Annotated in this window: 57 protein-coding genes; 28 read left to right on the top strand and 29 right to left on the bottom strand. The window is 71.2% G+C overall.

Annotated features, from left to right (window positions below; genetic code table 11):
• Nucleotides 1-212 precede the first annotated feature (212 nt).
• Nucleotides 213-665 (bottom strand): SRPBCC family protein, encoded by a 453-nt coding sequence (locus ACLQ21_RS15315; protein ID WP_425664832.1) that lies wholly within the window; start codon nt 663-665, stop codon nt 213-215.
• Nucleotides 666-779: 114 nt separating this feature from the next.
• Here ACLQ21_RS15315 and ACLQ21_RS15310 point away from each other — a divergent pair, with 114 nt between their 5' ends.
• Together ACLQ21_RS15310 and ACLQ21_RS15305 are read left to right on the top strand one after the other, a co-directional pair.
• Nucleotides 780-1202, top strand: a complete 423-nt coding sequence (locus tag ACLQ21_RS15310) for an Hsp20/alpha crystallin family protein (protein WP_425664831.1) — start codon at nt 780-782, stop codon at nt 1200-1202.
• 5 nt (nt 1203-1207) lie between these two features.
• Nucleotides 1208-1516 (top strand): biopolymer transporter Tol, encoded by a 309-nt coding sequence (locus tag ACLQ21_RS15305; protein WP_425664830.1) that lies wholly within the window; start codon nt 1208-1210, stop codon nt 1514-1516.
• Nucleotides 1517-1525: 9 nt separating this feature from the next.
• On the opposite strand, the gene ACLQ21_RS15300 is transcribed toward ACLQ21_RS15305, so the two are convergent.
• A complete protein-coding gene (locus tag ACLQ21_RS15300; RefSeq protein WP_425664829.1) occupies nt 1526-2233 on the bottom strand; it encodes a ZIP family metal transporter in 708 nt (235 codons plus the stop codon).
• A 101-nt stretch (nt 2234-2334) separates the two neighbouring features.
• Here ACLQ21_RS15300 and ACLQ21_RS15295 point away from each other — a divergent pair, with 101 nt between their 5' ends.
• Entirely contained in the window at nt 2335-2922 is a 588-nt protein-coding gene (locus ACLQ21_RS15295; protein ID WP_425664828.1) for a GNAT family N-acetyltransferase, read from the top strand.
• A gap of 25 nt (nt 2923-2947) precedes the next feature.
• Here the strand turns inward: ACLQ21_RS15295 and ACLQ21_RS15290 are convergent, their stop codons facing one another.
• Together ACLQ21_RS15290 and ACLQ21_RS15285 are read right to left on the bottom strand one after the other, a co-directional pair.
• Nucleotides 2948-3433, bottom strand: coding sequence for a YdeI/OmpD-associated family protein (locus ACLQ21_RS15290; protein WP_425664827.1), 486 nt, complete (start codon nt 3431-3433; stop codon nt 2948-2950).
• A 40-nt stretch (nt 3434-3473) separates the two neighbouring features.
• A complete protein-coding gene (locus ACLQ21_RS15285; protein WP_425664826.1) occupies nt 3474-3656 on the bottom strand; it encodes a DUF2945 domain-containing protein in 183 nt (60 codons plus the stop codon).
• A 105-nt stretch (nt 3657-3761) separates the two neighbouring features.
• Here ACLQ21_RS15285 and thpR point away from each other — a divergent pair, with 105 nt between their 5' ends.
• Nucleotides 3762-4301 (top strand): RNA 2',3'-cyclic phosphodiesterase, encoded by a 540-nt coding sequence (thpR, locus tag ACLQ21_RS15280; RefSeq protein ID WP_425664825.1) that lies wholly within the window; start codon nt 3762-3764, stop codon nt 4299-4301.
• A 19-nt stretch (nt 4302-4320) separates the two neighbouring features.
• Here the strand turns inward: thpR and ACLQ21_RS15275 are convergent, their stop codons facing one another.
• The 5 genes from ACLQ21_RS15275 to ACLQ21_RS15255 all read right to left on the bottom strand — a co-directional run bounded on the left by ACLQ21_RS15275 (nt 4321) and on the right by ACLQ21_RS15255 (nt 9242).
• Nucleotides 4321-5511, bottom strand: a complete 1191-nt coding sequence (locus ACLQ21_RS15275; protein ID WP_425664824.1) for a PLP-dependent aminotransferase family protein — start codon at nt 5509-5511, stop codon at nt 4321-4323.
• The gene (locus ACLQ21_RS15270; RefSeq protein WP_425664823.1) at nt 5501-6541 is read right to left on the bottom strand and encodes an NAD(P)/FAD-dependent oxidoreductase; all 1041 of its coding nucleotides are present in this window, start codon (nt 6539-6541) and stop codon (nt 5501-5503) included. The genes ACLQ21_RS15275 and ACLQ21_RS15270 overlap by 11 nt, the downstream gene beginning before the upstream one ends.
• Nucleotides 6542-7207 (bottom strand): methionine ABC transporter permease, encoded by a 666-nt coding sequence (locus tag ACLQ21_RS15265; protein ID WP_425664822.1) that lies wholly within the window; start codon nt 7205-7207, stop codon nt 6542-6544.
• Complete coding sequence (locus ACLQ21_RS15260) at nt 7201-8220, bottom strand: methionine ABC transporter ATP-binding protein (protein ID WP_425664821.1); 1020 nt, start codon at nt 8218-8220, stop codon at nt 7201-7203. The genes ACLQ21_RS15265 and ACLQ21_RS15260 overlap by 7 nt, the downstream gene beginning before the upstream one ends.
• 77 nt (nt 8221-8297) lie before the next feature.
• Nucleotides 8298-9242 (bottom strand): MetQ/NlpA family ABC transporter substrate-binding protein, encoded by a 945-nt coding sequence (locus ACLQ21_RS15255; protein WP_425664820.1) that lies wholly within the window; start codon nt 9240-9242, stop codon nt 8298-8300.
• A gap of 132 nt (nt 9243-9374) precedes the next feature.
• On the opposite strand from ACLQ21_RS15255, the gene ACLQ21_RS15250 reads away from it, so the two are divergent.
• Together ACLQ21_RS15250 and ACLQ21_RS15245 are read left to right on the top strand one after the other, a co-directional pair.
• Nucleotides 9375-9977, top strand: a complete 603-nt coding sequence (locus ACLQ21_RS15250; protein WP_425664819.1) for a dihydrofolate reductase family protein — start codon at nt 9375-9377, stop codon at nt 9975-9977.
• Nucleotides 9978-10032: 55 nt separating this feature from the next.
• Nucleotides 10033-10392: a nuclear transport factor 2 family protein gene (locus ACLQ21_RS15245; protein WP_425664818.1), complete on the top strand. Its 360-nt coding sequence runs from the start codon at nt 10033-10035 to the stop codon at nt 10390-10392.
• A 59-nt stretch (nt 10393-10451) separates the two neighbouring features.
• Here ACLQ21_RS15245 and ACLQ21_RS15240 read toward each other — a convergent pair whose 3' ends face one another.
• Nucleotides 10452-11687, bottom strand: coding sequence for a saccharopine dehydrogenase family protein (locus ACLQ21_RS15240; protein WP_425664817.1), 1236 nt, complete (start codon nt 11685-11687; stop codon nt 10452-10454).
• Between the two features lie 193 nt (nt 11688-11880).
• Between ACLQ21_RS15240 and ACLQ21_RS15235 the strand changes: the two genes are divergently transcribed.
• The 4 genes from ACLQ21_RS15235 to ACLQ21_RS15220 are packed head-to-tail and all read left to right on the top strand — an operon-like array spanning nt 11881 to nt 15641.
• Nucleotides 11881-13404, top strand: coding sequence for an APC family permease (locus tag ACLQ21_RS15235; protein ID WP_425664816.1), 1524 nt, complete (start codon nt 11881-11883; stop codon nt 13402-13404).
• Complete coding sequence (locus ACLQ21_RS15230; protein ID WP_425664815.1) at nt 13401-13817, top strand: universal stress protein; 417 nt, start codon at nt 13401-13403, stop codon at nt 13815-13817. The genes ACLQ21_RS15235 and ACLQ21_RS15230 overlap by 4 nt, the downstream gene beginning before the upstream one ends.
• 37 nt (nt 13818-13854) lie before the next feature.
• Nucleotides 13855-15195 (top strand): aspartate aminotransferase family protein, encoded by a 1341-nt coding sequence (locus ACLQ21_RS15225; RefSeq protein ID WP_425664814.1) that lies wholly within the window; start codon nt 13855-13857, stop codon nt 15193-15195.
• The gene (locus ACLQ21_RS15220; protein ID WP_425664813.1) at nt 15192-15641 is read left to right on the top strand and encodes an Lrp/AsnC family transcriptional regulator; all 450 of its coding nucleotides are present in this window, start codon (nt 15192-15194) and stop codon (nt 15639-15641) included. Before ACLQ21_RS15225 ends, ACLQ21_RS15220 begins: the two co-directional genes overlap by 4 nt.
• A gap of 22 nt (nt 15642-15663) precedes the next feature.
• On the opposite strand, the gene ACLQ21_RS15215 is transcribed toward ACLQ21_RS15220, so the two are convergent.
• Together ACLQ21_RS15215 and ACLQ21_RS15210 are read right to left on the bottom strand one after the other, a co-directional pair.
• On the bottom strand, nt 15664-15903 hold the full coding sequence (locus tag ACLQ21_RS15215; RefSeq protein ID WP_425664812.1) for a DUF3072 domain-containing protein: 240 nt from the start codon (nt 15901-15903) through the stop codon (nt 15664-15666).
• 92 nt (nt 15904-15995) lie between these two features.
• On the bottom strand, nt 15996-16181 hold the full coding sequence (locus tag ACLQ21_RS15210; protein ID WP_425664811.1) for a hypothetical protein: 186 nt from the start codon (nt 16179-16181) through the stop codon (nt 15996-15998).
• A gap of 415 nt (nt 16182-16596) precedes the next feature.
• On the opposite strand from ACLQ21_RS15210, the gene ACLQ21_RS15205 reads away from it, so the two are divergent.
• Complete coding sequence (locus ACLQ21_RS15205) at nt 16597-17259, top strand: DUF6766 family protein (RefSeq protein ID WP_425664810.1); 663 nt, start codon at nt 16597-16599, stop codon at nt 17257-17259.
• Nucleotides 17260-17285: 26 nt separating this feature from the next.
• Here ACLQ21_RS15205 and ACLQ21_RS15200 read toward each other — a convergent pair whose 3' ends face one another.
• Together ACLQ21_RS15200 and ACLQ21_RS15195 are read right to left on the bottom strand one after the other, a co-directional pair.
• Nucleotides 17286-18950, bottom strand: a complete 1665-nt coding sequence (locus ACLQ21_RS15200) for an ABC-F family ATP-binding cassette domain-containing protein (RefSeq protein WP_425664809.1) — start codon at nt 18948-18950, stop codon at nt 17286-17288.
• 48 nt (nt 18951-18998) lie between these two features.
• The gene (locus ACLQ21_RS15195) at nt 18999-19319 is read right to left on the bottom strand and encodes a 4a-hydroxytetrahydrobiopterin dehydratase (protein ID WP_425664808.1); all 321 of its coding nucleotides are present in this window, start codon (nt 19317-19319) and stop codon (nt 18999-19001) included.
• A gap of 247 nt (nt 19320-19566) precedes the next feature.
• On the opposite strand from ACLQ21_RS15195, the gene nhaA reads away from it, so the two are divergent.
• Nucleotides 19567-20826 (top strand): Na+/H+ antiporter NhaA, encoded by a 1260-nt coding sequence (nhaA, locus tag ACLQ21_RS15190; RefSeq protein ID WP_425664807.1) that lies wholly within the window; start codon nt 19567-19569, stop codon nt 20824-20826.
• A gap of 12 nt (nt 20827-20838) precedes the next feature.
• Here the strand turns inward: nhaA and ACLQ21_RS15185 are convergent, their stop codons facing one another.
• Nucleotides 20839-21681, bottom strand: a complete 843-nt coding sequence (locus ACLQ21_RS15185; protein WP_425664806.1) for a formate/nitrite transporter family protein — start codon at nt 21679-21681, stop codon at nt 20839-20841.
• 47 nt (nt 21682-21728) lie between these two features.
• Here ACLQ21_RS15185 and ACLQ21_RS15180 point away from each other — a divergent pair, with 47 nt between their 5' ends.
• Nucleotides 21729-21884: a hypothetical protein gene (locus ACLQ21_RS15180; RefSeq protein WP_425664805.1), complete on the top strand. Its 156-nt coding sequence runs from the start codon at nt 21729-21731 to the stop codon at nt 21882-21884.
• A 16-nt stretch (nt 21885-21900) separates the two neighbouring features.
• Here the strand turns inward: ACLQ21_RS15180 and ACLQ21_RS15175 are convergent, their stop codons facing one another.
• On the bottom strand, nt 21901-22764 hold the full coding sequence (locus ACLQ21_RS15175) for an AraC family transcriptional regulator (RefSeq protein ID WP_425664804.1): 864 nt from the start codon (nt 22762-22764) through the stop codon (nt 21901-21903).
• Nucleotides 22765-22855: 91 nt separating this feature from the next.
• Between ACLQ21_RS15175 and ACLQ21_RS15170 the strand changes: the two genes are divergently transcribed.
• The gene (locus tag ACLQ21_RS15170; protein WP_425664803.1) at nt 22856-23194 is read left to right on the top strand and encodes a TraR/DksA family transcriptional regulator; all 339 of its coding nucleotides are present in this window, start codon (nt 22856-22858) and stop codon (nt 23192-23194) included.
• 15 nt (nt 23195-23209) lie between these two features.
• On the opposite strand, the gene ACLQ21_RS15165 is transcribed toward ACLQ21_RS15170, so the two are convergent.
• The 4 genes from ACLQ21_RS15165 to ACLQ21_RS15150 form a co-directional block, all read right to left on the bottom strand.
• Nucleotides 23210-24466, bottom strand: coding sequence for a flavin monoamine oxidase family protein (locus tag ACLQ21_RS15165; protein WP_425664802.1), 1257 nt, complete (start codon nt 24464-24466; stop codon nt 23210-23212).
• Between the two features lie 47 nt (nt 24467-24513).
• Nucleotides 24514-25206 (bottom strand): Type 1 glutamine amidotransferase-like domain-containing protein, encoded by a 693-nt coding sequence (locus tag ACLQ21_RS15160; protein WP_425664801.1) that lies wholly within the window; start codon nt 25204-25206, stop codon nt 24514-24516.
• Between the two features lie 101 nt (nt 25207-25307).
• Complete coding sequence (locus tag ACLQ21_RS15155) at nt 25308-26249, bottom strand: zinc-binding dehydrogenase (protein ID WP_425664800.1); 942 nt, start codon at nt 26247-26249, stop codon at nt 25308-25310.
• Between the two features lie 118 nt (nt 26250-26367).
• Entirely contained in the window at nt 26368-26613 is a 246-nt protein-coding gene (locus tag ACLQ21_RS15150) for a hypothetical protein (protein WP_425664799.1), read from the bottom strand.
• 169 nt (nt 26614-26782) lie between these two features.
• Between ACLQ21_RS15150 and ACLQ21_RS15145 the strand changes: the two genes are divergently transcribed.
• Nucleotides 26783-26974 carry a hypothetical protein gene (locus ACLQ21_RS15145; protein ID WP_425664798.1) on the top strand — a complete coding sequence of 64 codons (192 nt, stop codon included), beginning with the start codon at nt 26783-26785 and terminating at the stop codon, nt 26972-26974.
• 14 nt (nt 26975-26988) lie between these two features.
• Here the strand turns inward: ACLQ21_RS15145 and speB are convergent, their stop codons facing one another.
• The 3 genes from speB to ACLQ21_RS15130 form a co-directional block, all read right to left on the bottom strand.
• Nucleotides 26989-27951, bottom strand: coding sequence for an agmatinase (speB, locus tag ACLQ21_RS15140; RefSeq protein ID WP_425664797.1), 963 nt, complete (start codon nt 27949-27951; stop codon nt 26989-26991).
• Between the two features lie 67 nt (nt 27952-28018).
• Nucleotides 28019-30598, bottom strand: coding sequence for an excinuclease ABC subunit A (locus ACLQ21_RS15135; RefSeq protein WP_425664796.1), 2580 nt, complete (start codon nt 30596-30598; stop codon nt 28019-28021).
• 38 nt (nt 30599-30636) lie between these two features.
• A complete protein-coding gene (locus tag ACLQ21_RS15130) occupies nt 30637-31362 on the bottom strand; it encodes a competence/damage-inducible protein A (RefSeq protein ID WP_425664795.1) in 726 nt (241 codons plus the stop codon).
• Between the two features lie 103 nt (nt 31363-31465).
• Here ACLQ21_RS15130 and ACLQ21_RS15125 point away from each other — a divergent pair, with 103 nt between their 5' ends.
• Nucleotides 31466-32314 (top strand): PhzF family phenazine biosynthesis protein, encoded by an 849-nt coding sequence (locus ACLQ21_RS15125; protein WP_425664794.1) that lies wholly within the window; start codon nt 31466-31468, stop codon nt 32312-32314.
• A gap of 63 nt (nt 32315-32377) precedes the next feature.
• On the opposite strand, the gene ACLQ21_RS15120 is transcribed toward ACLQ21_RS15125, so the two are convergent.
• Nucleotides 32378-32662 carry a metal-sensitive transcriptional regulator gene (locus ACLQ21_RS15120; RefSeq protein ID WP_425664793.1) on the bottom strand — a complete coding sequence of 95 codons (285 nt, stop codon included), beginning with the start codon at nt 32660-32662 and terminating at the stop codon, nt 32378-32380.
• Nucleotides 32663-33112: 450 nt separating this feature from the next.
• Here ACLQ21_RS15120 and ACLQ21_RS15115 point away from each other — a divergent pair, with 450 nt between their 5' ends.
• Genes ACLQ21_RS15115 through ACLQ21_RS15095 form a run of 5 tightly spaced genes read left to right on the top strand, consistent with a single transcriptional unit; the run spans nt 33113 to nt 36411 of the window.
• Nucleotides 33113-34525: an MBL fold metallo-hydrolase gene (locus ACLQ21_RS15115; protein WP_425664792.1), complete on the top strand. Its 1413-nt coding sequence runs from the start codon at nt 33113-33115 to the stop codon at nt 34523-34525.
• A 22-nt stretch (nt 34526-34547) separates the two neighbouring features.
• Complete coding sequence (locus ACLQ21_RS15110) at nt 34548-35315, top strand: sulfite exporter TauE/SafE family protein (RefSeq protein ID WP_425664791.1); 768 nt, start codon at nt 34548-34550, stop codon at nt 35313-35315.
• Between the two features lie 36 nt (nt 35316-35351).
• A complete protein-coding gene (locus tag ACLQ21_RS15105) occupies nt 35352-35717 on the top strand; it encodes a rhodanese-like domain-containing protein (RefSeq protein WP_425664790.1) in 366 nt (121 codons plus the stop codon).
• Nucleotides 35718-35761: 44 nt separating this feature from the next.
• A complete protein-coding gene (locus ACLQ21_RS15100) occupies nt 35762-36139 on the top strand; it encodes a thioredoxin family protein (RefSeq protein ID WP_425664789.1) in 378 nt (125 codons plus the stop codon).
• The gene (locus tag ACLQ21_RS15095; RefSeq protein ID WP_425664788.1) at nt 36136-36411 is read left to right on the top strand and encodes a YgaP family membrane protein; all 276 of its coding nucleotides are present in this window, start codon (nt 36136-36138) and stop codon (nt 36409-36411) included. The genes ACLQ21_RS15100 and ACLQ21_RS15095 overlap by 4 nt, the downstream gene beginning before the upstream one ends.
• 22 nt (nt 36412-36433) lie before the next feature.
• On the opposite strand, the gene ACLQ21_RS15090 is transcribed toward ACLQ21_RS15095, so the two are convergent.
• The gene (locus tag ACLQ21_RS15090; protein WP_425664787.1) at nt 36434-37630 is read right to left on the bottom strand and encodes an MFS transporter; all 1197 of its coding nucleotides are present in this window, start codon (nt 37628-37630) and stop codon (nt 36434-36436) included.
• Between the two features lie 13 nt (nt 37631-37643).
• On the bottom strand, nt 37644-37991 hold the full coding sequence (locus tag ACLQ21_RS15085) for an ArsR/SmtB family transcription factor (RefSeq protein ID WP_425664786.1): 348 nt from the start codon (nt 37989-37991) through the stop codon (nt 37644-37646).
• 86 nt (nt 37992-38077) lie between these two features.
• On the opposite strand from ACLQ21_RS15085, the gene ACLQ21_RS15080 reads away from it, so the two are divergent.
• The 5 genes from ACLQ21_RS15080 (at nt 38078) to ACLQ21_RS15060 (ending at nt 42642) form a co-directional block, all read left to right on the top strand.
• The gene (locus tag ACLQ21_RS15080) at nt 38078-39373 is read left to right on the top strand and encodes an NAD(P)-binding domain-containing protein (RefSeq protein ID WP_425664785.1); all 1296 of its coding nucleotides are present in this window, start codon (nt 38078-38080) and stop codon (nt 39371-39373) included.
• A gap of 117 nt (nt 39374-39490) precedes the next feature.
• Entirely contained in the window at nt 39491-40465 is a 975-nt protein-coding gene (locus ACLQ21_RS15075; RefSeq protein WP_425664784.1) for a metalloregulator ArsR/SmtB family transcription factor, read from the top strand.
• A gap of 107 nt (nt 40466-40572) precedes the next feature.
• Nucleotides 40573-40983, top strand: coding sequence for an arsenate reductase ArsC (locus tag ACLQ21_RS15070; protein WP_425664783.1), 411 nt, complete (start codon nt 40573-40575; stop codon nt 40981-40983).
• Nucleotides 40984-40985: 2 nt separating this feature from the next.
• On the top strand, nt 40986-41513 hold the full coding sequence (locus tag ACLQ21_RS15065) for a hypothetical protein (RefSeq protein WP_425664782.1): 528 nt from the start codon (nt 40986-40988) through the stop codon (nt 41511-41513).
• A 10-nt stretch (nt 41514-41523) separates the two neighbouring features.
• On the top strand, nt 41524-42642 hold the full coding sequence (locus tag ACLQ21_RS15060; RefSeq protein ID WP_425664781.1) for an NAD(P)-binding domain-containing protein: 1119 nt from the start codon (nt 41524-41526) through the stop codon (nt 42640-42642).
• A 278-nt stretch (nt 42643-42920) separates the two neighbouring features.
• Here ACLQ21_RS15060 and ACLQ21_RS15055 read toward each other — a convergent pair whose 3' ends face one another.
• The 3 genes from ACLQ21_RS15055 to cmtR all read right to left on the bottom strand — a co-directional run bounded on the left by ACLQ21_RS15055 (nt 42921) and on the right by cmtR (nt 44661).
• On the bottom strand, nt 42921-43553 hold the full coding sequence (locus ACLQ21_RS15055; protein WP_425664780.1) for a DsbA family protein: 633 nt from the start codon (nt 43551-43553) through the stop codon (nt 42921-42923).
• A gap of 68 nt (nt 43554-43621) precedes the next feature.
• The gene (locus ACLQ21_RS15050) at nt 43622-44311 is read right to left on the bottom strand and encodes a cation diffusion facilitator family transporter (RefSeq protein WP_425664779.1); all 690 of its coding nucleotides are present in this window, start codon (nt 44309-44311) and stop codon (nt 43622-43624) included.
• Nucleotides 44308-44661, bottom strand: coding sequence for a Cd(II)/Pb(II)-sensing metalloregulatory transcriptional regulator CmtR (gene cmtR / locus ACLQ21_RS15045; RefSeq protein WP_211448259.1), 354 nt, complete (start codon nt 44659-44661; stop codon nt 44308-44310). The genes ACLQ21_RS15050 and cmtR overlap by 4 nt, the downstream gene beginning before the upstream one ends.
• Before the next feature lie 101 nt (nt 44662-44762).
• Here cmtR and ACLQ21_RS15040 point away from each other — a divergent pair, with 101 nt between their 5' ends.
• Nucleotides 44763-45377 (top strand): signal peptidase II, encoded by a 615-nt coding sequence (locus ACLQ21_RS15040; protein ID WP_425664778.1) that lies wholly within the window; start codon nt 44763-44765, stop codon nt 45375-45377.
• Between the two features lie 169 nt (nt 45378-45546).
• Entirely contained in the window at nt 45547-46146 is a 600-nt protein-coding gene (locus ACLQ21_RS15035; RefSeq protein WP_425664777.1) for a cadmium resistance transporter, read from the top strand.
• The last annotated feature ends 124 nt before the right edge of the window (nt 46147-46270 follow it).

The raw sequence follows: 46270 nt of genomic DNA, 5'->3' as shown, positions 1-46270 counted from the left end.
GCCCCTCGAAGCCCGCCAGCAGCGCCTCGATCCCGTCCTGCACGCCATCGAGCGCCGCCCGCAGCGCCGCCGCATCCCGCGACCTGCCCCGCACCAGCTCCCCCATCGGAACCCCCTCAGCGCCACCCCCACCGGCGGCCTTCGATGACTCCGATTCTACCAAGCCAGTCGAACGTGTGTTCGAACGATCGACGGCCTGTGGAGAACTCGCCTCAGACCCCCAGCAGCCCCGCCAGCCGGTCGATCGACGCGAGCAGATTCGCCGGCTGCGTGCGCCGAGCGCGCTGCAGCCGCGTCTCGTCGTGCAGCTGCGTCCAGTCATACGTGTGCGTGACGCGCGTCCCCTCGCCCTCGGGCTCCAGCTCCCACCGCCAGAGGTGCCCGATGGGCGGCTTGCCCTGCTCGGCCGGCTTCCAGGCGATGCGCCGACCCTCCTCGAACTCGACGACATGGTTCTCGCGCACCGCACCATCGCCGGTGAGCGTCATCGAGAAGATGTCGCCGACCGCGCGCACGCGCTGGCCGTCGGCGGCCTCGGCGAGGTTGTCGTTGCCATCCCACGCGGGCTGCTTCGCCGGGTCGGCGATGTGCTCGAAGATGACGTCGGCAGGCGCCGCGATGAAGCGGCTCGCCTGCACGACACGGACAGCGTCGGTCTCACTCATGCCGCCATCAAAGCATCCGCGCCCCACGGCGTCACTCGATCGGCCGCGGGCCCCCTCCATTGAGTCCCCTCCTGAACCGGAGTAGACATGGGGCACGACGGAGGGGAGCTCGACATGTCCGCTGACGCTTCACGCAAGCACCCGATCTTCCCGGCGTTCAATGAGTGGGTCGACGCCTTCGCCCTCATGGGCGGTTGGGATGGCAAGGGGCCGCTGCCGGGCATCCGCGTCGAGGAGGTCGTCGAGGACGACGCCTTCGTCGTGCACGCCGAGCTGCCCGGGCTCAACCCCGCGCGTGACATCGACGTCAAGGTCGAGCACGGTGTGCTGACGATCCACGCGGAGCGCCACCCCGACCCGCGCGAGAAGCAGCGGTCGGAGTTCCGCTACGGCGCTCTCGCGCGCTCCGTCCGGCTGCCGCTGGGCGCGAAGGACGACGAGATCACCGCCGTCTACGAGGACGGCATGCTGACGGTGCGCGTGGCCCTCGACCCCGTACCGGCGAAGGCGCGGCACATCCCGATCGAGCGGCGCTAGGCGGCATGCGGGAGACCCAGCGCACCGACGACGGCAGGTGGATCGTCGTGGACGGCCGTCGCTGGCGGGCCGAGGATCCGTCCTTGCCCACGGATGCGGCGACGCGGCTGCGATCGCACCTCGGGCGTGCGCGGGCGGCTGTGCGGAACGCGCCGAGCGATCGCGAGCGCGAGGCCGCTCGCGCCCGGGTGCAGCTCGCGAAGGAGGGGCTCGGCGAGCGAGGCGACGCCTGGTGGGAGCTGACCGAGGACGAGCGTGCCGCACGCGCCGCGGACCGGTTGGCCGGGCTCGACGAGCTCGCGCCACCGGCCTGAGGCCGCTCATCACACCAGCAGGGACAGCGCTGCAGCGGCCGCGAAGCCCACGACCGTCGCGAGGCCCGCGACGTCCTTCCCCTTCTCGCGAGCCTCGGGGATCATCGCGTCGACGAGCATGACCAGGAGCGCCCCGGCCGCGAAACCGTCGACGACTCCGGTGAGCGTGGGCGACGCGACCTCGGCGATCGCACGGCCCGCCACCGCGGCGACCGTGCACACCCCCGCGACGCCGAGCCAGAGCAGCAGGACGAAGCGACGCGACCTGCCGGCCGAGAGCATGTCGGCGGAGGACCCCACCGACTCCGGCAGGTTCGAGACGAACACCGCTACCAGCAGCGCGAGGCTCACGCCGTCGCCGGTTGCGAGCCCGATGCCGAGCACCGCCTGCTCTGGCACGCCGTCGAGGAGCGCGCCGACGGCGAGCGGCACTCCCGCCGCACCGCCACCGCTTCGGCCCGACCGCGCCTCCACCGCGCGATCGGCGAAGAAGTACACCATCGCGCCCGCCGCGAGCCCGATGCCCACCGCGAGCGGCCCGCCCTCCGCGACACCCGCCTCGGCGAGCTCGAACGAGACGCCCGCGATGAGCGCACCCGCACCGAAGGCGAGCACGTTGCCGACGACAGCGTCCGACCAGCGGCGCACGGTCGCGAGCACCGCGCCCAGCACGAGCGACGACGACGCGATCGCACCCCAGAGCAGCGCCTCGAGCATGCTCAGTCCAGTCCCGCGCTCGCAGCTCGGTTCTCCACGGCGGCAGGCTATGCCCCGATCCACCCTCATGCCATCGTGGAGACCGTCGACGAGGAGGCACCATGTCCGAGCTCACGGTCCATCCGGCGACGCACGCGCGCTTCGACGACCTGGCCGCGGTGATCGGGCCGAAGCGGCCCGACGCATCCGTTTGCTGGTGCTTGAGCCACCGCATCGACGCCAAGACGAACACGCAGCTGCGCGGCCCCGAGCGCGGCGCCTACATGGAGGCGCTCACGCGCAAGCGGGTCGCGCCCGGCGTGCTCGCGTACGACGGCGACGAGGTCGTCGGATGGGCCGCGGTCGCGCCGCGCTCCGACACGCCGTTCGACCGCTCCACCAGGATCCCGCACGTCGACGACCAGCCAGTGTGGTCGATCTGGTGCATCCGGGTGCGGCCGGGGCATCGCGGCGAGGGCATCTCGCACGTGTTGCTCGACGGTGCCGTCGAGTACGCGGCGTCGCACGGAGCGCCGGCAGTCGAGGGCTACCCGGTCGACAACCGGGGCGAGCGAGTCGATCTGACGATGGCGTTCGTCGGCACCCGCGCGCTCTTCGAGCGGGCCGGCTTCGAGCTCGCCGCGGCGACCGACGCGGTCGCGGGCGGGTTCCCACGCGTGCTCATGCGCAAGCAGCTCGCGCGGCGCTGACCTTGAGCCGGCCGCGGCGCTGACCTCAGCCGGCGGCGATGCGGCGCAGCTCGTCGAGCGCCTTCTCGAGCCGTCGCTCCTTCGTCTCGGGCGCCTTCGCCTCCGCGATGCCGCGTGCGATCTCCTTGCGGCGCGACGGGGCGAGCCCCTCGAACGCCGTCTTCGCTGCCGGATCCTGCGCGAACGCCGCGTCGAGCTCAGACGGCAGCTCGATCGCGCGCTCCGCCTCGTCGAGAGCGATCACCGCCTCGACCTCGTCGCCCGCCTCGACGCCGAGCGCGACGCGACGCTCCTTCGAGAGGCCGAGCGCGACGCGACGCTCCTTCGAGAGGCCGAGCAGGTTCTCTCCACCCATCCGCCCGATCCGGGTGCGCACCGTCGCCCCACCGATCGTCAGGGTGACTGGCGCGTTCTTGGCGCCGCCGAGCGATGCGACCTGGTCGTCGTCGAGGACGATCGCCGCAGCCGGGCCTCGCTGCTGGATCGTGGTGCGGATGCGGAGTTCGCTCATGCGCGCCAGGCTATGCGGGCGTCGCGCCCGCGCGCCAGGGTCAGGAGCGCTTGCGGAGCGCGGACTCCTTGTGCGCGGCCTTCGCCCCCGTCTTCTCCGATTCGACGACGTAGTACGGCTCGTCGTCGGAGGCGCGGAACTGCTGCCCGGCGAACGTGAAGTCGCGCACCCGCCGCTGCTGCACCGTGCCGTGCGTCTCTCCCTGGCTGGTGTTCCAGCTCACCCGGTCGCCCCTCCGGAATCCCATCGCCGCTCCCCTCGCCGCCGTTGGCCGGAACTGTACCCCGGTCCAGGCGAGCGGGCGTAGTGTCCCTGCATGGGTCGGCGGATGTTCGTTGCAGTGGTGCCGCCGGAGGACGTGCGGGAGGACCTCGCGACGTTCCTCGAGCCACGCGAGGGGCTGCGCTGGACGCCGTCCGACCGCCTGCACCTCACGCTCGGCTTCCTGCCCGACGTGCCTGAGCGCGTCCTCGAGCCGCTCGACGAGCGCCTGCGTGCCGCGCTGCTCGACCTGCCGCCCTTCACCTGCAGGCTCGGAGGCGCCGGCGCGTTCCCCGATCCGGATCGCCCTGCCGTGGTGTGGCTCGGCGTCGACCGCGGGCACGCCGAGCTGGAGCACTTGGCGCAGCGCGTGCGGAACGCCGCGAGCGCCGCCGGCGCCTCCACCGACGGCCAGCGCTTCGTGCCGCACCTCACGCTCGCGAGGCCCCCGCGGCATCGCAGCGCGATCCGCTGGCTCCGCGTGCTCGACACCTACTCGTCGCGCGCGTGGACCGTCGACGAGGTCGTGCTGATCGAGTCGCAGCTGCTCGGCCGAGGGCACCGGCCGCGGCATGCGCTGGTCTCGGTGCTGCCGCTCGGCGGCTGAGGCCCGACCGCCGGTCGCCTCAGCCGCGCACCTGCCGCCACGCGCGGTGCAGTCGCTCGACGCCCTCGACGAGGCGCTCGACCGGCTGCTCGCTGAACGACAGCCGCATCGTGCCGCGGAGGTGCGCGTCGTCGTCGACCGCGAACCACTCGCCCCGCTGGAAGAAGACGCCCTCGTCCTGGGCGGTTTCGTGCAGGCGCGCGAAGTCGGCGTCGCCGACCAATCGCGCCCACAGGAAGAAGCCGCCCGACGGATCCGTGATCTCGATGTCGTCGCCGAAGCGGGCCCCGAGCGCCTGCTGCAGCGCGCGCGCCTTCCGCGCGTAGCCGAGACCGGCATCGGCGAGCACCCGCGGGTACTCCGGGCGCTGCACGATGCGCAGCACGAGCTCCTGCAGCGTGCCGCTCGTCAGCCCGTCGAGCCGGTTCCGCAGCCGCACGAAGCGCTCCGAGAGCGCCTCGGGCACCACCATCCACCCGACCCGCAGCGCCGGCCCGAGGGTCTTCGAGAAGGTGTTCACGGCGATGACGCGATCGGAGTCGAGCAGCCGCGACCGCACGTCGACTGCGCCGGGCTCGAAGCCGACCTCGCGGTAGGGGTCGTCGAGGATCAGCGTGAAGCCGTAGCGGTCGGCGAGCTCGGCGAGCCGTCGTGCCCTGTCGTCGGGGAGCGTGCCGCCCGAGGGGTTGTGGAAGGTCGGCACGGTGAACAGCGCCTTCGGGCGCAGCCCTTCCTCGAGCCGCCGCTCCAGCTCGTCGACGTCGATGCCGTCGGCGCCGACCCGCACGGGCACCGGATGCGCGCCGACGAGATCGAGCGTGCGCAGGAACAGCGGGTACACCGGATCGTCGACGACGATCGCGTCGCCCGCGTCGAGGGTGCCCAGCACCGCGAGCGCCAGCCCGTGCGCGCCACCGGTCGTGACGATGACGCGCTCCGCGTCGACGCCCTCGCGCTCGGCGATCCACGCGCGCAGCGCCGGGATGCCGGGCGCCGGGACGTAGCGGAGCGAGGCCGCGAAGCCGTCGCTCTCGGTGAGGTCACGAGCGGCGTCGCGGTAGAGCGCCGTGGGCAGCGCCGCGACGTCCGGATTGCCGCCGCCGAGATCGATGCTGCCGGGACGGTGCCGGATGAGCGTGGCGTCGCCGAATCCCTGCCGTGCGGGGAGCTGCTCGAGCAGCCGGCTCGCCATGCGCGAATCAGTGGCCATGGGTGTGCTCCTTGCCATGGGTGTGCTCCTTCTGGCTGTGGTTCGGGACGCTACCGGGTGGCCGGCAGCGCTGCAGTTCGGGCTGGGGCTCGCCGCCGAGCTCGGCGACCACGAGGCGACCGAGGGCGGGCGCGAGCGTCACGCCGCTGTGCGCGACGACGGCGTAGACCCGTTCGGCCGCCCAACCGGCGATGGGCAGCCCGTCGGGCGGCAGCGGGCGGTGGGCGAAGCGCAGCTCGAGCAGGTCGTCGTCGCCGAGCGGCAGCCCGTGGCGCTGCGCGAGCTCGCGCAGCCGCCGCCAGGCGGCTCGCTCGTCGAGCGGCAGCGCCTCGTCGACGAGCGCCCGCTCGAGCGACAGCGACTGCAGCAGCAGCCGGTCGTCGCCGTCCGGGCGCACGCTCAGCTCGTCGCCCAGCACGAGTCCGCCCGCCCACCCGCTCGGCCAGCGCACTCGGGCGAGCGCGCCGATCGGTCCGAGCACAGCCAAGCGCTGCGCCGTGCCGAGACCGTCGAGGAGCGCGGGCGTGGCGACGCCCGCAGCCAGCACGACCGTGTCGGCGACGACGGGCTCGCCGGAGTCGAGGACGACGCGAGCACCGTCCGCATCCGTGTCGACGCGCACGACGGACGCGCCGGTGCGGACGACGCCACCGTGGTCGCGGATCGCGCGGGCGTGCGCGCGAGCGAACGCGGCCACATCGACGGCGCCGCCCTCGACCACCCGCGTGCCCCACGCATCCGCCGCCATCGCGGTGAACCACGGCTCCGACCCGGTCGCGGATGCTTCGGCGTGACGCCGCAGACCCGCTCGGCTGAGCGCGGCGTACGACGCGGGTCGCTTCGCGTGCGCGTTCGCCCAGGCGAAGCTCGCGCCGCTCGCGACGCGGCACAGCGCCGGCTCGCGCTCGAGCAGGGTCACCCGCCAGCCCGCCTTCACCGCGTCGGCGGCCACGGCGAGCCCGAGCACGCCGCCTCCCACCACGCACAGTCGGGCACCCACGACCGAAAGCCGCGCCCCGGCCGCGCGCATCTAGAGGAACCTGCGCGCGAGCCGGTTGCCGAGCACCTGCACGAGCTGCACGAGCGTGATGAGGACGACGACGATGAGCAGCATGATCGGGTAGTCGAAGCGCTGGTAGCCGTAGGTGAGCGCCAGGTTGCCCAGGCCGCCGCCGCCCACGGCGCCGGCGACGGCGGTCGCGTCGATCAGCGCGACGAAGATGAAGGTGAGCGAGAGGATGAGCGGCCCGAACGCCTCGCGCACCACGAAGCCGAAGAGGATGTGCAGTGGCTTCGCGCCCACCGCGGTCGCGGCCTCGACCACGCTCGGGTCGACGCCGACGAGGTTCGACTCGGCGACCCGGGCGATGCCGACGCCCGCCGCGATCGTGAGCGGCAGGATCGCGGCCGACGGCCCGATGCTCGTGCCGATGAGCGCGCGCGTCACGGGGGTGAGCGCGATGAGCAGGATGATGAACGGGATCGGGCGCAGCGTGTTGACGACGAGGTTCAGCACGAAGTGCGCGGCCCGGTTCTGCAGCAGCTGCCCCTTGCGCGTCGCGAACAGGAAGATGCCGAGCAGCAGCCCGAGGATCGAGGCGAAGAAGAACGACACGGTGACCATGTAGAGGGTCTCCCCGAGCGCCGTCGCGACGCGGGGCACGTCGCTGTCGAAATCGATCAGCGCGGTCACCACTGCGAGACCTCCGCGCGCTGCGAGAGCCCGGCGACGAACCGGTCGATGTCGCCGTCCGCCCCGTGCAGGGCCAGGCTCAGCTGCCCGTACGGGCGCCGCTTCACCCGTTCGACGCCGCCTTGGATCACGGCGAAGTCGACACCGTGCTCCCTCGCGAGGCGGCTGAGCACCGGGTCGTGCACGAGCGAGTCGTCGATCACCACCGAGATGCGGCGGCTGCCGTGCTCGACCCGAAGCGCCTGCCGCTCCGCGTCGGTCAGCGCGGTGCGGGCGTACGGCGCGACGAGCGCGGCCGTCTCGGCGTGCTGCGGACGGGCGAGGATCTGGTGGATGTCCCCGCTCTCGACGACCGCGCCGTGGCTCAGGATCGACACGCGGTCCGCGAGGCGCGAGATGACGTCCATCTCGTGGCTGACCACCACGATCGTGATGCCGAGCTCCTCGTTGATCGAACGCAGCAGCGCCACGATGTCGCCCGTCGTCTGCGGGTCGAGGGCGCTCGTCGCCTCATCGGCGAGCAGGATCGACGGGCGGTTCGCGATCGCCCGCGCGATGCCGACGCGCTGCTTCTGGCCGCCCGAGAGCTGTCTGGGCCGCGCGAACGCCTTGCCGCCCAGGCCGACGAAGTCGAGCAGCTCGGCGACGCGGGAGCGGATCGCCTCCTGCTTCCAGCCCGCGAGCTTGAGGGGCGTCGCGATGTTGTCGTAGACCGAGCGGGAGTTCCAGAGCCCGAACTGCTGGAACACCATCCCGATCTTGTGGCGGAGCCGCCGCAGCTCCTCCGCGCCCAGCCCGCCGACGTCGACCCCATCGACGAGCACCTCGCCCGACGTCGGCCGCTCGAGCGCGTTGATGGTGCGCAGCAGTGTCGACTTGCCGGCCCCGGAGCGGCCGATCAGCCCGTAGATCTCGCCGGCCCGCACCGAGAGGTCGATGCCGTCGAGCGCGAGCGCCCCGCCCGCCTTCGAGTCGAACTGCTTCGTGACGCCGGTGAGGCGGATGCGGTCGGTCATGGTTCCTTCACAGGCATGGTGCGTGGGCGCCCGGGAGGGCGCCCACGCAGGGGTCGATCAGGGCTGCACTGGAGCCGCTACTGCGCGACGAGCTCGTCGAGCGCGCTCCGCAGGTCGTCGACCGGCAGCTCGACGATGGTCGCCTCGCCCCGCTTCTCCTCCTCGAGCGCAGCCTCCACCCGAGCGTCGCGGTACGTCTGCTCGAGCAGCGGCCACGCTGCGTTGTCGAGGTTCTCGGGCGTCGTGGCGGCGATGAGCACGTAGGGGCTCGCGGACGGCGACGACGCGTCCTCGAGCTGCAGCGCATCGTCGCTCGTGATCGCCAGCGCCGGGTCGAAGTCGTCGACCGCGATCACGACGGCGGCGATCGACGGGTCGGCGTAGGCGGTCTGCACCGACTCGTGGGCGATGCGCACGAGCTCGAGGCCCCGGTCGTTCGCGGTGATGTCCTCCTCGCCCGGGAAGACGCCGGCGTCATCGGCGACCTCGATCAGGCCGGCGTGCTCGAGGATGAAGAGCGCGCGCGAGAAGTTCGACGGGTCGTCGGGCACCGCGATGCGCGCGCCGTCGGCGATCTCGTCGACGCTCGCGTGGTCCTCCGAGAACAGCCCCCAAGCGGTGACGACGGTCGAGAAGAGCGGGGTGATCTCGGCGTCGTTCTCGCGGTTGAACTGGCTCAGCCACGCGACGTGCTGGAAGACGTTGGCGTCGAGCTCGCCCGCCACGAGGGCGGTGTTCGGCAGGTAGGGGTCATCGAAGTTGACGAACTCGATGTCGAGCCCGTTCTCGCGACCGACCTCGACGATCGTGTCCTGGAAGTCGCTCTGCGCGGTGTCGCCGATGCGCAGCGGGATGAGCTCGTCGGCGCCCGCCCCGTTGCCCTGCTGCACGGCGACCGCTGTCGCGGCTCCTCCCGCGACCACGACGGCAGCGGTCACTGCGGCGATGATGCCGACCCTGCGTCGCGAACCGCGCTTCGCCAGGTGCTCGTCGATCTCCGAGCGGCTGGATTCGTTCGTCATGGGTCCTCCTGGGCCGGGGCGCTCCGCGCCGTGAACTCCATAACCCTACATATTGCCCACTACAACGCCGCATTCTGCTGTCGCGGCGCGTAACACTGCGCGCCACAATGCAGCAAGGGCGAGGAGGACCGGATGGGCATGGTCACGTGCGACGTAGGAGTCTCGGTGGATGGGTTCGTCGCCGGTGTCGAGCAGAGCGAGGAGGACCCGCTCGGGATCGGCGCGGAGCATCTGCACCGGTGGATGTTCGAGACTGAGGAGGAGAACGCCGCGGAGATCGCCGCGATCCTCGGTCACGGCGCCTACATCATGGGCCGCAACATGTTCGGCCCTGTCCGCGGCGAGTGGGACCGGCCCTGGCGCGGCTGGTGGGGCGACGAGCCGCCGTACCGAGCGCCGGTGTTCGTGCTCACCCATTTCGAGCACGAGCCGATCGAGATGGAGGGCGGCACGACGTTCCACTTCGTCACCGACGGCCCGGCTGCCGCGATGGAGCGCGCCAGGGAGGCGGCCGGTGATGCGAGCATCTCCGTCGCCGGCGGCGCGAGCACGATCGACCAGTTCCTCTCCCTCGGTCTCATCGACGAGCTGCGGCTCCACATCGCGCCCCTCGTGCTGGGCGCCGGCGAGCGGCTCTTCGCGGCATCGGGGCCGGTGGAGCTGCAGCCGATCGCGTCGCGCACGGCATCGCTCGTGACCCACGTGACCTACGGCGTAGGAGGCCGCGCGACCTGAGGCGGCACCTCGCCAGCCCCTGGCGCCCGCCGATGAGCTGCGGTAGAACCGCTGCATGACACCTGCGCAGCGCTGGCTCGACGGCTACATCCGCGCATGGGAGTCGAAGGACCCGGACGACGTGCGCGCGATCTTCACCGACGACGCCGAGTACTGGTTCCGCCCGAACGACCCCGAGCCCACACGAGGCATCGACGCGATCGTCGAGATGTGGAGCGAGCCGGAGTCGCCCGACCCGCAGCACGATCTGCGCGTGCTCATCGAGGACGAGCAGCTGGCCATCATCAAGGCCTCGATCGTGTATCCCGGGCACGAGTCGTACGCGAACCTGTGGGAGGTCTACCTCGCGCCGGACGGCCGGGCGCACCGCTTCGTCGAGTGGTACATGACGCCGCGGAAGCCCCACGACGCCTGAACGGAGGACGACACAGCGCCGACGACGACGCAGAACGGCGGACGACGCCGAGCGGGCCGTCAGTCCTGCGGAACCTCCATCTGCCCCCACGGGCTGCCGTACTCCTCGAGCTTGTCGAGGAACGGCTTCGGCGGCATCGCCTCCGGCCCGAGCACGCCGGCACCCGACCACACCCCGGTCGCGATGAGCTCGAGCGCGATGACCGGGTTGATCGCCGTCTGCCACACCACGCACTGGTGCCCGTACTCCGCCATCGACCACGCGTTGTCCACGACGTGGTACAGGTACGTCGACCGCGGCTGACCGTCCTTGCCCGTGCCGCGCACCCAGACACCGGCGCAGGTCTTGCCCGTCATGACCGGACCGATGGATGCGGGATCCGGCAGGCAGGCGGCCACGACATCGCGCGGCGAGACCTCGACACCGCCGACCCGGATCTTCTCGGTGCGGTCGAGGCCGAGCGTGTGCAGCGTCTGCAGCACGCCGATGAACTCGGACCCGAGCCCGTACTTGAACGTCACGCGGTCGGCCTCGATCCAGCGCGGCATCATCAGCACCTCCTCATGCTCGACGTTGACGCACTCCACCGGGCCGATACCCTCCGGGAAGTCGAAGACCTCCGGCTCGCTGAACGGCTCGGTCGTGTACCAGCCGCCGTCCTCGTGGGCCCGCGAGCGCTCCCAGATGACGGGCGGGTTCAGGCACTCCTCGATGGTCGTCCAGATCGAGAACGACGGCGCGAAGATCTCGTTGCCCTCGTCGTCGTGCACGGCCAGGTTCGCGCCGTCGCGCGTGCCGAGCTCTTCGATGTGGTCGAAGAGCTCGTCCGCCGCGTAGCGCGCGAAGACGTTCGACATGCCCGGCTCGACGCCGATGCCCACGAGCGCGAGCTGCCCCGCCGCCTCCCACTCGCCGGCCTTCGCGAACTGCTCGTCGCCGAGCTTCAGCCCGACCTTGCGGTACGGCTCCTCGGCATGCCGCTTCGACAGGCTCATCGCCATGTCGAGGTAGCCCGCCCCAGCCGCGAGCGCGCCATCGAAGATCGGCATCACGAAGCGGGGGTCGACTGCGTTCATGACGTGGGTGATCGCGTGCTCCCGGCACAGTGCCGCGACCGACTCGGGGTCGGATGCGTCGACCTGCGCGGCCGCGAAGCGCGGATCGACCGCCGCCGCCTTCTGCGCGCGCGCCTCGTCGTAGTCGGCGATCACCACGGCCTCGAAGAAGTCGCGCCTCGCCGCGATGGCAGCGAACGCCCCTCCGACACCTCCGGCACCCACCAGCAGGATCCGCATCGACGTCGCTCCTCTCGCACGGCCCCGGCCGCGCCGGTCGCGCGGCTCCTGAGGCCGAATGAGCGAGACTCTAGTGCAGCGACGACGGAATCAGTAGTGTCTGCGGTCAAGGGGGACGGATGCAGCACCTCACCGACGGTCGCGGCACGGTATCCGCCGAATTGAGCATCACTCTGGCACAAAGGGAGCCGTCGTGACCGACCATCGCACCACCCCCGCGACCGTGGACCACCCGGGGCTCAAGCCGAACGCGATCGGCTTCTTCGACGCCATGGTCATCGGGCTCGCGTCGACGTCCCCCGCGTACACGATCGCCGCCATCATCGGCGGGCTCGTGCTCTACAGCGGCGTCCACGCGCCCGGCATCATGCTCGCGAGCTTCATCCCGATGCTGCTCATCGCGTCGGCCTTCTACTACCTCAACACCGTCGACCAGGACTGCGGCACGACCTTCTCGTGGGTGACGCGCGCGATGGGGCCGTGGTTCGGCTGGATCGGTGGATGGGCCATCGCCATGACCGGCGTGCTGATCGTCGGCTCGCTCGCGGAGGTCGGCGTGCGGTACTCGCTGCTCACCTTCGGGCTCGAGGATCTCGCCTACGACCCGGTGGTCATCCGCATCCTCACCGTCGTGCTCATCCTCGTGATGACCGCGATCTGCGTGTGGGGGACCGAGATCTCGGCGCGACTGCAGAACGTGCTCATCGTCTTCCAGGTGCTGTCGCTGCTCGCCTTCGCGGTGGTGGCGTTCGTGCTCGTCTTCTCGGGCTCCTCGCCGCTCGACTCCCTCACCCCGTCATGGGAGTGGCTCAACCCCTTCGGCGGCGGCTGGGAGGGCGTGACCGCGGGGCTGCTGCTCGGCGTCTTCGCCTACTGGGGCTGGGAGTCGGCGGTCAACCTCACCGAGGAGACGACGAATTCGTCGCAGTCGCCCGGCAAGGCCGCGATCTGGTCGACGATCGTGCTGCTCGTCACCTACCTGTCGGTGACGATCGCGGTGGTCGCGCTCGCCGGCGACACGTTCCTGGCCGAGAACGCCGACGAGGAGGACGCGATCTTCCAGATCCTGGCGAGCGAGACGATGGGCCCGTGGGCGTGGGTCGTGATGCTCTCGGTCGCAACCTCGGCGATCGCGTCGACGCAGACGACGATCATCCCCGCCTCCCGCACCGGCCTCAGCATGGCCCGCCGCGGCGCGTTCCCGAAGATGTTCGGCCGCATCCACCCGCGCTTCCGCACTCCGGATGTCTCGACCTGGTGGGTCGCGGGCATCGCGATCGCGTACTACCTGGTCGTGGGCCTGCTGAGCGAGACGGCGCTGTGGGACACGCTCACCGCGCTCGGCCTGCTGATCGCCTTCTACTACGCGCTCACCGGCATCGCGTGCGCGATCTACTTCCGCAAGCGGCTGACGAAGAGCGTGAAGAGCTTCCTGCTGATCGGCGTCGGGCCGGTGCTCGGCTCGCTGCTGCTCATCTGGCTGCTCGTCGCCGCGATCATCGACTACGGGAACCCCGAGAACGCCTACACCGAGACGCCCTGGTTCGGGGTCGGGCCGCCCCTCGTCATCGGCGTCGGCATCTTCCTCACCGGCGTCGTGCTGATGATCATCTGGTACTTCCGCGACCGTGGCTTCTGGAACGAGCGGCCCAGCACCGCGGAGCAGCCGATCGTGCGGATCGACGTGACGACCGGCGGCGGGGAGCCACGCGCATGACCATCGTGCTCGGCTACGACGAGTCGCCCGGCGCGCGGGCGGCACTGGCCACCGCGATCGACGTCGCGAGCCGCTTTGGCGAGCAGCTCGTCATCGTCTACGGCACGGAGCCGCCCGGCACCCTCGGCGAGGAGCGCCGCACGCACGAGGCCGCGCTGCAGCAGCTCGGCGGCGAAGCGGTGAGCCACGCGCTCGAGGCTGCGGCAGCGGCGGGCGTCGACGCGGTCTCCGAGCTCGTGTCGGCCAGACCGGTGGATGCGCTGCTCGAGCAGGCGGACGCCCACGACGCGCGCCTCATCGTCGTCGGCACGTGGGGCGAGAGCCCCATGCGCGGCGCCATCCTCGGCTCCACGCCGCACAAGCTGCTGCATCTCAGCCGCCGGCCGGTGCTCTGCGTGCCCGTGCGCGCCTGACGCACACCGACCATCCGACCCGACCGACAGGAGCACCATGCCCTCCCCCGCCGACCACCTGTGGATGCACTTCACTCGCATGGCGAACGCCGATCAGGCGCCCGTCATCGTGCGGGGCGAGGGCGCGTACATCTGGGACGACCGCGGGAAGCGCTACCTCGACGGGCTGGCCGGGCTCTTCGTCAACCAGCTCGGCCACGGCCGCACCGACCTCGCCGCCGTGGCGGCCGAGCAGGCGTCGACGCTCGCCTTCTTCCCGCTCTGGTCGTACACGCACCCGAGCGCGATCGAGCTGGCCGACAGGCTCGCGACGCTCGCGCCCGGCGAGCTGAACCGGGTGTTCTTCACGAGCGGCGGCAGCGAGGCGGTCGAGAGCGCCTGGAAGCTCGCGAAGAACTACTTCAAGCTCACCGGCAAGCCGCAGAAGCACAAGGTGATCAGCCGCGCGATCGCCTATCACGGCACCACCCACGGCGCCCTGTCGATCACCGGGCTGCCGCCGCTCAAGGAGATGTTCGAGCCGCTCGTGCCGTCGACGTTCCGGGTGCCGAACACGAACATCTACCGTGCACCCATCCACCGCGACGACCCGGAGGCGTTCGGGCGCTGGGCCGCCGACCAGATCGCGGTCGCGATCGAGCAGGAGGGCCCCGACACGGTCGCTGCGGTGTTCCTCGAGCCCGTGCAGAACGCCGGCGGATGCTTCCCTCCCCCGCCCGGATACTTCGAGCGGGTGCGGGAGATCTGCGACGAGTACGACGTGCTGCTCGTCTCCGACGAGGTCATCTGCGCCTTCGGGCGGCTCGGCACGATGTTCGGGGCAGAGCGCTACGGCTACCAGCCCGACATCATCACGTGCGCGAAGGGGCTCACCTCGGGCTACGCGCCGCTCGGCGCGATGATCGCGAGCGACCGGCTCTTCGAGCCCTTCGCGCAGCCGGGCGCGATGTTCGCGCACGGCTACACGTTCGGCGGGCATCCGGTGGCGACCGCCGTCGGGCTCGCGAACCTCGAGATCTTCGAGCGGGAGGGCGTGCTCGAGCACGTGCGCGCCAACGAGGGCGCCTTCCGCGGCACGCTCGAGCGGCTGCTCGACCTGCCGATCGTCGGCGACGTGCGCGGCGACGGCTACTTCTACGGCATCGAGCTCGTGAAGGACAAGCACACCCGCGAGTCCTTCGATGACGACGAGAGCGAGCGGCTGCTGCGCGGCTACCTCTCGCACGCGCTGTTCGACGCCGGCCTCTACTGCCGCGCCGACGACCGGGGCGACCCCGTCATCCAGCTCTCGCCACCCCTCATCTGCGATCAGCGACACTTCGACGAGATCGAGCAGATCCTGCGCGGCACGCTCAGCGAAGCGTGGTCGCGGCTGTGAGCCTTCCCGACGCCCACGACAAGGCGATCATCGCCGAGCTGCAGCGCGACGGCCGGGCGCCGTACTCGGCGATCGCCGAGACGGTCGGGCTCAGCGAGACGGCGGTGCGGAACCGGGTGAAGCGGCTCACCGACTCGGGCGTCATGCAGATCGTCGCCGTCACCGACCCCACCCAGCTGGGCTTCGCGCGTCAGGCCATGATCGGCATCCGCGCATCCGGGGCGCTCGAGCCGGTCGCCGAGGCGCTCGCCGCGCTGCCTGAGGTCGACTACGTCGTCATCACCGCCGGCAGCTACGACATCCTCGTCGAGGTGGTGTGCGAGAGCGACGCCCACCTGCTCGAGCTGGTGTCGCAGCGCATCCGCAGCATCGACGGCGTGCGCGAGACCGACACGCTGCTCTACCTCAAGCTGCAGCAGCAGAGCTACGCGTGGGGCGTGCGCTAGCGGCGATCGGGCCGCGCCGGACCTACTCCTGCTGCTTCCGCAGCCGGTCGATGTGCTGGGACGCCTCGGCCTTGTTCAGGTCGGCCGGCAGCTCCTCCCCCGCCTGTCGAGCGAGGGTGTCGAGGTAGGAGCGCTGCGCCTCCGTCATCGGGTCATCGCCGCTGACCCAGTCGGCTGGGTCCTTCTCGAGCCCCGGGTCCTGCGCGTCGCTCGTCGCGCCGATCGTCTCGGGCTGGTCGCCGGGCGCGGTGGTGTCGGTCATGATCGCCTCCTCAAGCGTGTTGGCCGCACGCTACTCCCCGACACCGACACGCTCCTGCGAGCCGCGATCGAGGCGACCGCCGGCGCTGTGCCTCAGCTGAAGCGGTGCCGCACCCGCTCCGACTGCTCGGGGGTCAGCCGCCACGGGGTCCAGAACCTGTGGCCCTCGAAGGGGCCGTACCCGTCGTCCGGGTTGCGCAGGAAGACGCGGATGGCACGCCCCGAATCGGTGTGACCGAGTTCGTTGGCGAGCTCGGCCACACTGATCGATTCGTCCATCGATTTCACCGTAACTCGACCGGCTCGAAGCGCTGCTCGGATCGGCCCCTCGGTGCCCGACGCTTGGCCCAGAGGACGCCCAGCCGCTGAGCAAGGGCGCAAGCGCAACACAGGACCTGCTCAGTCCATGCCGCCCGGCGTTCCAGAACGCTGTTGGGCCAGCCGGGTGCTGTACATGTAGACGCAGTCCGGCATGTGTGCTCACAGGCGCGGGCTGGGCGAGCGCCCCGGCAGCCGTGTGCAACGGCCACCGGGGCGTCTTCGCGTGGCGAGCGGTTCTCGGCCGGGACTGATCCTCGGGCTCGCGATCGGGCTATGGTCCCGCCATGAGAGTCGTCTTCTTCGCGTGCCTCGCAGTGATCGCGATCGGGCTCGTCATCATGATCGCCGTGCCGCTGACGGGACGGTGATCACGATGCGCAACCACGGTCTGACGATCGGTTTCGGCGTCCTCTTCCTGCTGGCGCTCGTCGGCCAATCGGTCGCCGGCTTCTTCGTCTTCAACGACGAGCAGACGTCGCACGGCCAGCCGCCCGCGACGTTCACCGACTTCGTCTCCTCGTCGCACTTCCTCGTCGATGTCGCCGAGAACTGGCAGTCGGAGTACCTCCAGTTCTTCCTCTTCATCCTCGCCACGATCTGGCTCGTGCAGCGCGGCTCCCCCGAGTCGAAGAAGCCCGGCGACGAGGGGCTCGGGAGCGACGAGGAGCAGCTCGTGCACGAGCACGCGCAGGACGACTCACCCGCGTGGGCGAAGGTGCGGGGCTGGCGCCACACGCTCTTCTCCAACTCGCTGCTGCTGGTGATGGGAGCGATCTTCCTGCTCTCCTGGCTCGCGCAGTCCCTCGCCGGCGTCGTCGTCTACAACGACGAGCAGGCGCAGCACGGCGAGGAGGCCTTCGGCTGGCTCGAGTACGTCGTTTCGGCAGACTTCTGGAACCGCACGCTGCAGAACTGGCAGTCGGAGTTCCTCGCCGTCGGCAGCATGATCGCGCTCTCGATCTTCCTGCGGCAGCGCGGATCGCCCGAGTCGAAGCCCGTCGGGGCGCCGCACGACGAGAGCCACGCGAGCGGCTGACTCGAGAGCGGCGCCCGCGCGCGAGCTCAGAGCTCGGCGACCCGGCCCGCCTCGACGTGCCAGCGACGGTCCGTGTTGACGGTGGCGAGCATCCGCCGGTCGTGCGTCACGAGCAGCAGCGTGCCGTCGTAGGACTCGAGTGCCTGCTCGAGCTGCTCGATGGCGGCCAGGTCGAGGTGGTTGGTGGGCTCGTCGAGCACCAGCACGTTGACGCCGCGGGCTTGCAGCAGGGCGAGCCCGGCGCGGGTGCGCTCGCCCGGTGAGAGCTCGTCGACGGGACGGTGCACGTGATCGCCGCGGAGCCCGAACTTCGCGAGCAGCGTGCGCACCTCGCCAGACGCCAGCTCCGGCACGAGCGCCTCGAATGCCGCAGCGAGCGGCTGGGAGCCGGCCAGCAGCGACCGTGCCTGGTCGATCTCGCCGACCTGCACGCTCGCGCCGATGCTCGCCGAGCCCTCGGCGGGCGCCTGGTGCCCGAGCAGGGCGCGCAGCAGCGTCGACTTGCCGGCGCCGTTCGGGCCGGTGATGCCGATGCGCTCCCCCGCGTTGACCTGCAGCGACACCGGACCGAGCGCGAACGCTCCCTGCCGGAAGACCGCGCCGCTGAGCGTCGAGACGACGGTGCTCGAGCGGGGTGCCGTCCCGATCGTGAATTCGAGCTGCCACTCCTTGCGGGGCTCCTCGACCTCGTCGAGCCTGGCGATGCGGCTCTCCATCTGCCGCACCTTCTGCGCCTGCTTCTCGCTCGACTCCGTCGACGCCTTGCGGCGGATCTTGTCGTTGTCGGGCGCCTTCTTCATGGCGTTGCGCACGCCCTGGCTCGACCACTCGCGCTGCGTCCGCGCCCGCGCGACGAGGTCGGCCTTCTTCTCGGCGAACTCGTCGTACTGCTCGCGAGCGTGGCGGCGGATGGTCGCGCGCTCCTCGAGGTAGGAGTCGTAGCCGCCGCCGTAGATGCGGTTGGAGCTCTGCGCGAGGTCGAGCTCGAGCACGCGGGTCACGCAGCGGGCGAGGAACTCGCGGTCGTGGCTGACCAGCACGACGCCGCCGCGGAGGCCCTGCACGAACGCCTCGAGCCGCTCGAGCCCGTCGAGGTCGAGGTCGTTCGTCGGCTCATCGAGCAGCACGATGTCGAACCGCGACAGCAGCAGGGCCGCGAGCCCGACGCGCGCCGCCTGGCCGCCGGAGAGCGACGTCATGAGCGCCTGCTCGATGGGGGCGTCGCGCAGCTCGAGCCCGAGCTCGGCCAGCACGATCGGGATGCGCTCCTCGAGGTCGGCGGCTCCGCTCGCGAGCCAGCGCTCGAGCGCGGTCGAGTATGCGTCGGCCGGGTCGACACCAGCAGGCGCGAGCGACGGGTCTCCGAGCGCCGCGGCAGCCGCATCCATGTCGCGCGTCGCCTCGGCGCATCCCGTGCGACGCGCGATGTGGTCGGCGACCGTCTCCCCCGGCACGCGCTCGTGCTCCTGCGGCAGCCAGCCGACGAACGCGTCGGCCGGGGCGAGCGACACCGTGCCGGCCTGCGGCTCGTCGATGCCGGCCAGCAGCTGCAGCAGCGTCGACTTGCCTGCGCCGTTCGCGCCCACGATTCCCACGACGTCGCCCGGGGCGACCGTCAGGTCGAGGGAGTCGAAGAGGGTGCGGTGGCCGTAGCCGCCAGCGAGGCCATTGGCCACGAGGGTTGCGGTCATCCTGCCATTGTCTCAGCAGCCGAGGAGCCCCGGCACCCGGCGGCGGCCTCAGCGCGACGAGCGCTCCGCAGCGATCCCCAGTTCGACGGCATGCGCGCTGATCGCCCTCGCGAGCCGGATGTCGCGGCTGGTGATGCCGCCGACGTCATGGCTGGAGAGCGTGACGACGACGGCCGCATAGGTGAGGGTGATGTCTGGGTGGTGGTTCGCGGCTTCGGCGGAGGCGCCGATCCGGTTCACCAAGTCGAGGCCGGCGGCGAACCTCCGCGAGCGGAACCGAGCGATCAGCGTGCCGTCGTCGTGGCGCCAGTCGGCCAGCTCGGCGTCGACGATGTCGGAGTCGGTCAGCCGCGCCTTCGGATCGCTCATGCCACCATCCTGAGCCCTCTCCGGGCAGCAGACCAGCGTTCCTTGGCGACTTCGGCCTGGCGCAGCTCGACGGTTCCGCAGCCGCCGCCGGTTCGAGGGGGACCACTCGGCCGCCGGCGCCCCCAGGGTCGCTGCACCGCCGATCCGCGCGCCCGCGAGGCGCCCTCGTACCCTGGAGGTGGAGAGCCGGGAAGCCTGGTCAGCATGCCGCTGAGCGAATCGCGCCAGCGGCGTCGAGAGGAGACCCATGGACGCCGCCACCACACCGATCGGTGTTCACCGAGCCAGGCTAGGCCGCATCCTCCGCCTCGAGACGACGAGCGGCTTGCTCCTGCTGGTCGCCGCGGCTCTCGCCCTGTGCTGGGCGAACTCGCCGTGGCACGAGGCCTACGCCGCGCTCATGCAGACGCGGATCGGCCCCGCAGCCCTGCACCTCGACCTCAGCATCGCCTCGTGGGCCGCGGACGGCCTGCTCGCCGTCTTCTTCTTCGTCGTCGGCGTCGAGCTCAAGCATGAGATCGTCGCCGGCAGCCTGCGCGACAAGCGCCGAGCAGCCGTGCCCGTGCTCGCGGCGCTCGGCGGCATGGCGCTTCCTGCGCTCGTCTACGTCGGCATCGTGCTCATTGCAGGCGATGCGGGTGCGCTGACCGGCTGGGCCATCCCCGCGGCGACCGACATCGCCTTCGCGCTGGCTGTCCTCGCGATCTTCGGGCGCGGGCTGCCGGCGGGGCTCCGCACCTTCCTGCTGACGCTCGCGGTCGTGGACGACCTGCTCGCGATCGTCGTCATCGCCGTCTTCTACACCGCTGGCGTGCAGCTGCTCGCGCTCATCGGTTCGCTCGCGGCCGTGGCGGCGTTCGCGATCGTCGTGCGGTCGCGCCGGCTCCGGTGGTGGCTCCTCATCCCGATCGCGCTCGTCGCCTGGTGGCTGATGCATGAAGCAGGCGTGCACGCGACGGTCGCCGGTGTGCTGCTCGGCGCCGTCGTGCCGGCGACACGCGTCCACGGCGAGCGGGAGCCCCGCACCCATCGTCTCGAGTCCGCCCTGCGGCCCTGGTCGACGGCCATCGCACTCCCGATCTTCGCGTTCTGCTCGGCGGGCGTCTCGGTCGCAGCGGGTGGCGGCGTCGCCGAGCTCGCTGCCCAGCCGGTGCTGCTCGCGGTCGCGGCCGGTCTGGTGCTGGGCAAGCTGCTGGGCGTCCTCGGGGTGACCGCCATCGTGACTCGATGGACACCCCTGCGGCTCCCGGACGGCATCGGCGTGCGAGACCTGCTTCCCGTAGCGCTGCTCACGGGCATCGGCTTCACCGTCTCGCTGCTCATCACCGAGCTCTCGTTCGACGATGCCGCTCGTACCGACGCTGCGAAGCTCGCCGTGCTCGTCGGCTCGGGCGTGGCGGCGCTGCTCGCGGCTCCGCTGCTCCGGTGGGATGCGCGCCGCGCGCGGAGCATCGATGAGAACCGCGACGGCGTGGCCGACGCGCCTCAGGCGCGGATCGGCGAATGAGCGCAGGCGAGATCAGCTGCCCTGCTCCTCGGCCTTCTCGAGCGGGATCGCGCCGGAACGGATGCCGCGCAGCACCCGGAGCGTGCGCGCGACGCGCGGCAACGAGATGATGAGGAGTCCGCCCAGCATGTTGCACGGGATGACGATCGCGAACCACTGCAGGAAGTCACCGATCGAGATGTCGGCACCGGCGAGCATCGCGCCGAAGATGATGATGGCGTTGAGTGCTCCGTGCAGCATGCCGAACCCGATGACGAGCAGCCCCGAGATCATGCACGTGATCGCCGTGACGACGTCGTCCGAGGAGCCCTGCTGCATGCGCGTCGAGAGCGTGATCGTCGCCCCAGCGAGCACGGCGAGCGCGATCATCACCGCGAGCGACGGCTGGTCGAGGTAGGCGATCGCCGAATCGATGAGCGTCTGGTGGTAGTCCGGCAGGCCGATCACGACGACCGCCATGAACGCGAGCCCGCCGAGCAGGTTGGTGACGAGGGTGACGGCCCACAGGCGCACCATCTGCATCCACGTGCCCTGCCCCGCGATGACGGCGTTGAGCGGAAGCAGGAACTCCTCGGTGAAGAGCTCCGAGTGCGCGAGCTTGAGCGCCAGCAGCCCCACACCGAAAGCCATGCCGGCGAGGATGTCGGACCCGGTGGCCTGCTTGACGAGCATCATGGCGAGGATGCCGAGGCCCACGTCGACGCCGCCGAAGAGACCGGTGACGATGAGCTCCGGCCACTTCCGGTTCAGTCGCTCACCGCCCTTGATCACGGTCGTGACGGCCTCGTCGAGCAGCGCGTCCTCGATGTCGACATCGCTCTCGCCGAGCTTGCGGCGCTGCTCGCCCTCATCCATGCGCTCAGCGTACGGATGCGCGCGGCCGGGCGCCCTATGCTCCTCGCATGGACGACACCTCCCCCGACCCCATCGAACGACTGACCCAGATCGCCGGCATGCTGCGCGACGGCGATGCGCTGGCGCGCGACGAACTGGTCACGATCGCGGACGAGCTCGTCGTCATCGCGGAGGGCTTGAACGCGCAGCGCAATCCGCAGTGAGCGGCGCCGCCGCGCGTCACGCCCGCTCGACAGGCATCCAGAGCTCGCAGTCGGCGTACGACTCGGTGAGCTCGAGGTAGCGCAGGATCGTCGGGCCCGGTCGCAGCCGCCAGGGGTTCGACGGGAACCACTCCGCCGCCGTCGCTGCCCAGAGCCGCTGCAGCGCATCCGGGAACGGGCCGCGCGACGAGAACACCGCCCACGCGCCCGCTTCGACGCGGATGGCGTCCAGGTCATCCGGCACTGGGGTGTCGGCGGTGACCGCGACGCCGTGCAGGTAGGTGAGCTCTGACCCCTCCGGTGCGTCGGGCTCCAGTCCTGCGGTGACGGCCAGGATGCCGGCCGGCTCCGCGTTGCCGAGCGCCTTGAGGCGCGCGTGCTCCTCGACCGGAATCTCGGCGATGTGCCGCTGGATGTGCGGGTTGACGCCCTCGTGCATCAGCGGGACGCGCGCGGCGTGACCCACGAGCACGAGCTCGGGCCGGTCGGTGATGGTGACGTCCATCGGGGTGCTCCCTTCGACGATCAGGCGGAACCTGATCATGGGTTGTGTGCTGAGCGGGCCGCCGTCGCGACGCACGTCGGCCGGGCTCGAGCCGTGCACCGAGCGGAATGCACGACCGAACGCCTCGACCGAGCCGTAGCCGTATCGCACCGCGACAGCGAGGAGATCGGCTTCGCCGGCCGCGAGGTCGGCCCCCGCGAGCGTCATCCGCCGGCGCCGGATGTACTCGGACACCGGCATCCGCGCGAGCGACGAGAACATCCGGCGCAGGTGGTACTCGGTCGTGCCGTGCTCGCGCGCGAACGCCGCGACATCGAGCTGCTCGTCGAGCGAGCGCTCGACGAGGTCGACGAGTGCGTTCAGCGTGCCGATCATGACGCCCTCCTTCTGCCCACGATCCTCCAGGACCGATGAGGGCCGCGCCCGATCATCGTGGCCGGATGCGATCGGTCGATAGCGTGGCGGCATGGTCCCGTCCCGTGCCGACAGCATCGCCGCGCGCCGCTCAGAGGTGCTGGCGCAGCTCCAGGAGGTGCAGCGCGAGCTGACCGAGCTGCGCGCGCTCCGCGAGCGCGTGCACGACGACGACGAGCACGACCCGGACGGCGTCTCGCTGTCGTCGGAGTGGTCGCGACTCGAGGGGCTCAAGCAGACGCGGCTCGATGCGCTTGCCGCCATCGACGAGGCAGCGGCCCGGCTCGAGCGGGGCGAGGGCGCGACCTGCAGCGTGTGCGGCCGCCCGATCGCGCCCGAGCGGCTCGAAGCCCGCCCGGACGCGACGACGTGCATCCATTGCGCCCGATGAAGCCGCGCTGACGACTCACACGCGCAAGCGAGTCGCGACCGCGCGCGCGGCGCGATCGCCCGAGACGAGCGCACCCTGGATGGAGCCGGTCGCACGATGGTCGCCCGCGACGACCACGCGATCGCCGGCCCACGTGTACGCCCTGTCGGCGAGCGGGGGTGGCTGCGCCGGCAGCGTGTGCTCGACGACGTGGTGCGCGACCACCTCCCAGCGGTCGGTCGGTGTGGCGTAGAGCCGCGCGAGGTCCTGGCGCACCTCGGCCTCTGTCGCTCGGCCGTCCGGCCGGTCGAGCAGCGTCGTCGCCTGCACCAGGTGCCTGCCGTCGGGCGCGTACGACGGCGCCGCCTCCGAGATGACCGCGCTGTTCCAGATCGGTCCCGCGGGGCCGCCCCCGGGGCGTGAGGCGTCGAGCAGCAGGAACGGCCCGGTGCGAGGCTCCCCCGTCGCCCGGAACCACCAGGTGGTCAGGCCGTGCGTCTCGGGCGCGAGCAGCGCCGTGAGCCCCGCGACGTCCTGCGGGCCGACGGCGACGATGACCGCTCGAGCGCTGAGCGAGCCCGTGTCGGTCGTGACTCGCACGCCGTCTGCGGTGTCGCGCAGCTCCCGTGCCGCCGTGCCGAGCCGGATCCCGCCGACCAGCGCGGCGGCGAGCTGCTCGGGCAGCGCCTGCATCCCCGCAGCCGGCAGCCCTGGCGCGCCCATCGCGAAGGAGCGCAGCAGCAACCGCACGTAGTTGGCAGAGCTCTCACCGGTGCTGTCGGCGAGGACTCCCGCGAGGAACGTGTCGAGCACGTCGCGGCGGAGCCGTCCGGTGAGCCCGACCGCATCGAGCGACTCGCGGAGCGTCGCATCGCTCGCCGCGCGCGAGGCTGCGGTCGCCCGCCAGAGGGTCGGCCCGATCCATCGAGCGAGCGCCATGAGATCGGAGGGCGGCGTCAGCCGACTGGACATGGTCGTGAGCGCGTGGCGAGGATGGCGGAGCGGATGCGCGAGCGTGGTCGTGCGGTCGCCGGTGCGCACGATGGCACCCACGCCGAACCGCTGGAGCCCGAGCGCCGGCACGTCCACCCAGCGCCGCACAGCGGGATACGCGGGATTGAGCACCTGGAAGCCGCGGTCGACCAGGAAGCCGTCGACACGGTCGGTCCGCACTCGGCCGCCGACCGCATCCGCCGACTCGAGCACCAGCACGCTCAGCCCGCCGCGCTCGAGGCGGCGGGCGCTCTGGAGCCCGGCGAGACCGGCCCCGATGACAATCACGTCGGCATCCATGCGACCTCCTCCTTCGTGCCGGGCCTTCTTCCGCAGACCAGCACCCGCTACCCCTCAGGAGCGAACAGGTGCCAGCTGCCCTCGGAGACGACGCGCACATCACCGTCGACCACGGCGAGGGCCGTCTCGTCGTCGATCGCGTACGTCGGAACCGGGATGCCTCCGGCCCACCGCTCGATGCTCGCCCGCGCCGTGTCGGGCATGTCCTCGTCGTCGAGGTGCGGGTAGATCGTGAAGTCGACGAGTCCCAGCCCCCGCTCCGCATCCGTACCCATGTCGCTGCCGTCCGGCACGAACTGCTGATCGAACTCGGCATCGCAGTTGTACGGGGTCACCGCGATGCTCCCCGCGCTCACCCCCACATAGACCGTGTCCGTCAGCGACGGCAGCAGTGCCGCCAGGCCCGACTCCCGCATCCAATGGGTGAGGTAGAGCGCATCGCCGCCCCAGACGAGCAGGGCGTCGGCGGCGCGCACCGCGGGCACCCAGCTCTCCTCGCGGATGGTGGGAAGCGCCGTCAGCTCCAGCAGGCCGAGCGACTTCCAGCCCAGGTCGCACAGCGGGCTCGGAGCGCTGCCGCTCAGCGCCTGCCACGCCATGCCTGCACCGCCTGGGAACGGGTAGACCGCTGTGGGGACGAACAGCGCGTCGCACTCCGCGATGGGCTTGCCGAGCAGGTCGACGAGCGCTGCCGCGATGCTCGGATTGCGGATGCCGCCGGAGGTCAGGAGCAGCCTCATGCGGCCTGCAGCGGGCTCATGCTCGGAGCGTACGCCCGTCGCCGGACGCCGCGCGCGCGAACGGCCCGCGCCGTGCGGCGCGGGCCCTTGTGCGAGTGCGGTCAGTCGGCGACCTTCGCCACCAGTCGGCCGACAGCGGTGCCGTCGATGAGCTGCTGGATGCCGGCCGGGATCTCCTCGAAGTCGATCTCGCTGATCGCAGGCTGGAGGTCACCGGAGGCCATGTGGCGCATCGTCTCGACGATGTCGTCCTTGCTGCCGCCCATCGACCCGTGCAGCTGCTTGCGGCCGAGGATCAGCGAGTAGGTGTCGATCGTCGCCTCGAGCTTGCCCATGCCGACCTGCACGACGCGGCCGCCGGACTTCACGGTCTTCAGCGCATCCGCCGTGGTGACGCCGTAGCCGGCGTAGTCGATGATGACGTCGAGCTCGACATCGGCGAACTCGGTGATCGACTTCGCGACGCGCGTCGCGCCAGCCTCGCTCGCACGCTCCCAGATCGACTCGTTGACCTCCGCCACGTAGACCTCGGCACCGCGCAGCTTCGCGACCCGGGCGCCGATCTGACCGAGGCCGCCGAAGCCGATCACGCCGACCTTCGTGCCCTGCTCGACACCGGCGGTGGAGAGTGCGCCGACCGACGTCATGCCGGCGTCGGTGGCTGCGGCGGCTGCCGAGAACCCGACCTCGTCGGGGATGGCGACGAGCGCGTCGGTCGACACCTCGGCACGGTCCTCCCAGGCCCCGTCGACCATGTAGCCCATGAGCTCGGCCATCGGCCAGACCGCGACGCGATCGCCGACCTTCCAGTCGGTGACGCCCTCGCCGACCTCGCTGATGACACCGGCGGTCTCATGACCGGGCACCACGGGGAGCTCCTTCATGGTCAGGAGCCACTTCTCGTCCTCGAGGATGCCGACGTCGGAGTGGCAGAGGCCGGCTGCCTTGACGTCGATGACGACCTTGCCCGGCCCGGCCTTGGGCTCCTCGATGTCGACCCGCTCGAAGTCCTTGTGAGTGCCGACGAAATGCCATGCGCGCATGCGATGCTCCTTCGAATTTCAACTACCTGTTGGTATCGACCGTACGCGAACACGGCCCTCACATGGCTCGATTACGCGCAGGGCCGAACCAGTCGGCCGTCGACTCGACTCGACTCGACTACAGCGTGCGGGCCCAGGCGCCCTCGACGAGCGCGAACTCGACCCATCCGCCTCCCGGTGCCTTGCCGGGCAGCCGCACGGAGCTGAGAGTCCTGCCCGCACGCACGAGCGCGGTGTGGACGTCTCGGCGAGCGGCCCAGCGTCGCAGGTTCAGCGGGTCGGCACCGCACGCCCGCAGCTCCTCGAGCACCTCGGCGATGTCGGCGGCGGAGTAGACGGCGTGCTGCGTGGGGTGATCGCTCATATCCGGAGCGTACGCCCGCGCCGTCTCGCCGCGCGTGGGCCGTGCTGGAGTGCCCCCTGGCTGGGCGGCATCCGCTGCTCCTCAACGAGAACATCGTGATGCCTCAGCACTCGCCATGCTGGGCTCGGCGCGCGGGGGCGCCCTTCCTCGCGCGGCTACGTTCGAGCGCATGACCACCGCAGGGACCACCGACCTCCACCCCAAGGACCTCGCCGCGCGACTGCGCGAGCTGCTCACGCAGATCGAGAACGCCGTCGCCGCTCCGCGGTCCGACCCGCGCGCTCAGCGGCAGCACGAGCTCTGCGCGGAGATCGAGTCGATCCTGCGCGCGCGTTCCGAGGCTCGGCCCCGTCAGGGCTGACGCGGAGCGGTGGCTCAGCGCGGGGCGCGCTCCGAAGCGAGGCCCATCAGCGCCAGCAGCTCCCAGGCTGTGTGAGCGGCGGCGAGCCCCGTGATGCCCGCATGGTCGTGGGCCGGAAGCACCTCGACCACGTCGCCTCCCACGATGCGGAGTCCGCGGAGCTCCCGCAGGACCGCGAAGAGCTCTCTCGTGGTGATGCCGGCGACCTCGGGCGTGCCGGTGCCCGGCGCGTGCGCCGGATCGAGCACGTCGATGTCGATGGAGACGTAGACCGGTCCGCTGCCCAGTCGAGCGCGCACCTGCCCGGCGATGTCGTCGACGGAGCGCCGCTGGAAGTCCTCGCTCCGGATGATCTCGAACCCGGCTCGCCCGTCGTCGACGAGCTCGCTCGGGTCGTAGACACCCCCGCGGATGCCGACGTGCTGGCAGCGCTCGAGGTCGAGCAGCCCTTCCTCCGCCGCACGCCGGAACGGCGAGCCGTGCCAGATCCGTGCGCCGTGCAGCGTGTCCCAGGTGTCGAGGTGCGCGTCGAAGTGCAGCACCGCGAGCGGCCCGTGCTCTGCAGCCGCCGCGCGCAGCAGCGGCAGCGCGATCGTGTGGTCGCCACCCAGCGCGACGATGCTCGTCCCCTGCTCGACGAGCGCTCGCGCCTGACGCTCGATGGCGTCGACGGCCGCCTCGATGTCGTACGGACCGACGCGGAAGTCGCCGGCATCCGCGATCTGACGGCCCGCGAAGGGGAAGGAGTCGTGGATCTGGTGATACGGATGCAGCTGCCGCGAGTTCTCACGGATGTGCGCGGGCCCGAAGCGCGCGCCCGGGCGGAAGCTCGTGCCGGAGTCGAACGGGATGCCGACCACCGCGACGTCGGCGTGCGCGACCTCGTGCAGGTGCGGCAGCAGCGCGAACGTGGCGATGCCCGCGTAGCGCGGCAGCTCCGGGTCGTTCCGCTGCCCGATCACGCCGTCATCGCTCACGGTGCCGCTCCCTCGCGCTCGGGCCGCGGCATGCGCGCGGCCATCCGCTCACCGTAACCGAGCCTGGTCACGCCGGGGTCGACATCCGTTCCAGTGCGGCAGCGAGATACGGTGCCGTCCGGCTCGACTCGCTCGCGGCGACCTGCTCCGGCGTCCCCTCCGCGACGACGGTGCCACCGGCATCCCCGGCGCCCGGTCCCATGTCGACGACCCAGTCGGCATCCGCGACGACGCGCATGTCGTGCTCGACCATGATGACGGTGCTGCCGCCGTCCACGAGGTGGTGCAGGTGCGTCATGAGTCGATCGGCGTCAGCCGCGTGCAGCCCGGAGGTCGGCTCGTCGAGGAGGTAGAGGGTGTCGCCCCGCTGGCCGCGCCGCAGCTCGGACGCCAGCTTGACCCGCTGCGCCTCGCCGCCCGACAGCTCGGTCGCCGGCTGCCCGAGCGAGACGTAGCCGAGCCCGACGTCGAGCAGCGCGTCGAGGTGCCGGAGCACCTCGTCGTCGTCGAACCAGGCACGGGCGTCGCGCACGCTCATGGCGAGCACATCCGCCACCGTCCTGCCGTCGAGCTCGATCTCGAGCGTCTCCGGGTTGTAGCGGCTGCCGCCGCACGTCGCGCACGGCGCGTGCACCGTGGGGAGGAAGAGCAGCTCGACCTCCATGGTGCCCTCGCCCTTGCACGTGGGGCAGCGGCCGGCAGGCAGGTTGAACGAGAACCGGCTCGCGCCGTAGCGGCGCCGCCGCGCCTCGGGCGTGGCCGCGAAGAGCGCGCGGACCCGGTCGAACAGGCCCGTGTAGGTCGCGACGTTCGAGCGGGAGGTGCGTCCGATCGGCTTCTGGCTCACCTGCACGATGCGGCGCAGGCGGTGCTTCGGCCCGCGCGCCCGGCCGGTCGTCACCGCTGGAGCGCCTTGCGCGAGCGGATCCTCGGACGCGGCGGCCGCCTCGTCGGCGCCGGAGGCGTGCTCGTCGACCTCGGTCGCGAGGCTCGCCTGGAGCAGGTCGGGCAGCGCCTGGTCGACGAGCGTCGACTTTCCGGAACCCGAGACGCCGGTGACGGCCGTGAGGGCGCCGAGCGGGAAGGTCACGGAGAGGTCGCGCACGTTGTGGCGGGTGACGCCCGATAGCTCGAGCCGCTCGTCGCCCGCTCGCCGATCGCGACCGGCACGGATGGAGTGCGGTGCGTCGAACAGGTAGCGGCGGGTGACCGAGCCTTGGGCGGTCGTGAGGCCGTCGAGGGGTCCCGAGTAGACGACGGTGCCGCCGTCGGCACCCGCTCCTGGGCCGATGTCGACGATCCAGTCGGCCTGCCGGATCACGTCGAGCGAGTGCTCGACGAAGAAGACGGTGTTGCCGCTGTCGCGCAGCCTCGCCAAGATGCCCAGCAGCGACTCCGTATCAGCCGGGTGGAGGCCTGCGGACGGCTCGTCGAGCACGAACACGACCCCGAAGAGCTGCGAGAGCACCTGCGTCGCCAGCCGCATGCGCTGCAGCTCGCCCGATGAGAGCGTCGAGGTGGGCCGGTCGAGCGAGAGCGAGCCGAGCCCGAGGTCGCGGATCGGCGACAGGCGCGCGAGCACGTCGGTCACGAGCCGCCGGGCGGCGAGGAGCTGCTCCGGGGCGGCGGCGCCCGACGCGGACTGCGGCGCCCAGCCCGGCTCGAGGACGCGCTCCAGCACGGTCGCGACGTCGTCGAGAGGCATCGCCGCGAGCTCGGTGATGTCGAAGCCCTCGAACGCGACCGCGAGCGCCTCCGGCTTCAGTCGCTTGCCGCCGCACTCGGGGCAGCGGACGCTCACCATGAAGGCGGCCGCGCGCTCGCGCATCCGCGCGCTCTTGGAGTTCGCGAAGGTGTTCAGCACGAAGCTGCGCACGCCCTGGAACGTGCTCATGTAGCGGGGGTCGATGCCCGCGGCGACGGCCTCGCGAACCTCGGCGGGGCCCCGGTCGGTGAAGACCGGCACCTGCGGCGACTCCTCGGTGAAGAGCACCCACTCGCGCTGCTCGCGCGGCAGGTCGCGCCACGGGACGTCGATGTCGTAGCCGAGCGAGATGAGGCTGTCGCGCAGCTGCTTGCCGTGCCAGGCCGTGGGCCACGCGGCGAGCGCGCCCTCGCGGATCGTCAGCGAGTCGTCGGGCACCATGAGTGCCTCGGGCACGTCGTGCACCCGGCCCAGCCCGTGGCACGACGGGCAGGCGCCCTGCACGGTGTTGGTCGAGAAGTCCTCCGCGAGGAGCATCGGCGCGCCCTCCGGGTAGCTGCCGACGCGGGAGTAGAGCATGCGGAGGACGTTGGCGATCGTGGTTGCGCTGCCGACGGTCGAGCGCGCCGAGCCGCCCGAGCGCTGCTGCGGCAGCGCGACCGCGGGCGGCAGCCCGTCGATCGCGTCGACGTCGGGGCTGCCGACCTGGCTCATGAGCCGCCGGGCGTAGGGCGCGACCGACTCGAAGTAGCGGCGCTGCGACTCGGCGTAGATCGTGCCGAACGCGAGCGAGCTCTTGCCCGAGCCCGAGATGCCGGTGAACGCGACGAGCGCGTCGCGCGGGATGTCGAGGTCGACGCTCCGCAGGTTGTGCTCGCGGGCGCCGCGAACGCGCACGCTCCCGAGAGCGGGTGCGTGCGGCGGGCGTGCGGGAGCATCCATCCGATCAGTCTTCCGCGCGACGGCTGAGAGGGGCGTGCTCAGCCGTGCGAGCGCCGGATCGCCTCGAGCCGCTCGATCGCCAGGTCGATCCGCGCTCGATCGGTGCCGCGGACCACGATGTTCGTGCCGTAGACGGAGCCCTCGTGGAACGGGTAGGAGCCGAGGCTGAGGTCCGGCATCTCGGCGGCGAGGTCTCGCAGCGGCGCGGCGATGCGCCCCTCGCCGACCTCGAAGCGGAGCTCGTCGGAGAGGACGGGCCTGCCTGCCTCGAGACTTGGCAGCACTGCGTCGAGCATGGCGACGAAGATCGCGGGCACACCGGCCATGACATGCACGTTGCCGATGCTGAACCCGGGTGCACCGCTGATGGGGTTGTCGATCAGCTCTGCTCCGCGCGGGATGCGAGCCATCCGCAGGTGCTCAGCGGTCAGCGTCCGCGCGTGGCCGACCGCCGCCTGCAGGGCCGCGCGAGCGTCATCGCGGATGTCGATGCCGACGCCGAACGCGTGGGCCACCGCGTCCGCGGTGATGTCGTCGTGCGTCGGCCCGATGCCGCCGGAGGTGAAGACGTGCGTGTGCGTGGCGCTGAGGCTCTGCAGCGCGTCGACGATGACGGCATGGTCGTCGGGGACGACTCGGATCTCGCGCAGGTCGATCCCGACGCGGCCCAGTCGGCCGGCCAGGTGGTACGCGTTGGCCTCGCGGGTGCGCCCTGAGAGGATCTCGTCGCCGATCACGAGCATGGCGGCAGTCGGATTCGTCATGGCTCCAGACTGCCAGCGAGAGGCGCCACCACGTCGCAGCGGACGCCTGCGCCAGTATCGTTGCGGCCGCCGACCTCGCACCGTCCGACGAATCGAGCCGACCATGACCCCGTCGCCCACCGTTGCTCGCTACGCCGCCTTCGCCGACAGCCCCGAGCTCGGGAATCCGGCTGGCGTCGTGCTCGACGCGCAGGTCTTGACCGATGCCGAGATGCAGCGCATCGCGACCGAGGTCGGGTACAGCGAGACGGCGTTCGTGACCTCACCGGTAGAGCGGGCCGGGGATGCCTTGTCGGTGCGGTACTTCGCGCCGGACGGTGAGGTGGACTTCTGCGGCCACGCGACCATCGCGACGGCAGTCGCGCTGGCTGACCTCCTCGGCCCCGGTAGCTACGTCCTCGGCACGCGGGTCGGCGAAATCCACGCCTCCGCAACGCGGAATGGTGAGCGCACCCTCGGAGCGTTCCGGAGCGCCAAGGTCTCGAGCTCCCTCCTCGCGGCCGAGCAACTCGATGCCCTGCTCCGGGAGCTCCGCTGGTCGCGCGAGGACCTGCATCCCGACCTCCCTCCCGCGGTCGGGTTCGGCGGCAACCGGCATCCGGTCCTCGTGGCGCGCGACCTCAGCCGTCTCACCGACCTCGACTACGACTTCGAGGCACTGCGTGCCCTGTGCCGCACGCACGACTGGGTCACCATCCAGCTCATCGCGGCCGATGGTCCGGGTCACTGGCGCTCGCGCAACCCGTTCCCGTGGGGCGGCGTCGTCGAGGACCCCGCGACAGGCTCCGCCGCCGCGGCGTTCGTCGGCTATCTCCGGGCGCTCGGGCGAGCCGTCACCGGAGACCGGTTCACGATCCGCCAAGGGGTCGAGATGGGCCGCGACAGCCGCATCGAAGTCGAAGTACTCGAGGAGGCCGCGCTCATCGCGGGACCCGCGACCGTCATCCGCTGACGCCTCTGGATCGGAAGCGGGCACGGATAGCGATGCAACGGCCTCGCGAATGGCCGCGGACGCTCAAGCGAGCGAGAGGAAGAGCTTCTCGAGCTCGTCGATGCGCTCGCTGTCATCGGGCTCCTCGGCCATGCACTCCTTCAGCGCACCCGCGACGACCAGGAACCCCGCTCGGTCGACGGCCTTCGACACGGCGGAGAGCTGCTGCACGACGTCGCGGCAGTGGGCCTCGTCCTCGACCGCCGCGATGACGGCGGCCAGCTGGCCATGCGCGCGGCGCAGTCGGTTCACGATCTTGCGCTTCGACTCCGGGTCGTGCGCCGCGGCGATGTCGGGGCTGATGCTCATCGGGTTCCTCCTGGGTTGACATCCACCATACCCCCCGGGGTATGATTTTGATACCCCCCGGGGTATTTGACGTTCATCAAAGCGCCAGGAGGGCGAGATGTGTAGAGCCGCGAAGTGCAACATCTGCGGGAAGACCACTTGGACTGGCTGCGGCCAGCACGTGAATGACGTTCGGCGCACGGTCGCTGCATCCGACTGGTGCCCTGGCCAGCACACGCAGCGCGACATCGACGAGGCGAAGGCCGCGCGACCTGGCTTCCTCGCGCGCCTGTTCGGCCGCTGACCCACGGACGAGCGGAGATTCCCATGTGTGCACGCATCACCTGCGACCACTGCGGCAAGCAGAGCTGGGCCGGATGCGGCCAGCACGTCGAGGAGGCGCTCGCGGGCGTCCCTGAGGCCGACCGCTGCCGCTGCTGACACGACCACGAACGAGGAGACCAGACCACCATGCTGCTTGAGCGCATCTACGACGAGGACCTCGCACAGGCGAGCTACGTCATCGGCTGTCAGGCGACCGGGGAGGCGATCGTGATCGACCCCCGCCGCGACGTCGACGTGTACCTGCGACTGGCCGAGAAGCACGGCCTGCGCATCGCGCACGTGACGGAGACGCACATCCACGCCGACTACTTGTCGGGCACCCGTGAGCTCGCGGCGCGCGTCGGCGGCCGCATGCACGTCTCCGACGAGGGCGGGCCGGACTGGACCTACGGCAGTGGCTTCGACGATGCCGACCGGCTGCACGACGGCGACAGGATCGTCGTAGGCAATGTGACACTGCAGGCCGTGCACACCCCGGGCCACACGCCCGAGCACCTGTCGTTCCTCGTCACCGACGGTGCGCAGGCTGGGGGACCGGGGTTCATGCTCACGGGCGACTTCGTGTTCGTCGGCGACGTCGGGCGACCGGATCTGCTCGACGAGTCGGCCGGAGGCGTCGACACCCGCTTCGAGGGAGCGCGGCAGCTCTTCGCGAGCCTGCGGGACCGCTTCCTGACGCTCCCGGACTATGTGCAGGTGCTGCCAGCGCACGGTGCCGGCAGCGCGTGTGGCAAGGCGCTCGGCTCGATAGCGGCGACGACGGTCGGCTACGAGCGCGCCTTCGCGTGGTGGGCCCCCTACCTCGCCGCCGACGACGAGCAGGGGTTCGTCGACGAGCTGCTCTCCGGCCAGCCGGACGCCCACGCCTACTTCGCCCGCATGAAGTCCCAGAATCGCACGGGGCCCGCCGTGCTCGGTCCGCGGTCACCGCTCCCCGAGCGCTCGGCCGCAGTCGTGCAGCACCTGCTCGACCGCGACCTCGCGATCCTGGTCGACACCCGCGACCATCGGCGGGTGCACGAGGGCACCGTCGCCGGTTCCCTCAACATACCGGGCGCCTCGAAGGCCGCGACGTACGGGGCGTGGGTGTACGACCCCGAGGCCGAGCACCGGCCGCTCGTGCTCCTCGCGTCCGAGCGACAGGAGGCGGAGGCGATGCGAGACCACCTCGCGCGGGTCGGCATCGACGCCGTCGATGGCTTCATCCGCTCCCTCGACGGGCTCGAGGTCGTGCGGCTCCGACTCCTGCAGCCGGAGCAGCTCGACGGCCTCGTCGACGCGCACCTCGTCGACGTGCGCGGCCGCACCGAGCACACCCAGGGCCACATCCCCGGGTCGGCGCACCTCAGCGGAGGCCGCGCACTGTGGCACCTCGATGAGCTCCCGACCGACGGCACGGTCGTGACGTACTGCCAGAGCGGCGTGCGCAACAGCATCGTGGCCAGCGCCCTTCGTCGGGCAGGCGTCGACGTCGTGGAGCTCGACGGCTCGTACTTGGGATGGCTGCGAACGGCTGACCGCGAGCCCGCCACCCGTTGAGCGGGGAGGATCGAGCCGCACCATGACCATGACCGCCACCATCGCCGTGCTCGCCCTGGCCGTGCCCGTCGGCATCAGTCTCGGGCTGCTGGGCGGTGGCGGCTCGATCCTCACCGTGCCCATCCTCACCGCGATTGCGGGCGTCGAGCCGCGAGCCGCCATCGCGTCATCGCTCCTCGTCGTCGGCGCTATCAGCGCTGTCAGCCTCGTGCAGCACGTGCGCGCGGGCCGGGTGCGCTGGCGTGTCGGCGTGCCGTTCGGCGCGGCCGGGGTCGTCGGCTCCATAGGCGGCGGGCTGCTCGGCGGCCTGCTTCCGGCGAGCGTCCTCATGCTGCTGCTCGCCGGCACCATGATCGCCGCCGCGCTGGCGATGCTCCGTCGGCGCGGACGCCCCGCCGCGGCGGCAAGCCCTGGCTTGGCGCTCATCCTGATTCTCGGGGCAGCGGTCGGCGTGCTGGCGGGGCTCGTCGGTGCGGGTGGCGGATTCCTCATCGTGCCCGCCCTGATCGTGCTGGCGGGGCTGCCTGCGTCGGCAGCGATCGGCACGTCGCTGCTCGTCATCGCGATGCAGGCGCTCGCTGGGCTCGCGGCGCAACCGGCCCTGGCCGACATCCCCTGGCAGCTCGTGCTGCCGTTCACTGCCACCGCGATCATCGCCTCCTTCATCGGGTCCGCGCTGACCGGCCGCATCCCTGAGCGCGCTCTTCGCGCCGGTTTCGCCGCGGTCGTGCTCGCCGTCGCTGTCGCACTGCTCTTGCAGCAGCTCGCCCTCCACCTGCCGCTCCGCTAAGCGTCCCGACGCATGTCCCATACCGAAAGAACCTTCATGACGAGAACCTCCCGCACCGGCCTCGCCGGCCTCGCGCTCGCCGCCGTGATCACGGGCTGCGCACCGACAGCCCCCACCAGCATCGCCCTGCCGGAGGATGCCGTCGTCATCGACGTGCGCACCGCGTCCGAGTTCGCTTCCGGGCACCTCGAGAGCGCCACGCTGCTCGACGTGTCGAACGGCGACCTCGCCGCCGCACTCCCCTCCCTCGACCGCGACGTGCCGTACTTCGTGCACTGCAGGTCCGGCAGCCGGTCAGCGCAAGCGGTCGCGCTCATGCGCGAGGCCGGCTTCACCGACGTCACCGACCTGGGCGCGCTCGAAAGCGCGTCCGCGGCGACCGGTCTCGCGGTCCAGCGCTGACGCCCGCACATCCGACCACCATCTCTCCATGGAGCAACCCGACGATGACCACTCGTGACATCACGATCGATACCATCACCACCACGATCACCGGCGGCGGCATCGTGCTCCTCGACTTCTGGGCGGCATGGTGCGGCCCGTGCCGCAGCTTCGCACCGGTCTTCGAGCGTGCCGCCACCGCGCACCCCGACATCATGTTCGGCAAGGTCGACACGGAGGACCAGCAGGAGCTGTCCGCCGCGTTCCGGATCACGTCGATCCCGACGCTCATGGCCTTCCGCGACGGCATCCTGGTCTTCTCGCAGCCCGGCGCGCTCGGGCCTGCTCAGCTCGACGGCCTCATCGCGGGCATCCGGGCGCTCGACATGGACGACGTGCGCCGACAGGTGGCCGAGCAGCGCGCGACCGGCGACGCCTCGTGACCGGCCGTAGGCGTGCACCGCTCTGCGCTCCCGGCGGCATCGAGCGCGGTGTGCAGGCAGCGGTCGGCGCTCTGGTGGCCGCGTTCGCGCTCGGCAGCCTGCACGACCCGCCGCTCGCGGTCGCCACTGCCCTCGGAGCGGCGCTGCTCGTCACCGGCGCGGTGCGCGGCCGGTGCCCGGCATCGCTGCTTGCCGGGGCAAGCACCCCCACGACCGTCTCCAGACACAACGCGCTCGGCATCCCGGAGGCGCGCCAGCCGATCGACCCCTGAGGCGCCGCTGCACCGGTGGACGTCACGTGAATCGCGCCAGCGCGAGACCGACCGCCGCGAGCGCGGCCGCGACGAGCCCCATCGCCGCGTACGAGCCGGTCGCGCTCGCGAGCACGGGCCCGAGCGCCGGCCCGATCGCTGTCACCGCGGTGATCGGCGCAGCGAACGCGCCGTTGATCGCCCCGTAGTTCCGCGTTCCCCACCGATCCGCCACGGCGGAGCCCTGCACCAGCGTCTGAGCACCGCGCACAGCGCCGGCGGCCACGCCGATCAGCAGCAGCAGCCACGGCGGGCCGGGCACGAGCGCCAGCAGGCTCAGCATGAGTGCGCTCGAACCGGCGGTCAGCGCCAGCGGCACCCACGGCGCCGCGGCGTGCGGGAGCGCGACGTAGACGATGCGGCCGAGCACCTGACCCGCGCCCAGCAGCCCCAGCCCCCAGGCGGCGAGCTCGAACGTCATGCCGCGCTCCGTGTAGAGCGGGATGATCGCGAGCGTCACGCTGTAGAGCGCCGCCGCGACGGCGATCATCGAGAGCTCCAGCGCCCAGAAGCGGCGCGTCCGTAGCACGCTCGACACCGTGTGCCGCGGCTCGTCGGGAGCTTGCGCCGTCCGTGGCGGCCACTGCCGCTCGAGGCTCCACCAGTGGAGCGGCGTCGTCGTCGCGACGAGCACGGCCGCGAGCGCGAGCATGGTCGTCCGCCAGTCCATGACGCTCAGCATCCCGGCCACGACAGGCGCGAACACCGTGGACGCGAGCCCGCCCGCCAGCGTGACGACGGTCATCGCCCGGCGTCGGTCGGATGGATGCCTGCGAGTGATGACCGTGAACGCGGCCTGGTAGAGCACGGCGGACTGCCCCATCCCGACCACGATCCAGCCGAGGACGAACACCGGCAGATCCTGGGCGGCGCTGACCACCACGAGGCCGAGCGCGCCGACGAGGCTGCCGCCTGTCATGACGACGCGTGGGCTGCCCCGGTCGAGCCATCGACCGACGAGCACGCCGGCGATCGCGGACGCCACGAGGCCTGCCGAGAACGCGAGCATCACCGTCGCGAGCGGCCAGTGCGTGTCGGTCGAGATGACCGGCGCAGCGACGATCAGCGCGTAGTACAGGATGCCCCAGCTGATCACCTGCCCGGTGGACAGCGTCGCGAGCCGCCAGCGCTGCGAGCCGAGCGCGGAAGCGACCGCGTCGGGCGGAGCGTCGGTGCTCACCCGGCAGCTCCTGTCAGAACGCGCGCAGCGCAGCGGCGGCGTCGTCGAGCGCCGGGCGCACGACGGAGTAGTACGCCCACTTGCCTCGCTGCTCACGCTCGACCAATCCGGCCTCGGCGAGGATGCGCATGTGGTGCGAGACCGTGCCCTGCGAGAGCCCGACGGGATCGGTGAGGTCGCAGACGCAGGCCTCGCCCTGCTCTCCCGAAGCGATCAGAGAGAGCAGTCGGACTCGCGTGGGATCGCCCATCGCTTTGAAGACCGTCGCCATGCGCAGCGCGTCCTGCACCGACACCGCCGGCGCTGCCGACGTGCAGCAGGTCTCTCGGGCGTCAGCGGCGACGGTCGTCGTAGTCGTCATGGCGGCAGTCTGCCACACGCATTGACAAACGTCGATACGTTGTTGCAGGATCAACGCATCGATGGACTTCAATACGAGGAGCACCCATGTCCGACCTTCCTGTCATCGTCATCGGCGCCGGCCCTCAGGGGCTCGCCGCAGCCGCCCACCTGCTCGAGCGCGGCTTCCAGCCGATCGTGCTCGAGCGCGGCCCGAGCGCGGGTGCTGCCGTCTCGGAGTGGGGCCACGTGCGGCTGTTCTCTGCGTGGGACGAGCTCGTCGACTCCGCGAGCCGTCGGCTGCTGCAGGCGGCAGGGCACCCCATCCCGACCTCCGGGTATCCGAAGGGCGAGGCGTGGGTGCGCGACTATCTCGCACCGCTCGCGCGGGCGCTGGGCGACCGCGTCCGCTTCGGCATCGAGGTGACCTCCGTCACCCGGCTCGGGCGAGACAAGGTCGTGGACGCCGGCCGGGAGCAGCAGCCGTTCGTCGTGCGCTTCATCGACGGAGACGGTCGCGAGCAGCGCCTGCTCGCCCAGTCCGTCCTCGACGCATCCGGCACCTGGAGCCAGCCCGGCCCCGCGGGAGCCGACGGCACACCCGCCCTCGGCGAGCTGGCCGCAGCCGACTGCATCGACTACCGCATCCCGGCCGACGTCAGCGCACTGGAGGGCACCCACGTCGCCGTCGTCGGCGCCGGCCACTCCGCGGTGCACGCCGTGCTGCGGCTGGCGGAGCTCGCGGAGCGCCACGCCGGGACGCGAGTCACGTGGCTCGTCCGACGCCCGTCGATCGAGCGCGCGCTCGGAGGCGGGGAGGCCGACGCACTCCCCCAGCGCGCGTCGCTCGGCGTGCGCGCCCGCCGAGCGATCGAGCGAGGTTCGGTCGAGCTCGTGACGGGCTTCCGGGTCGACGAGATCCGCCGCGCGAGCGAAGGCATCGTGATCGTGGCGGAGGACGGCCGCGCGCTCGAACCGGTCGCCCGGCTGTTCGCGCTGACCGGCTTCCGTCCCGATCTGTCGATACTGTCGGAGGTCCGACTCGCTATCGATCCCGCCCTCGACTCGGTCGCCGGCCTCGCGGCGGAGATCGATCCGAACGTCCATTCGTGCGGCACGGTCGCCGCGACGGGAGCGGCCGAGCTCGCGCAGCCCGAGTCGGGCCTGTTCATCATCGGCGCGAAGAGCTACGGACGGGCACCCACGTTCCTGGCACTCACGGGCTACGAGCAGGTGCGGAGCGTCGTGGCGGAGCTCGCCGGCGACCACGAGGCGGCCGCCCGCAATGAGCTCGTGCTGCCCGAGACGGGCGTCTGCGGTGGCAGTGGCGACTTCGGTGGCACCAGCTGCTGCGCGCCCGTGGACATCGCGATCGAACGCGACGAGGCCGCGGTCGTGGCGTGACCCGTGCTCGCGGGGACGCCAATTGCCTCCTGCATCGAGATCCGTCAATATAGACACGTGTCAAAGCGGCAGATCGGAAGCGTCGGGGGGGTTCAGAGCGGCCCATCCGAGCGCTCCGTGACCACCACCTCGACCGTTCCGTGCTCACCGACGACCTCGCACGCGATCAGCGAGCACGCCGCCGCTGCCGTCGCCGCAGCGCTGAAGTCGCTCGCGGACCCGCTGCGGCTGCGCATGCTGTCGGCGATCGCCTCCGATCCGCGCGGCGAGTCCTGCGTGTGCGACCTGGCCGAGCTCGCCGACGTCTCGCAACCGACGGTCTCGCATCATCTCAAGGTCCTCAAGGACGCCGGCGTGCTCGTGTCCGAGCGCCGAGGCACGTGGGTCTGGTACTCCATCCACGCCGGAGCGCGCCCCGCGATCACGACCCTCCTCGAGAGCTTCGCACCGGCAGCCCTCGCACCGCCCCGACACCCAGACGCCTGTCACGGACTCGACGACGTCGATGAGGCCCTCACGCACCTGGCGGCATCGCTGACGCCGAGCTTCCCCGAGGTCAGCGCGGACGCCGTCACGGGCGTCGTGCGGGAGTCCTACGCGGGGCTCGCGCGCACGGCCAGGATCACAGCCCACCTCGTGCCGCTGACGGAGCGATTCGCTCGACAGCGCCTGACCGACCTGACGCGCGACCGCTCCTCGGGGGTGCCGCAGGTGCTGTTCGTCTGCGTCGCCAACGCGGGTCGCTCGCAGGTCGCGGCGGCCCTCGTCAACCAGGCAGCGCAGGGCCGCGTCGTGGCACGCTCCGCGGGATCGGCGCCTGCTGCCGCCATCCACCCGAACGTGCGTCCGCTGCTCGACAGCATCGATGACGCCACGGAGCTGGCCTTCCCGAAGCCGCTCACCGACGACGCCGTCCGTGCCGCGGACGTCGTCATCACCATGGGATGCGGCGACGTGTGCCCGATCATCCCCGGCGTCCGCTACGAGGACTGGGCGGTCGGCGACCCGGCGCTCGCGTCGGCCGATGGCGTTGCGGCAATCCGTGACGACATCGCTCAGCGCGTCGAGCGTCTGGTCGGAGAACTGGTGTGAGCCGTCCGCCCTGCCCTGCCCCTCCGGCATCCATCCGCACGCCACCTTCGACCTGCTGAACTGCATCGATGCCGGTCAGACCGGCTCCTGACCGAGAGAGAGTCACCATGTCCGAGACCCCCACCGTCCTGTTCGTCTGCGTGCACAACGCCGGCCGATCGCAGATGGCCGCCGGCTTCGCGACGGCGCTCTCGCGCGGCGCCGTTGAGGTCCTGTCCGCCGGCAGCGCGCCGAAGGACCAGATCAACCCCGTCGCCATCGAGGCCATGGCCGAGGTCGGCATCGACATCGCCGGCAACACTCCCAAGGTGCTCACGGTCGATGCCGTCCGCGAGTCCGACGCTGTCATCACGATGGGCTGCGGCGACGCCTGCCCGATCTTCCCCGGCAAGCGCTACGAGGACTGGGAGCTCGAGGACCCGGCCGGCAAGGACATCGAGACGGTCCGTCGTGTGCGGGACGACATCCGCGGCCGTGTCGAGCGCCTGCTCGCCGACCTCGTCCCCAGCGCGAGCTGACCATGGACCGGCTCGACATCGGCGCACGCCACGGCCTGCCCGGGATCACCTATCCCGATCGCTTCCTGCACGCGCTCACCGACGAGCTGGAGGCAGACTTCGCGGGGATCTTCGCGGCCGAGACGATCGAGCGCTATGTCCTGGAGTCCCACACGGCGCTCCTGCGCACATCGGCGGTGAAGGCGCACCTCGTCACGAGGGTGACCCGATTCGCGAAGGACCGCCTGCACGCCCTCGCCGAGGCGAAGGGAGCGATCCCGCAGGACCGACCCAGCGTGCTGTTCGTGTGCGTGCGGAACGCGGGCCGTTCCCAGATGGCCGCCGCCATCGCCGCCGAGCGCTCCGGCGGCCGGCTGATCGTGCGGTCCGCGGGCTCCGTGCCCGCTGCCTTCTACCCCGGCAAGCACTACGAGGACTGGCAGCTCGACGATCCCGAGCACGCGGCCCCGAGCGACGTGCGGCGCATCCGCGACGAGATCACGGTCCACGTCGACCGCATGCTGGGTCAGCTCGGCATCGCTCACTCGTGAGACGGACGCCGTGAGCCGCGCGGAGGCTGCACGGTCGATCGTGGTCGTCGGCGGCGGGCAGGCTGCCCTCGCGGTCGGATACTTCCTGGCGCGGCTGCGGCGCGACGCCGCTCAAGGCCGACGAGCATCGGCCGCGGAGTTCGAGCTCCTCGAGAGTCGTCCCGAAGGCGGCGGCTCGTGGGCGGACATGTGGCCGAGCCTGCGCCTCTTCTCGCCGTCGGACTTCTCATCGCTGCCGGGAATGCGCATGCCGCAGTCTCGCGAGCAGACGGCCTCCGCTCCGGAGGTGGTCGACTACCTCCGCTCGTACGCGGAGTGCTACGAGCTGCCCGTCTCGTACGGCGAGGAGGTCTCACAGGTCAGCCTCACCGGCGACGGTGCCTTCCAGGTCGATGCCTCCGGCGGCTCGCGCCGCGCCGACGCCGTCGTCATGGCGACAGGGACGTGGGGCCGGCCGTTCGTCCCGTCCGTCACGGGAGCCGACGGATTCGGCGGCCGCCAGCTGCACTCGCGCGAGTACGCCGGACCGGACGAGTTCCAAGGGATGCGCGTCGGCGTCGTGGGGGGCGGCAACAGTGGCGCGCAGATCGCGGCAGACCTCCAACCGTCGGCGCAGGTGACCTGGGTCACCAGACGCAAGCCGCGATTCCTCCCGGACGACGTGGGTGGACGCGAGCTGTTCGCGGCTGCGACCCAGCAGGTGGAGGGACGCGGGCGAGGCGTCGCTGATCTCGGCGACATCGTCGCGCTGCCACCGGTGCGTGCCGCTCGGGACCGCGGGCTGCGGGCGCGCTGGGACCTGCACAGCCTCACACACGCGGGCGCGCGCTGGAACGATGGGGCGGTGACCCCGCTCGACGCGGTGATCTGGTGCACGGGCTTCCGGCCGGACCTCGCGCCCCTGCGCTCGCTGGATCTCGACCGCACCGCAGGTGCGCCGCGGACCCGCAGCGACCTGGCGACCGCTTCGGCGAACCTGCCGGGCCTCTACTTCGTCGGCTACGGCGACTGGTGCGGCCCGGCGTCCGCAACGCTGGTGGGTGTCGGGCGCGTGGCGCGAGCGACCGTGGCGGACATCGGGTCGTCCGGTGGAGGGGCGCGCTCGAACGAGCGCGCGGTCACACGTTGAAGCGGAACGTGGTCTAGCACCCGGACCAATACTGAGTCGGCCAACTAGCCCCGCAATTCAGCGGAATCACGCCGGTCCGACACGGGCGCGCACCGCCACTTGCGGAGACTCCTGCGGACTGGCTGCGGACTTCAGGCCTCGCACCCGCGCCCTCGGTTTCCTCGCGCTCGGAGACCGCGACCCGCTGAACGAACGCTCAGGCTCCGATCCCGAACCGCGCTGTCGCTTGCCCGCGCCCTTCACGTCAAGCGCCGTCCGGGCACCGCGTAGGCGAGCGCTTAGCCGTCCTCGAGCGCAACCTGGATCGCGGCCTCGATGTCGGTCAGCCGCGATAGCTGCAGCTGCTCGCCGTCGACGAAGATGCCGGGCGTCCCTGTGACGCCCAGGTCCATTCCCGCTCGGAAGTCGTGCTCCACCCGTGCCAGCGTGGCCGGGTCTGCGACTGCAGCGTCGAAGGCGGCCATGTCGAGACCCAGGTTGTCCGCATAGTTGCGGAAGCGCCCAGCCTCCGAGGTGCGGCCTTCGCCCCATTCTGCCTGGGTCTCGAACATGCGCCGGTACATGGCCTCGAACTGTCCCTGCTGGGCGGCTGCCTCGACCGCGACCGCCGCGTTGCCCGAGTTGAAGTGGCCGGGCAGCGGGAAGTAGCGCACAGCGAAGGTCACCTGACCGGCATACTCCTCGCGCAGTTCTTCCATCGTCGGGAAGACAGCTCCGCACACCTCGCACTCGAAGTCGAGGAACTCAACGACGACGGGAGCATCGGGGCCGGCATCGTCGAGCACGTGTGTCGTCTCATCCACGAGGACAGCCGGCGGTGCGGTCTCGGCGGCCCGCGGTTGCGCTCCGGTCGCGCCCTGGGACTCCCAAGGGCGGACGACCATCAGCACCGCCACGATCACGACAGCCACTGCTGATGCGACGATCGCGATGGCCGCCCCTACTCTGCGGCGTGTGCTGGCGGCGGGATGGTTCGGGCTCACAGCTGCTTCCGGCCGCTGCCGCAGGAGTCGCAGCAGTCGTCCTCGTCAACGTCGCCGTCGCGTCCCAGGTTCGGTGCGCAGCACAGGTCGCCGCGCCACGCCTCGATGCCTTCGCGTACGGCGAGGCCGGCGACAACGAGGGCGGCGAGGGAGTCGGCCCACCACCAGCCGAAGAGCGAGTTAGCGAGCAGGCCGACGAGTACCGCTGCCGACAGGTACGTGCACACGAGCAGCTGCTTCGCGTCCGCCTGCACGCTGCGCGACCCCAATTCCTTGCCCGTTCGCAGTTCGAACCATGCGAGAGCGGGCATCACCACGACGCTGAGCGCGGCGATCGCGATCCCGACCGGGCTCTGCTCGACCTCGCCGACTCCGGCGAGCGAGAGCACCGCGTCGATCGTGACGTACGCGGCGAGGGCGAAGAACGCGATGGCGATCACCTTGACGGTGACGGCCTCCCATCGCTCGGGGTCCTTGCGCGTGAACTGCCACGCGACCGCCGCCGCCGACATCACCTCGACCACGGAGTCGAGGCCGAACCCGATCAGCGCCGCGGAGGACGCCACGGTGCCCGCCCAGATCGCGACGATCGCCTCGATCACGTTGTATGTGATGGTGAAGCCCACGATCCAGCGCACTCGGCGCCGCAGCCTCGTGCGACGGTCGTCCGCGAGCGTCGCGGTCACGAGGAGGCCTCGCAGCAGCCGTCGATGGGACAGGCGGCGTCCATGCAGGGGGCGTCCGCGTCGACTGCGAGCGTCACCTCCAGCAGCGCCTCGATCGCTCGCGTGAGGTGCGGGTCGGCGATCTCGTAGCGCGTCTGGCGGCCTTCGGGCTCAGCGACAGCGATCCCGCAGTCTCGGAGGCATGCGAGATGATTCGAGACGTTGGTGCGTGACAGGGCCAGGTCGCGCGCCAGCTCCGCCGGATAGCTCGGCTTCTCCAGCAACTGCAGCAGAATCCGCGCGCGCGTCGGGTCCGCCATGGCACGCCCGAGCCGATGCATGACATCGAGACGACTGGGAATGGTCAGCATACAGTGACCATAGCAGTCGGTTGCCGGTCGGTTGCAGCCACCCACCAAGGCGTGGCCGGGCGACGACGCAGTCGGCAACGGCGGTCCGCTATAGTCAGCCAGTGCTGAATCGACATGCCAACGCCGACCGAGCAGTCGCAGTCGCGGCGCCCTTGGCGGGGACCTCCGGGAAGCGGATGCGCGCCGCCGTTGCGGCGGCCGTCGCGGTCGTTGGTGCGTTCGCGCTCGACCAGGCATCCAAGGCCTGGGCCCTGTCGGCGCTGTCGGGCGGCACCACCGTCCCGATCTTGCCGTCCGTTGAGCTCCGGCTGGTCTTCAATCCTGGCATCGCCTTCGGCATCGGGGCTGATGCTGGCGCGCCGTTGGTCGTGGGACTGATGGTCCTCAATGCGGCGCTGCTCGGCTGGGTATGTGCTCGTGTTGTTCGCGATGACGATCTCGTCGGCACGGCGCTGCTGGCGATCGCCGCCGGCGGGGGGCTCGGGAACCTCTGGGACCGCGTCTTCCGAGCCGGCGAGTCGCCGCTGACGGGTCGGGTCGTCGACTTCATCGCGGTCGACTGGTTCGCCATCTTCAACGTCGCGGACATCTTCACCACGTGCGGGATCGCGCTATGGGCGCTGCGCACGACCCTCGTGAGGCGCCCTGACCGGCTTGCTCCGGCGACGCAAATCCCGTCATCACGGCAGGCGCCTGCGATTGAGCACGGACATTGACGGTTCAGCGCATCCTGTATAGTCATCGAGTGCTGACCAATACTTGTGGGCGTTTCGTGCCCCCGACCATGACCGTCTGGACTGTGGAGCCGGAGGGCCCGCCGCAGCTTGCCTTGTCACGGGCCTGCCGATCCGCGGCCCTCGACGCCTACGCCCACGGAGTCCGCTCGTGATCCTTGCGTCCGCGGTGCAGGCGATCGGCTTGTTCCTCGTCACCAACATCGACGACATCATCGTCCTCTCCCTGTTCTTCGCCAGAGGCGCGGGACAGCGTGGCACGACAGCCCGCATCCTGGTCGGGCAATACCTCGGGTTCGCAGGCATCCTCGGGGCGGCCGTGCTCGTGTCTCTTGGGGCGAGCGCGTTCCTGCCCCCGGAGGTGATCCCCTACTTCGGTCTCATCCCACTGGGACTCGGGCTGTGGGCGGCGTGGAAGGCGTGGCGCAGCGACGATGACGATGATGACGACGCCAAGGTTGAGGGGAAGAACGTCGCGGTCTGGGCGGTGGCGGGCGTCACCTTTGCGAACGGCGGCGACAACATCGGTGTCTACGTCCCCGTCTTCCTCAGCGTCGGTCCGGCCGCCGTGGTCGCCTACTGCGTCGTCTTCCTAGCCCTCGTCGCGGTTCTGGTGCTCCTCGCAAAGTTTGTCGCTACCCGTCGGCCGATCGCCGAAGTCTTGGAGCGGTGGGAGCATGTGCTCTTCCCGATCGTCCTGATCGGACTGGGCGTCTTCATTCTGATCGAAGGCGGCGCGTTCGGGCTGTAGCATCTGGCGCCCGCTGGGCCGGGGGGGGGGGGGCGGCGCGCCCCCCCCACCCGGCTCGGGCGATCGATCAGTAGCGGTCGGGGGCGGGGAACTCGGGCGTCGGCAGCACCGTGCCGGCCGTCTG

This window comes from Agrococcus sp. DT81.2 (genome assembly GCF_049844935.1).
Taxonomy (GTDB): Bacteria; Actinomycetota; Actinomycetes; order Actinomycetales; family Microbacteriaceae; genus Agrococcus.
The sequence above is the reverse complement of the archived record's forward strand: the minus strand, read 5'-3'. Positions and strand labels throughout refer to the sequence as shown.

Coding starts and splice junctions, on each gene's coding strand:
- ACLQ21_RS15315 (WP_425664832.1), bottom strand. CDS start 665: ATGAGTGAGACCGACGCTGTCCGTGTCGTGCAGGCGAGCCGCTTCATC.
- ACLQ21_RS15310 (WP_425664831.1), top strand. CDS start 780: ATGTCCGCTGACGCTTCACGCAAGCACCCGATCTTCCCGGCGTTCAAT.
- ACLQ21_RS15305 (WP_425664830.1), top strand. CDS start 1,208: ATGCGGGAGACCCAGCGCACCGACGACGGCAGGTGGATCGTCGTGGAC.
- ACLQ21_RS15300 (WP_425664829.1), bottom strand. CDS start 2,233: ATGCTCGAGGCGCTGCTCTGGGGTGCGATCGCGTCGTCGTCGCTCGTG.
- ACLQ21_RS15295 (WP_425664828.1), top strand. CDS start 2,335: ATGTCCGAGCTCACGGTCCATCCGGCGACGCACGCGCGCTTCGACGAC.
- ACLQ21_RS15290 (WP_425664827.1), bottom strand. CDS start 3,433: ATGAGCGAACTCCGCATCCGCACCACGATCCAGCAGCGAGGCCCGGCT.
- thpR (WP_425664825.1), top strand. CDS start 3,762: ATGTTCGTTGCAGTGGTGCCGCCGGAGGACGTGCGGGAGGACCTCGCG.
- ACLQ21_RS15275 (WP_425664824.1), bottom strand. CDS start 5,511: ATGGCCACTGATTCGCGCATGGCGAGCCGGCTGCTCGAGCAGCTCCCC.
- ACLQ21_RS15270 (WP_425664823.1), bottom strand. CDS start 6,541: ATGCGCGCGGCCGGGGCGCGGCTTTCGGTCGTGGGTGCCCGACTGTGC.
- ACLQ21_RS15260 (WP_425664821.1), bottom strand. CDS start 8,220: ATGACCGACCGCATCCGCCTCACCGGCGTCACGAAGCAGTTCGACTCG.
- ACLQ21_RS15255 (WP_425664820.1), bottom strand. CDS start 9,242: ATGACGAACGAATCCAGCCGCTCGGAGATCGACGAGCACCTGGCGAAG.
- ACLQ21_RS15250 (WP_425664819.1), top strand. CDS start 9,375: ATGGGCATGGTCACGTGCGACGTAGGAGTCTCGGTGGATGGGTTCGTC.
- ACLQ21_RS15245 (WP_425664818.1), top strand. CDS start 10,033: ATGACACCTGCGCAGCGCTGGCTCGACGGCTACATCCGCGCATGGGAG.
- ACLQ21_RS15240 (WP_425664817.1), bottom strand. CDS start 11,687: ATGCGGATCCTGCTGGTGGGTGCCGGAGGTGTCGGAGGGGCGTTCGCT.
- ACLQ21_RS15230 (WP_425664815.1), top strand. CDS start 13,401: ATGACCATCGTGCTCGGCTACGACGAGTCGCCCGGCGCGCGGGCGGCA.
- ACLQ21_RS15225 (WP_425664814.1), top strand. CDS start 13,855: ATGCCCTCCCCCGCCGACCACCTGTGGATGCACTTCACTCGCATGGCG.
- ACLQ21_RS15215 (WP_425664812.1), bottom strand. CDS start 15,903: ATGACCGACACCACCGCGCCCGGCGACCAGCCCGAGACGATCGGCGCG.
- ACLQ21_RS15210 (WP_425664811.1), bottom strand. CDS start 16,181: ATGGACGAATCGATCAGTGTGGCCGAGCTCGCCAACGAACTCGGTCAC.
- ACLQ21_RS15205 (WP_425664810.1), top strand. CDS start 16,597: ATGCGCAACCACGGTCTGACGATCGGTTTCGGCGTCCTCTTCCTGCTG.
- ACLQ21_RS15200 (WP_425664809.1), bottom strand. CDS start 18,950: ATGACCGCAACCCTCGTGGCCAATGGCCTCGCTGGCGGCTACGGCCAC.
- ACLQ21_RS15195 (WP_425664808.1), bottom strand. CDS start 19,319: ATGAGCGATCCGAAGGCGCGGCTGACCGACTCCGACATCGTCGACGCC.
- nhaA (WP_425664807.1), top strand. CDS start 19,567: ATGGACGCCGCCACCACACCGATCGGTGTTCACCGAGCCAGGCTAGGC.
- ACLQ21_RS15185 (WP_425664806.1), bottom strand. CDS start 21,681: ATGGATGAGGGCGAGCAGCGCCGCAAGCTCGGCGAGAGCGATGTCGAC.
- ACLQ21_RS15180 (WP_425664805.1), top strand. CDS start 21,729: ATGGACGACACCTCCCCCGACCCCATCGAACGACTGACCCAGATCGCC.
- ACLQ21_RS15175 (WP_425664804.1), bottom strand. CDS start 22,764: ATGATCGGCACGCTGAACGCACTCGTCGACCTCGTCGAGCGCTCGCTC.
- ACLQ21_RS15170 (WP_425664803.1), top strand. CDS start 22,856: ATGGTCCCGTCCCGTGCCGACAGCATCGCCGCGCGCCGCTCAGAGGTG.
- ACLQ21_RS15165 (WP_425664802.1), bottom strand. CDS start 24,466: ATGGATGCCGACGTGATTGTCATCGGGGCCGGTCTCGCCGGGCTCCAG.
- ACLQ21_RS15160 (WP_425664801.1), bottom strand. CDS start 25,206: ATGAGGCTGCTCCTGACCTCCGGCGGCATCCGCAATCCGAGCATCGCG.
- ACLQ21_RS15155 (WP_425664800.1), bottom strand. CDS start 26,249: ATGCGCGCATGGCATTTCGTCGGCACTCACAAGGACTTCGAGCGGGTC.
- ACLQ21_RS15150 (WP_425664799.1), bottom strand. CDS start 26,613: ATGAGCGATCACCCCACGCAGCACGCCGTCTACTCCGCCGCCGACATC.
- ACLQ21_RS15145 (WP_425664798.1), top strand. CDS start 26,783: ATGACCACCGCAGGGACCACCGACCTCCACCCCAAGGACCTCGCCGCG.
- ACLQ21_RS15135 (WP_425664796.1), bottom strand. CDS start 30,598: ATGGATGCTCCCGCACGCCCGCCGCACGCACCCGCTCTCGGGAGCGTG.
- ACLQ21_RS15130 (WP_425664795.1), bottom strand. CDS start 31,362: ATGACGAATCCGACTGCCGCCATGCTCGTGATCGGCGACGAGATCCTC.
- ACLQ21_RS15125 (WP_425664794.1), top strand. CDS start 31,466: ATGACCCCGTCGCCCACCGTTGCTCGCTACGCCGCCTTCGCCGACAGC.
- ACLQ21_RS15120 (WP_425664793.1), bottom strand. CDS start 32,662: ATGAGCATCAGCCCCGACATCGCCGCGGCGCACGACCCGGAGTCGAAG.
- ACLQ21_RS15115 (WP_425664792.1), top strand. CDS start 33,113: ATGCTGCTTGAGCGCATCTACGACGAGGACCTCGCACAGGCGAGCTAC.
- ACLQ21_RS15110 (WP_425664791.1), top strand. CDS start 34,548: ATGACCATGACCGCCACCATCGCCGTGCTCGCCCTGGCCGTGCCCGTC.
- ACLQ21_RS15105 (WP_425664790.1), top strand. CDS start 35,352: ATGACGAGAACCTCCCGCACCGGCCTCGCCGGCCTCGCGCTCGCCGCC.
- ACLQ21_RS15100 (WP_425664789.1), top strand. CDS start 35,762: ATGACCACTCGTGACATCACGATCGATACCATCACCACCACGATCACC.
- ACLQ21_RS15085 (WP_425664786.1), bottom strand. CDS start 37,991: ATGACGACTACGACGACCGTCGCCGCTGACGCCCGAGAGACCTGCTGC.
- ACLQ21_RS15080 (WP_425664785.1), top strand. CDS start 38,078: ATGTCCGACCTTCCTGTCATCGTCATCGGCGCCGGCCCTCAGGGGCTC.
- ACLQ21_RS15070 (WP_425664783.1), top strand. CDS start 40,573: ATGTCCGAGACCCCCACCGTCCTGTTCGTCTGCGTGCACAACGCCGGC.
- ACLQ21_RS15065 (WP_425664782.1), top strand. CDS start 40,986: ATGGACCGGCTCGACATCGGCGCACGCCACGGCCTGCCCGGGATCACC.
- cmtR (WP_211448259.1), bottom strand. CDS start 44,661: ATGCTGACCATTCCCAGTCGTCTCGATGTCATGCATCGGCTCGGGCGT.